Source organism: Caballeronia sp. HLA56 (genome assembly GCF_054655155.1).
This window is the reverse complement of record NZ_BAAHOB010000001.1, coordinates 112,828-167,800: the sequence shown is the minus strand read 5'-3', so window position 1 is coordinate 167,800 and position 54,973 is coordinate 112,828. Positions and strand designations below refer to the sequence as shown.

The 54,973-nt window shown below is 62.1% G+C and carries 59 protein-coding genes and 1 pseudogene (1 of these 60 cut by a window edge); 35 read left to right on the top strand and 25 right to left on the bottom strand.

Annotated features, from left to right (window positions below):
* From ACYQ47_RS00815 to ACYQ47_RS00790, 6 genes are all read right to left on the bottom strand, one after another.
* Positions 1-17 carry the 5' end (the start) of a quinoprotein relay system zinc metallohydrolase 2 gene (locus ACYQ47_RS00815; protein ID WP_309848382.1) on the bottom strand. 910 nt of this gene lie to the left of the window's left edge, so 17 of the gene's 927 nt are visible here — the first part of the coding sequence; its start codon is at positions 15-17; the stop codon falls past the left edge of the window.
* Entirely contained in the window at positions 14-988 is a 975-nt protein-coding gene (locus tag ACYQ47_RS00810; protein WP_244828797.1) for a LysR family transcriptional regulator, read from the bottom strand. The genes ACYQ47_RS00815 and ACYQ47_RS00810 overlap by 4 nt, the downstream gene beginning before the upstream one ends.
* A 66-nt stretch (positions 989-1,054) precedes the next feature.
* Positions 1,055-1,807 (bottom strand): hypothetical protein, encoded by a 753-nt coding sequence (locus ACYQ47_RS00805; protein WP_459904204.1) that lies wholly within the window; start codon positions 1,805-1,807, stop codon positions 1,055-1,057.
* The gene (locus ACYQ47_RS00800; protein ID WP_250467531.1) at positions 1,804-2,733 is read right to left on the bottom strand and encodes a substrate-binding domain-containing protein; all 930 of its coding nucleotides are present in this window, start codon (positions 2,731-2,733) and stop codon (positions 1,804-1,806) included. Before ACYQ47_RS00800 ends, ACYQ47_RS00805 begins: the two co-directional genes overlap by 4 nt.
* A 57-nt stretch (positions 2,734-2,790) precedes the next feature.
* Positions 2,791-3,204 carry a c-type cytochrome gene (locus ACYQ47_RS00795; protein ID WP_244828799.1) on the bottom strand — a complete coding sequence of 138 codons (414 nt, stop codon included), beginning with the start codon at positions 3,202-3,204 and terminating at the stop codon, positions 2,791-2,793.
* A gap of 122 nt (positions 3,205-3,326) precedes the next feature.
* Positions 3,327-5,144: a methanol/ethanol family PQQ-dependent dehydrogenase gene (locus tag ACYQ47_RS00790; RefSeq protein WP_244828800.1), complete on the bottom strand. Its 1,818-nt coding sequence runs from the start codon at positions 5,142-5,144 to the stop codon at positions 3,327-3,329.
* A 347-nt stretch (positions 5,145-5,491) separates the two neighbouring features.
* Between ACYQ47_RS00790 and ACYQ47_RS00785 the strand changes: the two genes are divergently transcribed.
* The 9 genes from ACYQ47_RS00785 (at position 5,492) to ACYQ47_RS00745 (ending at position 13,082) form a co-directional block, all read left to right on the top strand.
* Complete coding sequence (locus tag ACYQ47_RS00785; protein WP_244828801.1) at positions 5,492-5,866, top strand: 4a-hydroxytetrahydrobiopterin dehydratase; 375 nt, start codon at positions 5,492-5,494, stop codon at positions 5,864-5,866.
* A gap of 83 nt (positions 5,867-5,949) precedes the next feature.
* Positions 5,950-6,999 (top strand): beta-ribofuranosylaminobenzene 5'-phosphate synthase family protein, encoded by a 1,050-nt coding sequence (locus ACYQ47_RS00780; RefSeq protein WP_459904203.1) that lies wholly within the window; start codon positions 5,950-5,952, stop codon positions 6,997-6,999.
* A 42-nt stretch (positions 7,000-7,041) separates the two neighbouring features.
* Complete coding sequence (locus tag ACYQ47_RS00775) at positions 7,042-7,971, top strand: NAD(P)-dependent methylenetetrahydromethanopterin dehydrogenase (protein ID WP_244828803.1); 930 nt, start codon at positions 7,042-7,044, stop codon at positions 7,969-7,971.
* Positions 7,968-9,140 carry an ATP-grasp domain-containing protein gene (locus tag ACYQ47_RS00770; RefSeq protein WP_459904202.1) on the top strand — a complete coding sequence of 391 codons (1,173 nt, stop codon included), beginning with the start codon at positions 7,968-7,970 and terminating at the stop codon, positions 9,138-9,140. The genes ACYQ47_RS00775 and ACYQ47_RS00770 overlap by 4 nt, the downstream gene beginning before the upstream one ends.
* Positions 9,137-10,135: a methenyltetrahydromethanopterin cyclohydrolase gene (mch, locus tag ACYQ47_RS00765; RefSeq protein ID WP_309848375.1), complete on the top strand. Its 999-nt coding sequence runs from the start codon at positions 9,137-9,139 to the stop codon at positions 10,133-10,135. Before ACYQ47_RS00770 ends, mch begins: the two co-directional genes overlap by 4 nt.
* Positions 10,136-10,137: 2 nt before the next feature.
* The gene (locus ACYQ47_RS00760; RefSeq protein WP_459904809.1) at positions 10,138-11,085 is read left to right on the top strand and encodes an ATP-grasp domain-containing protein; all 948 of its coding nucleotides are present in this window, start codon (positions 10,138-10,140) and stop codon (positions 11,083-11,085) included.
* On the top strand, positions 11,078-11,914 hold the full coding sequence (locus ACYQ47_RS00755; RefSeq protein ID WP_250527020.1) for a triphosphoribosyl-dephospho-CoA synthase: 837 nt from the start codon (positions 11,078-11,080) through the stop codon (positions 11,912-11,914). The genes ACYQ47_RS00760 and ACYQ47_RS00755 overlap by 8 nt, the downstream gene beginning before the upstream one ends.
* A 168-nt stretch (positions 11,915-12,082) precedes the next feature.
* Positions 12,083-12,592, top strand: a complete 510-nt coding sequence (gene fae / locus ACYQ47_RS00750; protein WP_244828807.1) for a formaldehyde-activating enzyme — start codon at positions 12,083-12,085, stop codon at positions 12,590-12,592.
* A gap of 88 nt (positions 12,593-12,680) precedes the next feature.
* A complete protein-coding gene (locus ACYQ47_RS00745) occupies positions 12,681-13,082 on the top strand; it encodes a hypothetical protein (RefSeq protein ID WP_244828808.1) in 402 nt (133 codons plus the stop codon).
* A 66-nt stretch (positions 13,083-13,148) separates the two neighbouring features.
* Here the strand turns inward: ACYQ47_RS00745 and ACYQ47_RS00740 are convergent, their stop codons facing one another.
* On the bottom strand, positions 13,149-13,634 hold the full coding sequence (locus ACYQ47_RS00740) for a dihydroneopterin aldolase (RefSeq protein ID WP_459904201.1): 486 nt from the start codon (positions 13,632-13,634) through the stop codon (positions 13,149-13,151).
* A 323-nt stretch (positions 13,635-13,957) separates the two neighbouring features.
* Here ACYQ47_RS00740 and ACYQ47_RS00735 point away from each other — a divergent pair, with 323 nt between their 5' ends.
* The 3 genes from ACYQ47_RS00735 to ACYQ47_RS00725 are packed head-to-tail and all read left to right on the top strand — an operon-like array spanning position 13,958 to position 18,047.
* The gene (locus tag ACYQ47_RS00735; protein WP_244828810.1) at positions 13,958-16,060 is read left to right on the top strand and encodes a sigma-54-dependent Fis family transcriptional regulator; all 2,103 of its coding nucleotides are present in this window, start codon (positions 13,958-13,960) and stop codon (positions 16,058-16,060) included.
* Positions 16,057-16,668, top strand: coding sequence for a flavoprotein (locus ACYQ47_RS00730; protein WP_250493747.1), 612 nt, complete (start codon positions 16,057-16,059; stop codon positions 16,666-16,668). The genes ACYQ47_RS00735 and ACYQ47_RS00730 overlap by 4 nt, the downstream gene beginning before the upstream one ends.
* Positions 16,647-18,047 (top strand): DUF6513 domain-containing protein, encoded by a 1,401-nt coding sequence (locus ACYQ47_RS00725; RefSeq protein ID WP_250527023.1) that lies wholly within the window; start codon positions 16,647-16,649, stop codon positions 18,045-18,047. Before ACYQ47_RS00730 ends, ACYQ47_RS00725 begins: the two co-directional genes overlap by 22 nt.
* A 1-nt stretch (position 18,048) precedes the next feature.
* Here ACYQ47_RS00725 and ACYQ47_RS00720 read toward each other — a convergent pair whose 3' ends face one another.
* Positions 18,049-18,600, bottom strand: coding sequence for a thioredoxin family protein (locus ACYQ47_RS00720; RefSeq protein ID WP_244828813.1), 552 nt, complete (start codon positions 18,598-18,600; stop codon positions 18,049-18,051).
* Between the two features lie 93 nt (positions 18,601-18,693).
* Here ACYQ47_RS00720 and ACYQ47_RS00715 point away from each other — a divergent pair, with 93 nt between their 5' ends.
* Together ACYQ47_RS00715 and ACYQ47_RS00710 are read left to right on the top strand one after the other, a co-directional pair.
* Entirely contained in the window at positions 18,694-18,948 is a 255-nt protein-coding gene (locus ACYQ47_RS00715; protein WP_459904200.1) for a type II toxin-antitoxin system Phd/YefM family antitoxin, read from the top strand.
* Positions 18,948-19,325 (top strand): type II toxin-antitoxin system VapC family toxin, encoded by a 378-nt coding sequence (locus ACYQ47_RS00710; RefSeq protein ID WP_459904199.1) that lies wholly within the window; start codon positions 18,948-18,950, stop codon positions 19,323-19,325. Before ACYQ47_RS00715 ends, ACYQ47_RS00710 begins: the two co-directional genes overlap by 1 nt.
* Before the next feature lie 59 nt (positions 19,326-19,384).
* Here ACYQ47_RS00710 and fba read toward each other — a convergent pair whose 3' ends face one another.
* From fba to ACYQ47_RS00675, 7 genes are all read right to left on the bottom strand, one after another.
* Positions 19,385-20,422 (bottom strand): class II fructose-bisphosphate aldolase, encoded by a 1,038-nt coding sequence (gene fba, locus ACYQ47_RS00705; protein ID WP_250493751.1) that lies wholly within the window; start codon positions 20,420-20,422, stop codon positions 19,385-19,387.
* Between the two features lie 29 nt (positions 20,423-20,451).
* On the bottom strand, positions 20,452-22,503 hold the full coding sequence (gene tkt / locus ACYQ47_RS00700) for a transketolase (RefSeq protein ID WP_459904198.1): 2,052 nt from the start codon (positions 22,501-22,503) through the stop codon (positions 20,452-20,454).
* A 34-nt stretch (positions 22,504-22,537) separates the two neighbouring features.
* On the bottom strand, positions 22,538-23,410 hold the full coding sequence (locus ACYQ47_RS00695) for a phosphoribulokinase (protein ID WP_459904197.1): 873 nt from the start codon (positions 23,408-23,410) through the stop codon (positions 22,538-22,540).
* A 99-nt stretch (positions 23,411-23,509) separates the two neighbouring features.
* Complete coding sequence (locus ACYQ47_RS00690) at positions 23,510-24,604, bottom strand: class 1 fructose-bisphosphatase (protein ID WP_244828819.1); 1,095 nt, start codon at positions 24,602-24,604, stop codon at positions 23,510-23,512.
* A 12-nt stretch (positions 24,605-24,616) separates the two neighbouring features.
* Complete coding sequence (gene cbbX, locus ACYQ47_RS00685; protein ID WP_459904196.1) at positions 24,617-25,552, bottom strand: CbbX protein; 936 nt, start codon at positions 25,550-25,552, stop codon at positions 24,617-24,619.
* A 17-nt stretch (positions 25,553-25,569) separates the two neighbouring features.
* Complete coding sequence (locus tag ACYQ47_RS00680; RefSeq protein ID WP_244828821.1) at positions 25,570-25,986, bottom strand: ribulose bisphosphate carboxylase small subunit; 417 nt, start codon at positions 25,984-25,986, stop codon at positions 25,570-25,572.
* A 28-nt stretch (positions 25,987-26,014) separates the two neighbouring features.
* Positions 26,015-27,505 (bottom strand): form I ribulose bisphosphate carboxylase large subunit, encoded by a 1,491-nt coding sequence (locus tag ACYQ47_RS00675; protein ID WP_244828822.1) that lies wholly within the window; start codon positions 27,503-27,505, stop codon positions 26,015-26,017.
* 381 nt (positions 27,506-27,886) lie between these two features.
* Here ACYQ47_RS00675 and pqqA point away from each other — a divergent pair, with 381 nt between their 5' ends.
* The 3 genes from pqqA (at position 27,887) to ACYQ47_RS00660 (ending at position 29,377) form a co-directional block, all read left to right on the top strand.
* Positions 27,887-27,961 (top strand): pyrroloquinoline quinone precursor peptide PqqA, encoded by a 75-nt coding sequence (gene pqqA, locus ACYQ47_RS00670; protein ID WP_008354335.1) that lies wholly within the window; start codon positions 27,887-27,889, stop codon positions 27,959-27,961.
* A gap of 96 nt (positions 27,962-28,057) precedes the next feature.
* Positions 28,058-28,642, top strand: coding sequence for a DUF447 domain-containing protein (locus ACYQ47_RS00665; RefSeq protein WP_459904808.1), 585 nt, complete (start codon positions 28,058-28,060; stop codon positions 28,640-28,642).
* Positions 28,643-28,675: 33 nt separating this feature from the next.
* Positions 28,676-29,377, top strand: a complete 702-nt coding sequence (locus tag ACYQ47_RS00660; protein WP_459904195.1) for a (5-formylfuran-3-yl)methyl phosphate synthase — start codon at positions 28,676-28,678, stop codon at positions 29,375-29,377.
* A gap of 48 nt (positions 29,378-29,425) precedes the next feature.
* On the opposite strand, the gene ACYQ47_RS00655 is transcribed toward ACYQ47_RS00660, so the two are convergent.
* The 3 genes from ACYQ47_RS00655 to ACYQ47_RS00645 form a co-directional block, all read right to left on the bottom strand.
* Positions 29,426-30,013: an amino acid kinase family protein gene (locus ACYQ47_RS00655; protein WP_244828824.1), complete on the bottom strand. Its 588-nt coding sequence runs from the start codon at positions 30,011-30,013 to the stop codon at positions 29,426-29,428.
* A 90-nt stretch (positions 30,014-30,103) separates the two neighbouring features.
* On the bottom strand, positions 30,104-31,204 hold the full coding sequence (locus ACYQ47_RS00650; protein WP_250527028.1) for a hydantoinase/oxoprolinase family protein: 1,101 nt from the start codon (positions 31,202-31,204) through the stop codon (positions 30,104-30,106).
* Positions 31,204-32,235, bottom strand: coding sequence for an ATP-grasp domain-containing protein (locus ACYQ47_RS00645; protein ID WP_459904194.1), 1,032 nt, complete (start codon positions 32,233-32,235; stop codon positions 31,204-31,206). The genes ACYQ47_RS00650 and ACYQ47_RS00645 overlap by 1 nt, the downstream gene beginning before the upstream one ends.
* Before the next feature lie 13 nt (positions 32,236-32,248).
* On the opposite strand from ACYQ47_RS00645, the gene ACYQ47_RS00640 reads away from it, so the two are divergent.
* From ACYQ47_RS00640 to ACYQ47_RS00590, 11 genes are all read left to right on the top strand, one after another.
* On the top strand, positions 32,249-32,977 hold the full coding sequence (locus ACYQ47_RS00640) for a HisA/HisF-related TIM barrel protein (RefSeq protein ID WP_459904193.1): 729 nt from the start codon (positions 32,249-32,251) through the stop codon (positions 32,975-32,977).
* A 235-nt stretch (positions 32,978-33,212) separates the two neighbouring features.
* Entirely contained in the window at positions 33,213-34,514 is a 1,302-nt protein-coding gene (locus ACYQ47_RS00635; RefSeq protein WP_459904807.1) for a molybdopterin-binding domain-containing protein, read from the top strand.
* Positions 34,511-36,214, top strand: a complete 1,704-nt coding sequence (locus ACYQ47_RS00630) for a formylmethanofuran dehydrogenase subunit A (protein ID WP_459904192.1) — start codon at positions 34,511-34,513, stop codon at positions 36,212-36,214. The genes ACYQ47_RS00635 and ACYQ47_RS00630 overlap by 4 nt, the downstream gene beginning before the upstream one ends.
* Positions 36,215-37,165, top strand: coding sequence for a formylmethanofuran--tetrahydromethanopterin N-formyltransferase (fhcD, locus tag ACYQ47_RS00625; protein WP_459904191.1), 951 nt, complete (start codon positions 36,215-36,217; stop codon positions 37,163-37,165).
* Positions 37,162-37,980: a formylmethanofuran dehydrogenase subunit C gene (locus ACYQ47_RS00620; RefSeq protein ID WP_459904190.1), complete on the top strand. Its 819-nt coding sequence runs from the start codon at positions 37,162-37,164 to the stop codon at positions 37,978-37,980. Before fhcD ends, ACYQ47_RS00620 begins: the two co-directional genes overlap by 4 nt.
* 69 nt (positions 37,981-38,049) lie before the next feature.
* Entirely contained in the window at positions 38,050-38,619 is a 570-nt protein-coding gene (locus ACYQ47_RS00615; protein ID WP_244828831.1) for a cytochrome b, read from the top strand.
* Positions 38,620-38,644: 25 nt separating this feature from the next.
* Positions 38,645-39,574, top strand: coding sequence for a pyrroloquinoline quinone biosynthesis protein PqqB (gene pqqB, locus ACYQ47_RS00610; protein ID WP_309848349.1), 930 nt, complete (start codon positions 38,645-38,647; stop codon positions 39,572-39,574).
* A gap of 40 nt (positions 39,575-39,614) precedes the next feature.
* The gene (pqqC, locus tag ACYQ47_RS00605; protein WP_250467708.1) at positions 39,615-40,349 is read left to right on the top strand and encodes a pyrroloquinoline-quinone synthase PqqC; all 735 of its coding nucleotides are present in this window, start codon (positions 39,615-39,617) and stop codon (positions 40,347-40,349) included.
* Positions 40,346-40,654: a pyrroloquinoline quinone biosynthesis peptide chaperone PqqD gene (gene pqqD, locus ACYQ47_RS00600; RefSeq protein WP_250467553.1), complete on the top strand. Its 309-nt coding sequence runs from the start codon at positions 40,346-40,348 to the stop codon at positions 40,652-40,654. Before pqqC ends, pqqD begins: the two co-directional genes overlap by 4 nt.
* Positions 40,655-40,669: 15 nt before the next feature.
* Positions 40,670-41,869 carry a pyrroloquinoline quinone biosynthesis protein PqqE gene (gene pqqE, locus ACYQ47_RS00595; RefSeq protein WP_250467554.1) on the top strand — a complete coding sequence of 400 codons (1,200 nt, stop codon included), beginning with the start codon at positions 40,670-40,672 and terminating at the stop codon, positions 41,867-41,869.
* Entirely contained in the window at positions 41,866-42,567 is a 702-nt protein-coding gene (locus ACYQ47_RS00590; protein ID WP_250467555.1) for a response regulator, read from the top strand. Before pqqE ends, ACYQ47_RS00590 begins: the two co-directional genes overlap by 4 nt.
* Here ACYQ47_RS00590 and ACYQ47_RS00585 read toward each other — a convergent pair.
* Positions 42,495-43,532 carry a sensor histidine kinase gene (locus tag ACYQ47_RS00585; RefSeq protein ID WP_459904189.1) on the bottom strand — a complete coding sequence of 346 codons (1,038 nt, stop codon included), beginning with the start codon at positions 43,530-43,532 and terminating at the stop codon, positions 42,495-42,497. The two genes, ACYQ47_RS00590 and ACYQ47_RS00585, sit on opposite strands and share 73 nt — an antisense overlap.
* 164 nt (positions 43,533-43,696) lie before the next feature.
* On the opposite strand from ACYQ47_RS00585, the gene ACYQ47_RS00580 reads away from it, so the two are divergent.
* Entirely contained in the window at positions 43,697-46,051 is a 2,355-nt protein-coding gene (locus ACYQ47_RS00580) for a TonB-dependent receptor (protein ID WP_459904188.1), read from the top strand.
* A 9-nt stretch (positions 46,052-46,060) separates the two neighbouring features.
* Here the strand turns inward: ACYQ47_RS00580 and ACYQ47_RS00575 are convergent, their stop codons facing one another.
* The 4 genes from ACYQ47_RS00575 to ACYQ47_RS00560 form a co-directional block, all read right to left on the bottom strand.
* Positions 46,061-47,044, bottom strand: coding sequence for a glycosyltransferase family 2 protein (locus tag ACYQ47_RS00575; protein WP_244828838.1), 984 nt, complete (start codon positions 47,042-47,044; stop codon positions 46,061-46,063).
* A 104-nt stretch (positions 47,045-47,148) separates the two neighbouring features.
* Complete coding sequence (locus tag ACYQ47_RS00570; protein ID WP_244828839.1) at positions 47,149-47,556, bottom strand: hypothetical protein; 408 nt, start codon at positions 47,554-47,556, stop codon at positions 47,149-47,151.
* A gap of 133 nt (positions 47,557-47,689) precedes the next feature.
* A complete protein-coding gene (locus tag ACYQ47_RS00565; protein WP_244828840.1) occupies positions 47,690-48,754 on the bottom strand; it encodes a beta-propeller fold lactonase family protein in 1,065 nt (354 codons plus the stop codon).
* A 168-nt stretch (positions 48,755-48,922) separates the two neighbouring features.
* The gene (locus tag ACYQ47_RS00560) at positions 48,923-49,468 is read right to left on the bottom strand and encodes a DUF3280 domain-containing protein (RefSeq protein WP_244828841.1); all 546 of its coding nucleotides are present in this window, start codon (positions 49,466-49,468) and stop codon (positions 48,923-48,925) included.
* Positions 49,469-49,626: 158 nt separating this feature from the next.
* On the opposite strand from ACYQ47_RS00560, the gene ACYQ47_RS00555 reads away from it, so the two are divergent.
* From ACYQ47_RS00555 to ACYQ47_RS00545, 3 genes are all read left to right on the top strand, one after another.
* Positions 49,627-49,941: a hypothetical protein gene (locus ACYQ47_RS00555; protein WP_250467559.1), complete on the top strand. Its 315-nt coding sequence runs from the start codon at positions 49,627-49,629 to the stop codon at positions 49,939-49,941.
* Between the two features lies 1 nt (position 49,942).
* Complete coding sequence (locus tag ACYQ47_RS00550; protein WP_250510430.1) at positions 49,943-50,317, top strand: VOC family protein; 375 nt, start codon at positions 49,943-49,945, stop codon at positions 50,315-50,317.
* A 329-nt stretch (positions 50,318-50,646) separates the two neighbouring features.
* The gene (locus tag ACYQ47_RS00545) at positions 50,647-50,895 is read left to right on the top strand and encodes a hypothetical protein (RefSeq protein ID WP_250527041.1); all 249 of its coding nucleotides are present in this window, start codon (positions 50,647-50,649) and stop codon (positions 50,893-50,895) included.
* A gap of 12 nt (positions 50,896-50,907) precedes the next feature.
* Here the strand turns inward: ACYQ47_RS00545 and ACYQ47_RS00540 are convergent.
* Positions 50,908-51,452, bottom strand: a pseudogene (locus tag ACYQ47_RS00540) (DnaJ domain-containing protein).
* Between the two features lie 134 nt (positions 51,453-51,586).
* Between ACYQ47_RS00540 and ACYQ47_RS00535 the strand changes: the two are divergent.
* The 3 genes from ACYQ47_RS00535 to ACYQ47_RS00525 all read left to right on the top strand — a co-directional run bounded on the left by ACYQ47_RS00535 (position 51,587) and on the right by ACYQ47_RS00525 (position 54,342).
* On the top strand, positions 51,587-52,138 hold the full coding sequence (locus tag ACYQ47_RS00535; RefSeq protein WP_459904806.1) for a phosphonate degradation HD-domain oxygenase: 552 nt from the start codon (positions 51,587-51,589) through the stop codon (positions 52,136-52,138).
* Positions 52,139-52,221: 83 nt separating this feature from the next.
* A complete protein-coding gene (locus ACYQ47_RS00530; RefSeq protein WP_459904187.1) occupies positions 52,222-53,658 on the top strand; it encodes a DHA2 family efflux MFS transporter permease subunit in 1,437 nt (478 codons plus the stop codon).
* 117 nt (positions 53,659-53,775) lie between these two features.
* The gene (locus ACYQ47_RS00525; protein WP_459904186.1) at positions 53,776-54,342 is read left to right on the top strand and encodes a lytic transglycosylase domain-containing protein; all 567 of its coding nucleotides are present in this window, start codon (positions 53,776-53,778) and stop codon (positions 54,340-54,342) included.
* Between the two features lie 112 nt (positions 54,343-54,454).
* On the opposite strand, the gene ACYQ47_RS00520 is transcribed toward ACYQ47_RS00525, so the two are convergent.
* Complete coding sequence (locus ACYQ47_RS00520; RefSeq protein ID WP_459904185.1) at positions 54,455-54,850, bottom strand: hypothetical protein; 396 nt, start codon at positions 54,848-54,850, stop codon at positions 54,455-54,457.
* Positions 54,851-54,973: the final 123 nt, after the last annotated feature.

Below are 54,973 nucleotides of genomic sequence, written 5' to 3'. Positions count from 1 at the left end.
CGTAAAGCAGCGCTCATCGGACCTTGTCCGCATCGGCGAGACGTTTTGTTCGGCGCAGGCCGAACTGTTCGTACTCGCGCTCGAGGAAAGGCTCGGCGTGTTCGAGAAGAAAGCGCCGAAACGCAAGGCACGTCGGCGAGAGTTGCTTCGAACGCGAATGCACGAGTTGCCACGTACGTTCGACGGGCGTGCCGTTCACGTCGAGCACGGCGATCTCACCCGTGCGCAATTCGAGCCCCAAGGTATGCAACGAAATGAGGCTCACGCCCATGCCCGCCATCACGGCCTGCTTGATGGTCTCGTTGCTGCCGAGCGTGACGCTGCGCGATGGCGTGAAGAGGTTCTGCCTAAACACATGCTCGGCGACGGCACGTGTGCCGGAACCAGGTTCGCGCAGGAGGAAAGTATCGTTGGCAAGCTCCTGCAGATCGAAGCGTCGCGCAGTTTTCAGCGGATGCGAAAGCGGCGCGATGATCACATGCGGATGGTAAGCAAGCGGCTCTGCAGTCGTGCCGAGTTCGGGCGGCGGGCGGCCCATGATGGCAAGGTCGGTCGCGTTGTCCTGCAGGAGCCTCAACAAGGTCTCGCGATTACCGACCGAAAAACGCACATCGACCTTGGGAAACTGCTGCGAATACAGCGCGAGCAACTTGGGCGCGAAGTAAGTCGCGGAACTCACGATACTCACCGCAATCGATCCGCTGTCGGCTTGCGTGAGTGACATCATCGCGTCTTCGGCGTCCTTGATCTCACCGAGAATTCTGCTTGCATGATGCGAGAGGCGTTCGCCCGCTTCCGTCAGCGAAAGACGCCGCGCCACGCGTTCGAAGAGCGGCAAGCCGACCGCCTCTTCCAGTTGCCTGATCTGCATGGATACCGCGGGCTGCGTCAGATGCAGTTCCTCCGCTGCACGTGCGAAGCTCGGACAGCGCGTCGCTATAACGAAGATCTGCAACTGGCGCAAGGTGAGAGAGCGGATGAAGTTCACAGCGGCGTATCCGTGAGGCGTTCCTGAACCATTTAGCGGCTTGCCTCGGCGCTCGTGCAATCCACCTCAACGACTGGCCCGTGGCGCGTTGCCGACCTTTCCTCCCGGCGTGGCCATGTTCTTGAGCGCGCCCGAATAAGCGACCGTTTCCTTCTGCAGCGGATGCGCGAAGTCGTTCCCCGCGCCCGGCACTTCGGTGCGAATCAAGACGACGTGTCCGGGAACATCATCGGCAACGACGAAGGTGTAGCGCTTGTTCGTGTATTGCTGCAGACGTTCCGCATTGGGATCGTTGAGGAAGGGCTGAATGACGATCTGCTTCGCTTTCACGTTCCTGGCCAGCCCGAGCGCCTCGCCGGAAACAGGCGTAATTGCCGGGTTTGCCGCAAGCGCCAGTCTCACGCGCTGCTGAAAGTAGCGACGCTGCCCGCCCGTTAGCTCCTGCATCTCCGTGATGTCATGCTCCAGAAAATAGATGATCACCGGATTGCACGGCAGCCCCCCTGGCACGTCCACGTTGCCCGTGCGATCGGACACGCGCGCATCGTTCTTCGTGTTGCCCTTGCTTACCACGAGCACGCGGACCGTGTCCTTGACCTTCGTTGGCGGCCCGGAAAAATCCACCGCATAGTCGAGCTCGGTTTGCTGATCCACGCCATCCAGATGCGGCTCCATGAACAGCAAGCGTTCGGCTGGTGCAATCTCGGTGGCAGGCGCGGAAGCAGGCGGTGTATCCGCCGCGAACGAGGCCGGCGGCATCAGCGAGACGAAGCCGCCAAGCGCGCAAGCCAGGGCAATACCTCGAATGGCGAACCTCATTGCGTGGAGGCCGGCTGCAACGGCTGCAGCGGCAGCAACGGAACCTGATAGCTCGTCAGTATCTGATCGATCTTCGGCTGGTTCGACGCAATCCAGTTATCCACCTTGTCGCGCCATGCTTTTTCGCCGTAACGCACGCCCATCGAAATTTCATAATCGAAGCGAATGCCGGGTTGCGGTGCGAACGGCACGAGGCGCGCCTTGTTATCCGAGAGCTTCACGAAATAGCCAGCAATCGGGCCCCAGACGAAGGCGGCATCGACATTGCCTTGCGACAGATCATGCTCGATCATCTCGCCGGGAAAGGCATCGGGATCGCCGCTTTGCCCCTGATACGACACCGCCTGTTCAATCAGATTGTGTTGCAACAGCCAGTCAGTCGCGGGACTCTTCACGAAGATGCCGAGCTTCATCTTCTTCAACTGATCCGGCGGCAGATTCATGAGATCGGCCGGCGACTTGATGCTCGCGTACTCCGGCCGGTTCGGGAACACCATGGCGTAGGTCGAGTGCAGATAAGGGCGCGTGGTCGCGGTGAGTTCATAACCTTTGGGCACACCGATAATCAGATCGCACTTGAACTGATCCGTGCTCGGTGCCTTGTCGCGCAGCGTATTGCGCACGAATCCCATGCGTTGCGGATAAAACGTGTATTCGAGCTTGTAGCCGAAGTCGCTTGCCATCTGGCTTGCGATCTTGTTCTCGAAGCCTTCGCCCTTCTGATTCGACAAAGGCATGTTGTTCGGATCCGCGCACACGCGCAGCACGCCGTCCGCGCCGTCGTTGTTAGGCAAGTTCGGCGGCGGTGTACCCGCGCCCTGCGCGAAGACCGTTTGCGCCGTGAACGCGAGCAACGCCGCGCATACCGTGTTCGATACGGCCGGGAATCGGAACGAAGCGGCGCGGCTTCCATTACGATCTGACATCGATACCTCCGGGTTCAAATGCAACTTCATGCAACATCGGACAAGCAACGAACGCAATCACTTCGCATCGAGCGCTTGTAAATCGCCCGGATTGATCTTGCCGTCTGAGCGTCCCTTCAGATACGCAAAGAGATTCTCCCAGTTTTTCTGCATCATCTGGCTCGCGCTGAAATCGGGCATACCCTTATCCACGCGTCCGCCAAACACGGTGCGATGAAACTCGTTCTTGTCCAACGTCTTGAAAGCATCGACGAGCGACGGGCCGACGAGACCCTCCTGCTTCGCCCCGTGACAACGTTCGCACGCGAGCGCGCGCCAGGTACGCCATCCTTGCAGCGTATCGGCATCGACCTTGTTGCCATCGACGACCTTGTACGCCACGGGCTTCATTTGTCCCGGGCTCGTCTGGGCAAACGAAGCGCTGGACGCCGCAAGCGCAATCGACAGCAGCAAGAGTGATCGGCCTTTCATTCGCTTGTCTCCTTGAATATCTCGTATGTGGGGTTTGCACGCGCGGCGGACTCCCTGACCGCCGCGCGTCATTACGCTTCGAATCGAACTAGTTGCAGGCTAACGAAACGGCTGATACGTAATCAGCCCGCGCTGCCCGGAATGGCAAACACGAAGAGCGTGCCGCCGAGTGCCGTGTACTTTGCAAGCTCACGATAGCCGCCCACCGCGCCCAGGCCTTCCGCCGACTTTTCGAGTCCCGCTGCCATGCCGATGCCAGCCCAGCCGCCGATGCCCGAATACACGCCGATGAACTGCTTGCCTTGGTACTGATAGGTGAACACGTTGCCGATGATCCCGGACGGCGTCTTGAACTTCCACAGTTCCTTGCCGTCCTTGATACGCACGGCCTTGATGTAGCCTTCGAGCGTGCCGTAGAACGCCACGCCGCCAGCGGTTGCGAGCGCGCCGGACCACACCGAGAACTTCTCCGTCTTGGACCATGCGATCTTGCCCTTCGACGCATCCCACGCGATGAAGTTACCCATCGCGCCGTTCTCGTTCGGACCAGGGAACATCGAGAGCGTGGCGCCGACGAACGGCTGACCCGACACGTAGTCGACCTGGAACGGCTCGTAGTCCATGCAGACGTGGTTCGTCGGCACGAGGAACAGGCTCGAATTCGGATCGAATGCGGCGGGTTGCTGGTCTTTCGAGCCCAACGCCGCCGGGCAGATGCCCTTGACGTTGTGATCGGGACCGGCTGCCTGCGTGGAGTAGCTGGCGTTACGAATCGGCAGGCCGCTCTTCAGATCGACGCTATTGGCCCAGTTCACCGCCGGGTCGTACTTCTGCGCCACGAGCAGTTCGCCGCTTTCTCGATTGAGCGTATAGCCGAAACCGTTACGGTCGAAGTGAACGATCGCCGGCGTCTTCTTGCCGTTGATGTTCAGGTCCGACAGGATCATTTCGTTGACGCCGTCATAGTCCCACTCGTCGTGAGGCGTCATTTGATAGACCCACTTCGCCTTGCCGGTATTCAGGTCGCGCGCGAAGATCGACATCGACCATTTGTTGTCGCCGGGTCGTTGCGTCGGGTTCCACGTGCCGGGGTTGCCTGTACCGTAGTAGACAAGGTTGAGCTTCGGGTCCCATGCATACCAGCCCCATGTGGTCCCGCCGCCATACTTCCACTGATCGCCCTGCCAGCTCTTGAGCGACGAGTCCGCACCGATGGGCGCCATCTTGCCGTCGGTCCAGGTCATCGTTTGCTGCGGGTCCATCAGCATTTCATTGTCGGGCCCGGTGCTGTAGGCCTTCCAGACTTCCTTGCCGTCCTTGATGTTGTAGGCAATGAGCCGGCCGCGAACACCGAACTCGCCGCCGGAGATGCCCGTCAACACCTTGTCGCCGAAGACGTGCGGCGCGTTGGTGTTGGTTTCGCCTTTCTTCGCATCGCCGTTTTGCGCGGTCCACACGACGTCGCCGGTCTTGGCGTCGAGCGCGACGAGCTTCGTGTCGGCTTGCTGCAGGAAGATCTTGCCGTCGCCATATGCGAGACCACGGTTGACCGTATCGCAGCACATCACCGAGATGACCTGATTGTCCTGCTTCGGCTGGTATTGCCAGATGAACGTCTGGTCCTTCAGACTGATGGCGATAACCTTGTTGGGAAACGGCGAATGGATATACATCGTGTCGCCGATGACGAGCGGCGAGCCTTCATGGCCTCGCAGCACACCGGTGGACATGGTCCAGGCAACCTGTAGCTTGCCGACGTTGTTCTCGTTGATTTGCTTGAGCGTGCTATAGCGGTGATTGGAATAATCGCCCGCTTGCGCCGCCCAGTTCGAAGGATTCTTGATTGCGGTGTCGAGTTGCGAATCAGCCTGCGCCACGTACGAATTGAGGCCTGCCGTTGCGACCACCGCCAGTCCAAGAACCAGGGTGCGTAAGTTCATGTCTCCTCCAGAATGATGATGCCTCCGACCCGGGAATGACCACGCTACCGTTTGCATCGTGCGCGCCTTCTGAATGCAGGTAACGAGATTCGCTTGTGCCCCGGTACATTGCCGGGATCTTGCGTGACCGGGCATTTGCATATTCCATGCCGGTTTGCGAACGCTTGTTTTGTGGCGTGCGAATGGCGGCGTGCGACACATACTGTGTCAAATACGCGAAAGGCTTCATGTGATGGAACAGCAACGCTTGCTCAGGTGTCACATGACGCGTCGCAGCATTGCGCAGCGCCGCTTCACGATCAACGCACGCGGCGCATACTCGGTGTTTTCCATAAGGAGGCAACGTCATGGCTCAAGCAGAGAAGGTCTACTCGGATGAAGAGGTGCGGGAACGGCTTACGGGTCCGCTCGCGCATTGGTATCTCGAGGACGGATGGCTCAGGCGCAAGTTCAAGACCGAGAGCTGGAAGGGCACGCTCATGGTCGTCAATACGGTCGGGCATCTTGCCGAAGCGGCCTGGCATCATCCCGACCTGACCGTCTCTTATGCGTTCGTCGTGGTCAAGCTCAAGACGCATTCGGCGAAGGGCATTACCGACAAGGACTTCGCGCTCGCCACGCGTATCGAAGACGTGGTGCAGTGGCAGCCAGGCAAGGAAGACGGTCCGCTCGACGGCACGCCATCCGACGATCAACGCTTCCGCTATATCAAGTACGACTAGCCCAGCCACGCGGCGCGTGCAGTCTTGGTATAACTTTTGCCTAACAGGGAAGCCCGAAACCCCCTGAAGGAACACGAGCCGCGATGCCAACCTCACCCCGACGCTTATCGCCTTCACCGGCGATCACGGTCGAAGCACCCGCGCGCCTGCATCTCGGCTTCCTCGATCCGAACGGCTCCTCAGGCCGCGCCTTCGGCAGCCTCGGGCTCGCGATAGAAGGACACGGCACGCGTCTCACCGCGCGCATCGCTCATGGCACGCGGCAGCAGACGGCGCAGATAGAAGGCCATGTCACGGAAGCGCAGAAAGAGCGTATCGCTCATTACCTTCAGCAATTGCAGGCGGCGCTCAATGAACCGCGTGCCGTCGATATAGACGTACACGAAGCACCGCGCTCGCATACGGGCCTCGGCTCTGGCACGCAGCTCGCCCTGACGCTCGGCACCGCCTTCGCACGAGCAACCGGTCACAACGGCATAGACACTGCGGACATCGCGCGCATACTCAAACGGGGCGCGCGCTCCGGCATCGGCATTCATGGCTTCGATCACGGCGGCCTCATTCTCGACGGCGGCCGCGACATGCGCCACGCATCCGCGAATACGTTGCCGCCGCTGATCTCGCGCCAGGCCTTCCCCGATGACTGGCGCGTGCTTCTGATCGACGACACCTCGCGCGAAGGTCTGCACGGCGACGAAGAAAGGCGCGGACTTGCCGCACTCGATCCCTTCCCTGAAACACTCGCCGCGCATCTCAGTCATCTCGCGCTGATGCGTATCCTGCCCGCCGCCGCCGAAAGCGACTTCGATACCTTCGCCGACGCCATCAGCGACTTGCAGCAGACCATCGGCGAATACTTCGCGCCCGTGCAAGGCGGCGTGTTCGCGAGCCCCGCCGTGGCGCGCGCGCTCGAAGCCGTCGCCGCCGAGCAGAAGGCCGGCATCGGGCAGACGTCATGGGGACCGGTCGGCTTCGCGTTCGTCGCAAGCGCGCAGGACGCCGAACGCGCACTCGCCACCGCGCAACGCGTGACGCCTCGCGCACCCCTCACCTTTTCCATCGCTACCGGCCGCAATCGCGGCGCGACATGGCGTGCCGCCGACCGCCGCGAGCAAGGCGCGGATGCTGCCTGAACCTGCGTTCATCAATTCCAAATCGACCACGAGTCCATCGCCATGTCCGAAGCTTTCGAAAGACCTTATGTGCTCCACATGTTCACGAGCACGCCGCAGATGAGTCCGTTCGATGTCAACATGGCGGCCGATGCCGGCTATCAGATCGTCGTGCCTTACTGCAATGTCGATGAAGACATCGTCGTGCAACTCACGCAGGATGCGATCTTTTCACGCGGACCGAAGGGCGTATCGCGCACGGGCATCTTCATAGGCGGACGCGATGTCATGCTCGCCGCCGACATGCTCGAAAAGGCGCGTCAGGCGATGGTCCCGCCCTTCGAGGTCTCTGTCTTTACCGACCCATCGGGCGCCTACACCACGGCCGCCGCGCTCGTCGCGCTCGCGGAAAAACATCTGAAGGCCGTGCATGGCGTCGATCTCGGCGGCAAGCGCGTCTTGATACTCGGCGGCACGGGCGCGGTGGGACGCGTCGCGGCCGCGATGGCCGCATCGCTCGGTGCGGATGTCGTCGTCGCGAGCCATTCGAGCCAGTCCCGCGCGACCCAGGTGAGCGACGAGATCAACCGGCGCTTCGACATTGCCACGTCCGGCGTTGCGACCGGCACGCCCGAGCAATTGCATCGCGAACTGGGGCGTGCGGAAGTCGTCTTCGCCACCGCAGTTGCAGGCGTGCAGGTGATGAGTGCCGCCGATCTCGCGCATGCCAAGAACCTGCTGATCGCGGCCGACGTCAACGCGGTGCCGCCCGAAGGCATCGCGGGCGTCAACGTGATGGACAACGGCAAGCCGCTCGCGGGCGCGGCACGCGCGGACGCCATCGGCATCGGCGCGCTCGCCATTGGCAACGTGAAGTATCAGGCGGAGCATCGGCTCTTCTTGCGCATGCGTACCGGCGGCAAGCCCGTGTATCTCGGCTATCCCGAAGCATTCGACGAAGCGCGCGCGGTCGTCGCGGGGCTCGGCTCATGATCCATCCCGTTGCAGCGCGTGCGCCACGCGTCGCCGTGGCGGGGCTTTCAGCCCGGCTGCTCGCGCAATCCGCCGCGCGTGCCGGGCTCAATGTCGTGGCGCTCGATATCTTCGGCGACCGCGACACGCGCGAGAACTCGGGCATGTGGTTCGATATCGGAGGGGATGGCTTGTCGATAGACCGCACCCGTCTTTTCGATGCGCTCGAATGCGCCGCGCGTCTGCCGCGCATGCTGGGGCTCATCGTGACGAGCGGGCTCGAACCGCTCGCGAGTGAACTGAGCCGCATGCCGCATATGCCGCGCTTCATCGGCAATGGCGTGGAAGCCGCCGCGGTGCGCGACCCGCGCCGCTTCTTCGCGCTGCTCGACAACGCGCAGATCGCGCATCCGGCAGTGCGCTTCGACAGGCCCGCCGATGCGCGCGGCTGGCTCATGAAGCGTTCGGACGGCTGCGGCGGCACGCATATCGAATGGGCGGAACACGCTGACAACGCTCCCGCCGATGCCTATTTTCAGCGTCTCGCGCAAGGCCGTTCGATGTCCGCGCTCTTCGTCGCGGCGCGTCGCGAAGCGGCGATCATTGGCTTCGCGGAACAGTTGAGTATCGAAACGGGGCGTCTGCCTTTCGTGCACGCGGGTTCGCTCGGGCCGATCGCATTGCCGCCAGGGATAACCGAGCGCATCGTTGCCGCCATCGAAACCATCGTGTGGAAGACCGGCTTGACGGGACTCAACAGCATCGACTTTTTGCTCGATGACGACACGTTTCAAGTCCTCGAAGTGAACACACGCCCCTCCTCGACGATGGCGCTCTACGAAGCCGCATGGCCCGATGAATGGCCGCGCGGATTGATCGGCGCGCATCTCGACGCATGCCTGCACGGCGCGTTGCCGCGTTCAGCGCTTGCATCGTCGCGAACGCCGGCGTCGATAGCGGGCCAGCGCGTGGTCTTTGCGCCCGCGTCGTTCACCGTGTCGCGCCTCTTCAGCGATGCGTGTTTCGAAGACCCCGCGTGTCACGACGTGCCGCTCACCGGCGCGCGCATCGAAGCGGGCATGCCGGTCTGCACGGTCACCGCGGCCGGGCCCACGCTCGACGCCTTGCGCAATGCACTGACAAATGAAAGCGCTCGGCTTCTGCAACGCATCGACTCATACTGCCCATGACTTCATCGAATCAACTCAGCGTCAACGCATCGAGCGCGAGGCTCGTGGATCGCCTGATCGACGACGCCGCGCGCTTGCGGGTGGAAGTCACGCGCACGCCGGCTGGCACCGTTATCGTCGATGCTGGCGTGAACGCCGCAGGCAGCGCCGAAGCGGGCCTTTTGATCGCGCGTATCTGCATGGGCGGGCTCGGGCGTGTCGAGTTGCGCAGCGCTTTCGATGCCGCGCCTTCCTGGCCGAGCTATATCGAAGTGCAGACCTCGAACCCCGTGCTCGCCTGTCTCGGCAGTCAGTACGCGGGCTGGAGTCTTTCGGCGACGAAGGAACAAACCGGCGGCAAGAAGTTCTTCTCGCTTGGCTCGGGGCCAGCGCGCGCGCTTGCAGGCAAGGAGCCGCTCTTCGACGAACTCGCGTATCGCGACCATCACGAACGCGGCGCGCTCGTCATGGAAGTGGACCGCTTGCCACCGCAGATCGTCATCGACAAAGTACTCGCGGATTGCGGGCTCGCGGCGGACAAGCTCGTCATCGCGGTCACGCCGACGCAGTCTGTGGCGGGCACGGTGCAAGTCGTTGCACGCGTGGTGGAAGTGGCGCTCCATAAGACGCATGTGCTGGGCGTGGACCTGAGCGAGATCGTGGAAGGCAGCGGCACCGCGCCCTTGCCGCCGCCCTCGCCCGACGCCATTCAGGCGATGGGCCGCACCAACGACGCCATTCTCTACGGAGGCCGCGTGCATCTCACCGTCAGGAGCGATGCCGTGGCGAAGCGCCTTGCCGCCGAGTTGCCTTCGGCGAATGCGCGCGATTACGGGCGTCCCTTCGCGGAAATCTTCACGTCGTTCAACTACGACTTTTATCAGATCGATGGCGCGCTCTTCGCGCCCGCCGAAGCGTGGGTATCGAGCCTAGAAAGCGGCGCGACCTATCGCGGCGGCAAGCTCGATCAGGCGCTGCTCGATGCGCAATGGCGCGGCAAGAAGGACGCGGCATGACGATGGTATCGCGCGTCGCCATCATGACCGACGAAACCGGCTGGCACACGGGCCGGCTGAAGAAGGCGTTTCGCGCGCGCGGCGTGGAAGCGCGTTGCGTCGATCTCGCGGATTGCCGTATCGACACCACCTGGCCACCGTTCGGCCTCGCGATTCCCGGCTTCGGCCACGCCCTGCCCGATGCGGTATTCGTGCGCGGCATCGCGGGCGGAACCTTCGAGCAGGTCACATTGCGGCTCGGCATTCTGCACGCGCTGCGCGAATGCGGCGTGCCGGTCTATAACGACGCCCGCGCGATCGAGCGCAGCGTGGACAAGTCGATGACGAGCTTTCTGCTCAACCGCTACGGCGTGCCGACCCCGGCCACATGGGCCGGCGAATCCACGGCGCATGCGCAACGCGTGTTGATGCGCGAGGCGGCTGCGGGGCGGCAGGTCGTCATCAAGCCGTTGTTCGGATCGCAAGGCAAGGGCTTGAAGCGGCTCGGCGCGCGCTCGCGCGGGCAGGCGTGCGCGCCGTTGCCATCGCTCAAGCCTTTTAGTCAGGTCGCATATTTTCAGCGTTATGTCGATAGCGGCGAGCCCGGTTTCGACTGGCGCGTGCTCGTGATCGGCACACAGGCCGTGGCTGCGATGAAGCGCGTGGGCGGCGAGGACTGGATTCATAACTTCGCGCGCGGTGCACGCTGCGAGCCCGCCGAACTCACGCCCGCGCTCGCGGAAACGGCGGTGCGCGCAACCGCTGCGCTCGGCCTGGATTACGCGGGCGTCGATCTCATCGCGCCGGACGGCGGCCGGCCGCTCGTGCTCGAAGTGAACGGCGTGGCGGCGTGGCGCGGGCTGCAATCGGTGACATCGCTCGATATCGCCGCGCTGCTCGTCGACGATCTGCTCGACCGCAAGCTCGCGGCTTCGAAAGGAAACCTCGCGCGGGCGAGCGGCGATGCCTGAGCTTCATCACATCAAAGCGGCTTTTCTGCGCGCATGCCGGCTCGATGTGGAAACGCGCAAACCGGGCAACGTGAGCACGGCGAGCGCCGGACACGGAATGATCGCGAGCCAGTTCGTCGAAAGCGCTCAAGCGGCTGCAATCGGCTTGTTCGAGCCGAATGCAAGCGTCGGCACGCGCATTCTCGAAGCGGTACGCCGCAGTTTCGACGTTGCAGGCTGCAATACGAACCTCGGCATCGTGCTCTTGTGCGCGCCGCTGTGCGTGGCTTTCGAAGAAGCCGCTCCACGCGATATCGCCGCTTGGCGCACTGCAACGCAAAGCGCGCTGCATGCGCTCGACATGGAAGACGCGCGCCTCGCTTACCGCGCGATTGCGCTGGCCAATCCGGGCGGCCTCGGCGACGCGCCGGAACAAACCGTCCACGCCGCGCCTACTATCGACCTGCGCGCGGCGATGACGCTTGCCGCCGACCGCGACAGCATCGCGCGGCAATACGCCAATGGCTTCGCCGATATCTTCGATACCGTCCGACTGATCGATGCATCGACGGCACAGGAAGCCATGCTCGACGCATTCCTCATCTTCCTGCGTTCATGGCCCGATTCGCACATAGTGCGCAAGCTCGGCGCGGCGATGGCGCAAAGTGTCACGCGCGATGCAGCTTTACATCACGACCGATGGCGCGCCGAAGGAAGTTTTCACGACTGCCCCGAATTCGACTCGTGGGACGCCGAACTGAAGGCGCGCGGCATCAATCCCGGCACGAGCGCGGACCTCGCGGTTGCAACCTTGTTCGTGGCGCTCGCGATGGGCGCGTTTGCCGATTGATTTGCACGAAGCGCGCCGGGCGCGGACAGAAATTGGCACGGAACATGTTAGGAACTTCGCGTTTATGCAGTCCGCTTTGCGCGGTGCGAACGCCTTGAGACGGGTTTGAGGATCGTGCTTCGGGAGCGAGTCAGACGTCCCTAGAAACAAATCCATTGGAGGAAGAGCATGGCCAAGATCAACCGCGTTCTGGTAGGAGAGTCGCTCGTCGGCGATGGCAACGAAGTCGCTCACATCGACTTGATCATCGGACCGCGAGGTTCCGCTGCCGAGACCGCGTTCTGCAACGCGCTGACCAACAACAAGGACGGCTTCACATCGCTACTCGCCGTGGTCGCACCGAATCTGCTGACCAAGCCGAACACCATTCTCTTCAACAAGGTCACGATCAAGGGCGCGAAGCAAGCCGTGCAGATGTTCGGCCCGGCGCAGCATGCGGTGGCGCTCGCGGTCGCCGACAGCGTGGAGGACGGCACCATTCCCGCCGACGAAGCCGACGACCTTTTCATCTGCGTCGGGGTTTTCATCCACTGGGAAGCGGATGACGACAAGAAGATTCAGGAGTACAACTACAAGGCAACCAAGGAAGCTCTTCAGCGTGCGGTGGCGGGCGAGCCCAAGGCTTCGGAAGTCGTTTCGAAGAAGGGATCGGCGGCGCATCCGTTCGCGGCGAACTGATCGTCTGTCGTGGCCGGCGCGGGGCTTACATCCGCGCCGGCTGCTTTCGAATCAATCATGAATCACGGATGAATACGAGGCTTATCGCATGACCCCACGTTGCTGTGCGTTGACGGTGCTCACTTGCCTCTCGCTCGCTTCGCCGCTTTCGTTCGGCGCGACGGCTGCGGCCAAGGACGGCGCTTCCGCTTCGCGACATGATTATCCGACCGAGGGACGCGTCGAATACGTGCTCGGCTGCATGGACGACAACGGCCACGACTTCGCCAACGTCTACAAGTGCTCCTGCGCCATCGACAAGATCTCCCAGAGCCTCACCTACGACGATTTCGTCGAGCAGATGACGTTCTCCAAGTACGCCTCGCTTGGTGGCGAAGGCGGCGGCGAGTTTCGCGTGGATCGCGCCAAGGCACAGACGAAGAAGTACCGCGAGCTTCAGAAGGACGCATTCAAGGCTTGCGGAATCGTGCAGAAGGCGGCGGCTCGATAAGCCGGTTCAGCCGTTTCATTCAGATGCTGCCGGTGTCGTCAGTGACGCACCGGCAAGACTCGACGCTCATTCCGGCATATAGCCGCGTCCGATCCACGCGAGACTCACGCCGCCACGCGGCGATGCCGTCGCCGCGCTCCGCCGCCTTTCGATGACGACGCCCACCGCTTCGACATCCTCGAACTTGGCCGGCTTTTCGAGCGATACCCTCACCCAATGCGCGCCGAAGTCCGCGATCACGCGCTGCGCGATCTGTTCGGCGAGCGCTTCGAGCAACTGCACATGGTGCGCTGCCAGGAGCCCGAGAATCGCCTCCCGCACCGCAGCATAATTGACGGTATCTTCGATACGATCCGTGACGCACGCGCGTAGCGAGGGCACGCCGATCGCGAGATTCATGCGCACCGGCTGCGGGTCGTGCAGTTCGCTCTTGTCGATGCCGATCACCGTCTGGCCCGTGAGTCCCTCGATATAGACGATATCCATGTGAGCCCCACGGGATGCATCGGCGTCCGCCTGACTGGCGTCGCGAATCGGTTCGAATCTGCCCATATCGTCGTCTCCGGAACGGCATCGAAAAATCCGTAAGCTCCAAGCAAGAAGCGGGCAAGAACGCTTAAACCAATGCGACTACTTATTGAACCAATGCGTCAGAGCATGTAAAGTTTTTGAGAACCGTGCTGGCCGACTGAAGGCGATCGGGCACTACGGCCACGAGGCGCGCGCATGCGGTTATCGGCAAATACAAGTACCAAGAGAGTAGCGAGACCCGCGGCGCCAGCGGAAAACACAACAGATTCGACTTTCGACGGCTGTGCCGTACGCGTAAACACGTACGAGCGCAGCCGGAACGGACGTCACGGAGACACGGCCCCATGTCGTTGCTAGCAGACGTAGATACGCATGTCAGGGAAGTGCTGAATATCGTGAACAATCCGCTGGCGTCACGCCGCACCAGCGCTTCGGTCGCGCAATCGTGGACGCGCTGCCTGACGGAGTTCAGGCTCGACCCCGGCCATTTCGTCATGCCACCCGTGCTCACGCAGCGCGAACTCACCGAGCGCCGCGAGGCCGCGAGCGATCTCATCGCGTGCTCGAAGCTGGAGATGACGACGCTTTATCAGCAACTGGCTGATCCCGAACTCGCTGTCGTACTCGTCGATGCGGACGGCGTGATCGTTCATCAGGTGTCCTCGGTGCCGTTCGGCGAGGCCGTCGCCGCCGATGGCCTGCGCGTGGGCGCCGTGTGGAGCGAGCGCGAAGCGGGCACCAACGGCATGGGTACGTGCCTGATCGAACGCGACTGCATTGCCGTGTGCCAGCACGAGCATTTCTATCCGCGCTATACGTCGCTCACGTGTTCGGCCGCGCCGATCTTCGACGATCGCGGCACCGTGGTCGGCGTGCTCGATGTCACGAGCCGCTCGAAGCTCCTGCAGCAGCATTCGCTGGTGCTCGTCGGCATGTCGCGGCAGATGATCGAAAATCGTTTGATCGATGCGCGCTACCGTCACGCGAACATGATCCATTTTCATAGCCGGCCGGAATTCGTCGGCACGCTGCACGCGGGCAAGCTCGCTGTCAGCGACGACGGCGTGGTGCTCGCCGCGAGCCGCAGCGCGCTCTTTCAGCTCGACCTGCGTTCGCCCGCGGAGTTGTACGGCAAGCGCATCGAGGAAGCGTTCAACGCATCGCTCGAAGACATGATCGCGCGCAGCATTCGCGGCTCGTTTCATCCGGTGACCGTGTACAGCGCGAAGGCCAACACGCGCTTTTTCCTGACCGCGCAGACGCCGCGCGAAGGCATGCGCGACACGAGCCGCATTCTCCTGAACGATCCCGTCACGCGCGATTCTTCCGCGCCGGGATCGCGCGTAAGAGCGCCGAAACGCGATGCCCAGGACGTCCGCGACGTTCGTGATGGCGCGAGCACCGGCGCGGGCCGCCTCGACAAACTCTCGCATCTGGAATTCGGCGATCCGCGCATGGCTTCGCAGATTCAGCTTGCGGCGCGCGTGATCCAGCGCAAGATTCCGATCATCTTGCGCGGCCAGACCGGCACCGGCAAGGAAGTGTTCGCCAATGCGCTGCACAGCATCAGCCCGAACGGGTCGGGTGCGTTCGTCGCGGTGAACTGTGCATCGTTGCCGGAGAATCTCATCGAGAGCGAGTTGTTCGGGTATCGCGCGGGCGCTTTCACCGGCGCGCAGCGCGAAGGCCGGCGCGGCAAGATCGTGCAGGCCAATGGCGGCACGCTGTTTCTGGATGAAATCGGCGACATGCCGCTCGCTCTGCAAGCGCGTCTCTTGCGCGTGCTGGAAGAGCACGAGGTGACGCCGCTCGGTGCTGAAACCACCGTGAAGGTGGACTTTCAGCTCATCAGCGCGAGCCATAGAAACCTGATCGAACTCGTGCAGACCGGCCTCTTTCGCGAGGACTTGTACTATCGGCTGAACGGGATCGAGATCAATCTGCCGCCGTTGCGCGAACGGGCCGATGCGCTCGCGCTCATCTGCCATATCCTCGAAACGGAAACGTCCGAGCCGCCTTCATTGAGCGTCGAAGCGCGGCAGGCGCTGCTGTCTTATGCGTGGCCCGGCAACATCCGGCAGTTGCGGCATGTGCTGCAAATGGCGATTGCGTTGTGCGACGGTCCCGAGATTCGCTGCGCGCATCTGCCGCCGGAAATCGTCAACGGTGTGTCGGCGCAGACCGCGACGCAAAGCGCGCCGCGCACGCCGAATGTCGCCGCTACGTTCGCGCATCTCACCGAAGACGCCGATACGTCCACGCTCAACGCCATTCAGTTGCGTGAGCGCGAGACCGTGCTGCAATTGCTCGACGAACATCGCTGGAACGTGAGCAACGTGGCGAAGGTGCTCGGCATCAGCCGCAACACGTTGTACCGGAAGATGCATCGTCTGCATATCAGGTTGTCGCACGACTCGCCCAACGCAGCGGATCAAGCCGACGCATGACGGAACGGTCCAGCGAACCCACGCCCGCGCGCCGGCTCGACGAATTCAAAGCCGACGCGCGCTTTGCGTGGTGCGTCACGGGCTCCGGCCATATGCTCGAGGAATCCATCGAGCTTGCGCTGCGCTTGCCGGGCGTCGACATGTTCTTGTCGTCCGCGGGCGAGGAAGTGCTGCCGCTCTACGGCTGGACCCTCGCGAAACTGCGCGAACGCTTTCGCGTGTTTCGCGATAACAGCGCGAGCAGCGTGCCCGTCGGCATGCTATATCAGGGCGACTATCACACCGTCGTGATCGCGCCCGCAACGAGCAACACCGTCGCCAAGTGCGCGTTCGGCATCTCCGATACGCTCCCGACCAATCTCTTCGCGCAGGCCGGTAAGCAGTGTGTGCCGGGCATCGTGTATGCATGCGATACGGAACCGAGCGTCATCACGCATGCGCCGCGTCAATGGGTCGAACTGCGGCCGCGCGCCATCGAATTCGACAACGTCGAACGGCTTGCGCGCTTCGAACTCACGACGGTCGCGCGCACGCTCGACGACTTGCGCCACGCTCTCGATCAACGGCTATCCGAACTGAAGCTCGCATGGAACACATCGTCTTCCTGACCGGGCGGCTCGCCGAACGCAGTCTTCATCAAGTGCTGGAAGGCATCGCACCGACTTCGAATCAGGACTCGCCATTTTCGTGGGAAGTGCGCGAAATCGGCTTGCAGGTCGCGGGGCTGATGACGGCCGACATGATCCGCCGGCGCGTGGTGCCACCGCTCACCGAAGGCACGCACCGCGTGATCGTGCCCGGCCGATGCCGTGGCGACCTCGACATGCTCTCCGCGCATTTCGGCGTGAAGGTCGAGCGCGGTCCCGAGGAAGTCAAGGACTTGCCGCAGTTCTTCGGCCGCGAGGCGCGAAAGGTGGATCTCTCGCGTTACGAGACGGAAATTTTCGCGGAGATCGTCGATGCGCCGCGTCTCGATCTCGATGGCATCGCGGCACGCGCGCTTGACTATCAGGCTCAGGGCGCGAATGTAATCGATATCGGTTGCCTGCCCGCGACGCCGTTTCCGCATCTGGAAGATGCGGTAACGATGCTCAAGGAACGCGGTTTTCGCGTAAGTGTCGATTCCATGCTCACCGATGAACTCGTGCGCGGTGGACACGCGGGCGCCGATTACGTGATGAGCCTGAATGTGGATACGTTGTGGGTCGCCGACGAAGTGGCATCGACGCCGATACTCGTGCCGCGCGAACCGCTCGACGTGGCATCGCTCGATGCGGCCATCGACATCATGCAGCAACGCGGCCGTCCGTTTCTCGCCGATCCGATTCTCGATCCGATCCCGTTCGGGCTCGCGGCATCCATTGCGCGCTATGTAGGCCTGCGAGAACGCTACGCCGATGTGCCGATCATGATGGGCGTCGGCAACGTGACCGAGTTGACCGAGGCGGACACGAGCGGCATCAACGCCGTGCTGTTCGGCATGGCGGCGGAGTTGCGCGTCGCGGCCGTGCTGACCACTTCCGTGAGTCTGCATGCCCGCCGCGCCGTGCGTGAAGCCGATGTCGCGCGGCGCGTGATGCATGCGGCGCGTGAGACACAGACCTTGCCGAAGGGCATATCGAGCGACTTGTCGGCGCTGCATTCGAAGCGGCCGTTTCCTTATAACGCCGAGGAGATCGGCGCGCTCGCGGCGGCGGTGCGCGACCCCAACTTTCGCGTGCAGGTTTCCGCCGATGGCATTCACGTCTACAACCGCGACGGGCATCGCCTTGCAATCGATCCGTTCGCGCTTTATCCCGATCTCAAACTCGAAGCCGATGGCGGACACGCGTTCTACATGGGCGTGCAACTCGCGCGGGCCGAGATCGCGTGGCAACTCGGCAAGCGCTTCGATCAGGATCAGCCGCTCGATTGGGGATGCGAGGTAGATCGGCCCGAAGAGGACTTGAGCGCGTGGCATGCGCCCGGGCCCACCAGAAAACGCTGAGTCACGACGCTTTCCATTTGATCGAGCAGCCGAGCGCGGGGAGTTGCAGAGCCTGTGTGGTGCCATGGACCGCGATGTCGCGCATGGCTTCGTAGAGATCGCGGCGCGCATCGGGCAACGGTTCCTTGCGCGATGCATCGATTCTGCCGCGATAGCGCAGCTTCAGCTCATGGTCGAAACCGAAGCATTCCGGCGTGCAGACGGCGCCGTATGCATGCGCGACTTGCTGCGTTTCATCGAAGAGATACGGGAACGGCAGGCGTTGATCTTCGGCGAGGCGCACCATGGCGTCGAAATCGTCGTCGGTGTAGACGCTTGCATCGTTCGAGTTGATGCCGACGACGTTCACGCCTGTTTCACGTAGCTGGATGGCGTCGCGGATGAGGCCTGGCAACGCAGCTTTCACATACGGGCAGTGATTGCACATGAACACGATGACGAGGCCGCGCTCGCCCTTGAGACTGTCGAGCGTGCGGGTCGTGCCGTCGGTAGCGATGAGCGCGAAAGTCGCGGCATCCGCGCCCGGTTCGCCCGGCGGAGATTCGGTCGGCATGAGGTTGCTCCCAATTGGCTGTTCGGCATATCGACGAGGCGTTTCAAACCGTCTAGCATGTTGAAACGCTAACTTAGTTATCCGGAGCACAACATGATGCACACCGTCAGCATTGAATATGCTAAAGCTAACTTTTCGCAACTTATTGAGCTGGCGCTAAAGGGGAAAAGGGTTGAAATACAAGACGACTCGGGCCCGTCCTTTACGCTCAGCTGCATTCGTCGAGTCAAGGGCAGGAGGATTGGCATCGCGAAGGGACTCATCTCGCAAGAAGAGGTCGATGCGATAACCGAAGCGTTGCTTGCGCCGCTGCCCGACCACATACTCGCCGCGTTCGAGGGCCGGTAATGCGACTGTTGCTCGATACGCACATCTATGTCTGGTCCGTGACCGAAGACCGACGGCTTCCAAAGAAGGCACGCAGTCTGATCGAAGATGCAACTGAAATCTACGTCAGTTCCGCAAGCATCTGGGAACTGGCTATCAAAGCCGCTCGCGGCAAGCTTGAATTGCGTGTGCAGCAAATCCTCAACGGAGTGGATGACCTTGCTTATGCCGAACTTACCGTGAGTCATATGCATGCGCTTGCAGTACGTGACCTACCGCTTTTTCACTACGACCCCTTTGATCGTCTGCTGGTCGCGCAAGCCGCGAGCGAGCTTCTGCGATTGATTACCTCCGATCGACTTCTCTCGCCGTACCACGACTACGTCACCGTCGTTTGATCGGTCTCTGCTTTGGTTGAGAGCCAAAGCAGAGACTATTCACGCAACTGACCAGCCCCTCAGTGATACCGCCTCGCCATAGCCTCCAACGCCATCGGCCTGATCCTCGCCGCCTGCCCCGCGCACCCGAACGCCTCGAACCGTTCGATACATAAGTCCCTCGCCGCCGCCGTCGCCGCCTTCAAAGCATGACGCGGATCGAACTCCGAGCGCGCCGATGCCATCGCGCGACGCATCGCGCCCGTCATCGCAAGGCGAATGTCCGTGTCGATATTGACCTTGCGCACGCCATTCGCAATCCCGCGCCGTATCTCCTCGACCGGCACGCCGAACGTCGAACCAATCTCGCCGCCGTGCTCGCGTATCACCGTCAGCCACTCCTGCGGCACCGAAGACGAGCCATGCATCACGAGATGCGTATCCGGAATGCGCGCGTGTATCTCGGCGATGCGGTCTATCGCGAGAATATCGCCCGTCGGCTGACGGCTGAACTTGTAAGCGCCGTGCGACGTGCCAATGGCAATCGCCAGCGCATCGATGCCCGTCGCTTCGACGAAGGCGCGCGCTTCATCGGGATCGGTGAGCAAGCGGTCGTGACTGAGCGCGCCCTTTGCGCCCACGCCGTCCTCTTCGCCCGCAAGGCCGGTTTCGAGCGAACCCAGGCAGCCCAGTTCCCCTTCCACCGATACCCCGACCGAATGCGCCGCATCCACCACGCGCCGGCTGACCTCGACGTTGTAGTCGTAGTCCGCAGGCGTCTTCTGGTCCGGCATGAGCGAGCCGTCCATCATCACGGACGTGAAGCCGGAACGGATCGCCTGCTGACACACCGAAGGGCTCGCGCCGTGATCCTGGTGCAGCACCACCGGAAGCTCCGGATGCGCCTCGATGGCCGCCAGCACCAGATGCCGCAGATACGTCTCGCCCGCATACTTGCGCGCGCCCGCCGACGCCTGCAGGATCACCGGGCTTTGCGTCGCCTCGGCGGCCTGCATGATCGCGTGCACCTGCTCCATGTTGTTGACGTTGAACGCAGGCACGCCGTAATCGTGCTCGGCCGCGTGGTCGAGCAATTGTCTCAATGCGATAAAAGCCATCGTCATGTCTCCGTTGGCGGGAATAGAAATCAGGCAGCGACGCGCTTCGCTTCATCGACTAGCGCTTCCGTCGTCACACCGAAATGCGCGAACAGTTCGCTCGCAGGTGCGGACTCGCCGAACCGGTCGATGCCGATCACACCGCCCTGCAAACCGACGTACTGCCGCCAGAATCCGGTCACGCCCGCTTCTATTGCCACGCGCGGCACGCCCTCGGGCAGCACGCGCTCGCGCCACACCTGACACTGCCGGTCGAACACGGTGGTGGACGGCATCGACACCACACGCGCCAAGATGCCTTGCGCCTTCAGCGGCTCGACCGCCGCGAGCGCCAGCGACACCTCCGAACCGGTCGCCATCAACACGACGCGGCGCGCATCGCGTTCGCTCGTCGGTGGCCAGTCAACGAGCACATAACCGCCGCGCTCTATACCATCGATCTGCGCTTCATCGCGCGGCACGAAAGGCAGGTTCTGCCGCGACAGCAAGAGACACGAAGGCCGGTCGCGCTCGACCGCGCTGATCCACGCCTGCGCCGTCTCGACCGTATCGCACGGGCGCCAGACATCGAGACCGGGAATCATGCGCAACGTGGCGGCGTGCTCGATAGGCTGATGCGTCGGGCCGTCCTCGCCAAGGCCGATCGAATCGTGCGAAAAGACGAACACCGCGCGCGTCTTCATCAACGCGGCCATGCGCAAGGCGTTACGCGAATAGTCGGAGAACGTGAGGAACGTGCCGCCAAACGGCAGATAGCCTTTATGCAACGCCACGCCGTTCAGCACCGCGCTCATGCCGAATTCGCGCACGCCGAAATGGATATAGTTGCCCGCAATGCCATCTTCACCGTTCGATACGACGTCTTTCGCGTCCTTCCATCGCGTGAGATTGGAGCCCGTGAGATCCGCCGATCCGCCGAGCAGTTCAGGCAGCGCGCGCGCGAGTCCTTCGATGGCTATCTGCGATGCCTTGCGTGTCGCGACCGTCTGACCGGCGCGGTCGGCATCGCGTACGAGTGCATGCGCCGAATCGCGCCAATTCGCGGGCAACGCGCCGCGCGCACGGCGTTCGAACTCCGCCGCTTCATCCGGATACACGCGGCGATAAGCCTGCAGACGCGCGTTCCAATTCTCTTGCGCCGCCGCGCCCGCCTCGCGCGCATTCAAGCGTTCGCGTATCGAAGCGGGAATCTCGAATGGCGCATGCGGCCAGTCGAGCGCGCGCCGCGTCGCTTCGACTTCTTGCGTGCCGAGCGGCGCGCCGTGGACATCGTGCGTGCCGGACATCGCCGGGGAGCCCTTGCCGATCACGGTCTTGCAACAGATGAGCGTCGGCTTCGTCGATACGCGCGCCTGCTGCAGCGCATGCGAGACCGCATCGGCGTCGTGGCCATCGACTGCGCGCAGCACGTTCCATCCGTAAGCGGCGAAGCGTTGCGGGGTGTCGTCGGTGAACCAGCCCTGCACATGACCGTCGATGGAGATGCCGTTGTCGTCGTACAGCACGACGAGCTTGTTCAGACCCAATGTGCCCGCAAGCGATGCCGCTTCGTGCGAAATGCCTTCCATGAGACAGCCATCGCCCGCGAAAACATACGTGCGATGATCGACGATCTCATGCCCCGGCCGATTGAACTCGCGCGCAAGCAAAGCCTCGGCGAGCGCCATGCCGACCGCATTCGCGAGTCCTTGCCCGAGTGGTCCCGTCGTGGTTTCGACACCGGGCGTCACGCCCACTTCCGGATGTCCCGGCGTCTTGCTGCCCATCTGCCGGAAGCGTTTCAGTTCTTCTATCGGTAAGTCGTAGCCGGTGAGATGCAGGAGCGCATAGAGCAGCATGGAACCATGACCGTTCGATAAAACGAAGCGGTCGCGATCCGGCCAGTCGGGGTCCGCGGGATTGTGCTTCAGATGACGGCCCCACAGCGCGACGGCAATCTCCGCCATGCCCATCGGCATGCCGGGATGTCCCGAGTTCGCTTGCTGGACCGCATCGATCGCGAGCATGCGCAGCGCGTTGGCCATCTGTCGAATGTCGGGTGTGTGACGCGCTTTGGGCAAAGCTTCAGCGACGGCGCTCATGAGCGGCCTCCTTCGATGCAATGGTGGGAAATCTTTAAGCGCGCGCGCGTCGGTCGCGCAGCTGCAAAATCATCGGCGTGAAGATGAGTTGCATGGCGAGTCCCATCTTGCCTCCCGGCACGACGATCACGTTGGGCCGCGACATGAAAGAGTCGTGCAGCATGGTCAGCAGATAAGGGAAGTCGATGCCCTTGGGCCGCGCGAAGCGAATCACGACGAAGCTTTCGTCGGCCTGCGGAATCTCGCGTGCCGTGAACGGATTCGATGTATCCACGGTCGGCACGCGCTGGAAGTTCACGTGCGTATGCGAAAACTGCGGACAAATGTAGTTCACGTAATCGGGCATGCGGCGCAGGATCGTGTCGACCACGGCTTCGTGCGAATAGCCACGCAGGTTCTGATCGCGATGCAGCTTCTGAATCCATTCGAGATTGATGATGGGCACCACGCCCACCAGAAGATCGGCGTGACGCGCGACATCCACCTTGTCGGTCACCACGCCGCCATGCAGCCCTTCGTAGAACATCAGATCGGTATCCGCCGCGACGTCTTCCCAGGGCGTGAAGGTGCCCGCGTCCTGTTTGAAGCGCGCGGCTTCGGCGTCGTCGTGGATGTAGCGGCGAAACTTGCCGCCGCCCGTTTCACCATAGGTCGCGAACAACTGCTGCAGTTCTTCGAGCAGGTTGGCTTCGGGTCCGAAATGACTGAAGTTCTGCAGACCGTCGCGCTCGCTTTGCTTCAAGGCTTCGCGCATGCCGAGGCGATCGTAACGATGAAACGCATCGCCCTCGACGATCTGCGCGTTGATGCGCTCGCGTCTGAAGATATGCGTGAAACTCTTCATGACAGTGGTCGTGCCGGCGCCGCTCGAACCGGTCACGGCGACGATCGGATGTTTGGTTGACATGCGCTTGCCTCCCTGTTGACCGAAGCGCACATCGAAGCGCCTGCTCCGGTCTTATCTATAGCCGAGCCATCCATGTGTTCTGTGCGCTTGCAACCGGTTTTACGCGGGCGTCTCCGGCAGGAACAGCGAGCGCTCGTTGAAAAGTGGTGACGAAAACGGCTTGTCTTCGCCCCGGTCGTGCTCGCCGTGGTAGCGATGAATGCGCGCGACTTCATTGCGCGATCCCAGGATGACGGGCACGCGTTGATGCAGCGCGCGCGGCGTGAGATCGAGAATGCGCTCGCGACCCGTGGTCGATAGTCCACCCGCCTGTTCGATCAGAAAACTCATCGGGTTCGCTTCATAGAGCAGACGCAACCGGCCTTCCATTGCAGGCGTCTTGAAGTCGCGCGGATACATGAACACGCCGCCGCGCATGAGAATGCGATGCACCTCCGCGACCATCGACGCAATCCAGCGCATGTTGAAGTCCTGGCCGCGACAGCCCGTTCTGCCGTCCTTGCATTCCTGCACGTAACGGCGCACCGGCGGCTCCCAGAAGCGTTCGTTCGATGCGTTGATCGCGAACTCGCATGAATCCTCGGGAATGCGGATCTCGGAATGCGTGAGCACGAAGTTGCCGACGTCGCGCTCGAGCGTAAAGCCGTGCGTGCCATTGCCGACGGAGATCACGAGCATGGTCGCCGGACCGTAGATCGCGTAGCCTGCCGCAACTTGCTCGCGGCCGGGTTGCAGGAACGCGGCTTCATCGGTGATGACGTTGTCGGCGCTGTTCTTTCTCAACACGGAGAAGATGGAACCGACCACGCCATTGATATCGATGTTCGACGAGCCATCGAGCGGATCGAAGGCCAGCAGATATTCGCCGCGCGGATACGTTTCGGGAATTGCATAGACACCGTCCATTTCCTCCGACACCATACCCGCGAGCAGACCGTCCCATTCGCAATGCTGCAGGAAGATGTCGTTGGTCACGAGGTCGAGCTTCTTCTGCTCTTCGCCATGCAGGTTGATGCTCGACGCCGATCCGTGCTGCCCGCCGAGCGCCCCGCGCGTGAGCGCTGCCGCGATCGTCTTGATGGATGCAGCGACGTCGATCAGCAAGGCCGAGAGCCCGCTTGCGGCATCGGGGCCAGGCTTGCGGTCGAGCGTGTCGATCAGAAACTTCGATAAGGTCGTGCGTCCGTCCTGCATCGCGCTCTCCTTCTAGGGTTGGGATTCGGCAAACACGCGGCTCGCGCGGATATCGCTCGCGTCGAGCTGCATCAATGCGTGAGCGTCGGCGGGACCGCTGCCGCGTTCGGCCGCGGCAAACAAGCGATTCGCCTGACGCAGACGCGCGCGGTCGAGCGCATTGCGTACCGAACGCGCGTTGGCGAAATTCGGCAGCGCGATCCGGCGCGAAAGATAGTCTTCGAAGGCGCGGCGCGCGTCGCCGTCGAAGCGGTAATGCATCGACGAAAGCATGTGCTCGGCGATCTGCAACAGCTCGTCGGGCGCATAGTCGGGAAACGCAATGTGATGCGCAATGCGCGAACGAAAGCCGGGATTGCTTTGAAAGAACGTCTCCATGCGTCCTTCGTAACCCGCGAGAATCACGACGAGATCGTCGCGCTGGTTCTCCATGGTCTGCAGCAGAATCTCGATCGCTTCCTGCCCGTAATCGCGCTCGTTCTCCGGGCGATAAAGGTAATACGCTTCATCGATGAACAGCACGCCACCCATCGCGCGCTTGAGCACTTCACGCGTCTTCGGCGCGGTATGTCCTATGTATTGACCGACCAGATCGTCGCGCGTCACCGAAACCAGGTGATTGCGGCGGATATAACCGAGTCTGTGCAAGACCTGCGCCATGCGCATGGCAACGGTCGTCTTCCCCGTGCCGGGATTACCCGAGAAGCACATATGCAGCGTGGGCGAACCGGACGCGATGCCTAACGTTTCGCGCGCACGCTCCACCAGCAGATGCGCCGCGATCTCGCGGATGCGCGTCTTCACGGGCGCGAGGCCAATGAGGTCGCGATCCAGCTCCGCCAGCACTTCGCCGATGCGCGATTCGCGATACAGCGCCATGAGGTCGGCGCCGGGCTGCGGCTGCGCTTCGAGGTTCAACCGTTCTTCGAGCGTGGCTTCTGCGCTCATGGTGACTGCCTCCTCGATCAATAGCGATCGCCCGCGGGTCTGTCGGTGGCATACGTGCGGATCGAATAGCGCTGCACGCGGCCATGCACGTCCTGACGTTCGAGCCGGAAGCCCTTCTCGTCGGATGGCCGGTTGACGATGAACGAAAGCCGCATGGTCTCGAAGCCGCGCACCGAATCGAACGCATTGACCTTGATGTACTGCTGCGGATACGTCTTCCTGCAGGCGTTGACTTCCATCATCACGCCTGCTGCATCGTGCAGGTCGAACATGGGCAGGCCCCACATCTCCCAGTACGTATTGCGCGGATGCGGGTCGTCGGTGTACTCCACCGAACAAGCCCAGCCCTGATCGAGCGCGTAGTTGATCTGCGAGGAGATTTCTTCATCGGTCAGCGGAGGAAGAAACGAGAACGTTCCCTGAGTCAGTTTCATGATCTGATTCCCTTGAAGATGAGATGCGTCAGGCAGGCGTCGCCGACACCGCGTAGTCGGGCGTATCGGTGGATGCATAGTTGAAGGTCACGTCGCGCCACGTATCGAGCGCGGCCTTGAGCGGCGTGCACCAGCGCGCGGCGGCTTCGAGAATGTCCATGCCCTCGTTGACGATGTCGCGCCCTTCATTGCGCGCCTTGACCATCGCTTCGAGCGCCACGCGATTCGCCACGGCGCCCGCCTGTATGCCTTGCGGATGCCCGATGGTCCCGCCGCCGAACTGCAGAATGGCGTCGTCGCCGAAGAGGTCGAGCAACTGATGCATCTGTCCCGCATGAATGCCGCCCGACGCCACCGGCATGACCTTGCGCAAACCCGCCCACGGTTGATCGAAGAAGATGCCGCGCGACAAGTCCACTTCGTTACGCGACTCGCGCAGCACGTTGTAATAGCCCTGCACGGAGAGCGGATCGCCTTCGAGCTTGCCGACCGCCGTGCCCGCATGCGCATGATCGACGCCCGCCATGCGCAACCATTTCGCGATCACGCGAAACGAGATGCCGTGATTGCGTTGCCGCGTATAAGTGCCATGCCCCGCGCGATGCAGATGCAGAATCATGTCGTTTCTGCGCGCCCATTTCGACATCGACTGAATGGCGGTCCAGCCGATCACGAGATCGATCATCACGATGCACGAGCCGAGTTCCTTGGCGAACTCCGCGCGTTCGTACATGTCTTCCATCGTGCCAGCAGTGACGTTGAGATAGTGGCCCTTCACTTCGCCGGTCTCGGCTTGTGCGCGCGCCACGGCTTCCATTGCGAAGAGGTAGCGGTCGCGCCAGTGCATGAAGGCTTGCGAGTTGATGTTCTCGTCGTCTTTCAGAAAGTCCAGGCCGCCCTTCAGACCTTCATAGACCACGCGTCCATAGTTCTTGCCCGAGAGGCCGAGCTTGGGCTTGACGGTCGCGCCGAGCAACGGGCGTCCGTATTTGTCGAGCCGTTCACGCTCGACGACGATGCCCGTCGGCGGCCCTTGAAACGTCTTTAGATACGCAACCGGAATGCGCATGTCTTCGAGCCGCAGCGCCTTTAAAGGCTTGAAGCCGAAGACGTTGCCGATGATCGATGCCGTGAGATTCGCCACGGACCCCTCCTCGAACAGATCGAGGTCGTAAGCGATATACGCGAAGTATTGCGGATCGTCGGCGCGTGCATTGGGCACGGGCTCCACGCGATACGCCTTTGCGCGGTACATGTCGCAAGCGGTGAGACGGTCGGTCCAGACCACCGTCCACGTCGCCGTCGACGATTCGCCCGCAACGGCTGCCGCGGCTTCTTCAGGATCGACACCCGCTTGCGGTGTGATGCGAAAGAGCGCGATGACATCCGTATCCTTCGGCACGTAATCGGGCTGCCAGTAACCCATCTCGCGATACTTCATGACGCCGGCCGCATAACGCGAGCGCGGATCGGACGGATTGCGCGCTGCCTCTACAGCAGCCTTGTTGAAGTCGTTCATTCCGTTTCCTCGACAGTGGAGATGAGAGGACGTTCGCTCGATGGCGCCCGCCGCGCTGTTGTGTTCGCCTGCTGTGAATGCAGAGTAGGCTCGCGGCTTTCAGAAAGGAATTCACGATTAACTTGCACGAGGCTAAGCAATCCCTTATCTACTGTCCCGTTCGCGAAGCCTCGCCACGCCGATGGAACACTTTGCTGCATTTTTGTCACAGTGCCGGCTTGCAATGCATTTTGTCGCCCGGCCGTGCTATTTGCCGGCGTCACGGCGCGGATGGCATGACGCTTGCGTGAATCGTTCGCGCCGGCGTCTCCCGGCTGTGTGACGAATGCATCCGTCAGACGTGCAAGCGAGGCAACCACCGTCATTATTGGAGGATCGACTATGCAATGGACCACGCCCAGCTTCACCGATATGCGTTTTGGTTTTGAAATCACGATGTATATCGCCACCCGCTAAAGGCGGATGAACCCGCACGGCGCTGCATCGCTCGAAGTTCGAAGAACGATGCGGCTCGCCCGTGCGGTTATGAACAACCGAACGACGCGCGCCGCCATGATCTACGAGACCATCGTCACGACAGCGAATAGCGATGGCCGGCCGCACATCGCGCCCATGGGCGTGCGTTTCGAAGACGGCCTCGCGATCCTTGCGCCTTTCAGGCCGTCCACCACACTCGACAATGTCATCGCCACACGCAGCGCCGTCATCAACTTCACGACGGACGTGCGCGTGTTTGCTGGCTGTGTCACCGGCATCGCGCGCGACTGGCCCACGGTTCCAGCCAATGCGGTGCCGAGCGTGCGGCTTGCCGACACGCTTGCGCATACCGAACTGCGACTCGCCAATATGAGCGAAGACGAGACGCGTCCCGTGCTGCGCATGGAATGCGTCTATCGCGAAACGCATGCGCCGTTCGCGGGTTTCAATCGCGCTCAAGCGGCAGTCGTCGAAGGCGCGGTGCTCGTGAGCCGGCTTTTCATGTTGCCGCCGGAGAAGGTGGATAGCGAGATCGCTTATCTGCGCATTGCCATCGACAAGACCGCGGGCGATGCGGAACGCACGGCGTGGAACTGGCTATTGCAGGCTATCGATGAATATCGCGCCAGGGCGCTCAGCACGTCGGCCCTTGGTTCCTGATTACTCTCTGAAGCACCCCCTTGGAGTCTGACCATGACCGCATTGCTCGCGAGCGTCCGCTCGGCCGATGAAGCATTCGATGCCGCGCAGGCAGGCGCGGAACTGATCGATTTGAAGGAACCGGGCGCGGGCGCGCTGGGCGGTGTGAATGTCGATGAAATCGCGCGCATCGTTGGCGCGTTGCGCGCGCGTTACGCGGTGCGGCCGATTAGCGCCACTATCGGCGACTTGCCCAACGACGCACTCGATGAGATCACCACGCGTGTGCTCGACGTCGCCGCGGCGGGCGTCGATTACGTGAAGGTCGGCGTGAACGCCGGGCCCGGTGCGGTCGAATGTTTGCGTCATCTGGCGGGCTTGCCAGCGGCCGTGGTGCCCGTGCTGCTCTCCGACGAAGGCGTGGACCGTTCGCTTGCGGCGCTTGCCGTGCAACTCGGCTTCGTGGGTATCGTCTTCGATACCGCTCGCAAGGACGGACGCACGCTGTTCGATTGTGTCGATGTCACCGTGCTCGCGGAGTGCATGGCCATCATGCGCAGCCGCGGCGGTATGACCGCGCTCGCGGGTTCGCTCGGATGGAACGATCTCGAACGCATCCGTTCGTTGAGGCCCGATATCGCGGGCTTTCGCGGCGCGTTATGCGATGAGAACACCGGACGCGCGGGACGGCTCGATCCGCTGCGCGTGACGCGATGGGTCAATGCGCTGCACGGCGAACGCGCGCTCACGCTTTGACGCATGCATGCCCGGCGCCTGGAATAAAAGCGCCGGGCATTCGAGGCATCAGACAGCGAGATTCAAGAGCCTGTCGCGCATGACGTTCACATCGCCCTTGCTGAAAATCTCCACGACGTAGTTGGCATCGCGCACATAGGCCGGAAAGCGCTTGTCCACGATGCCCTCGTTTGCGAGCGTCTCCAAGGGCGCGTTCGCTTCGACATCGCATGACTTCACGATCATCAGCCGCTCCGCATTGAGTCTCGCGGAAAGCCATGCGGCGAGACTGTCGGAAGTCGTGTCCCAGTTGGTCATCGAGTCGGGCGTGGAGCGCATGAGATCGGTTGGCACCCACACCGCCACGCGGCCATCGCGCAGTGCGCGCCGGATGCGTTCCTCGTTCGACGCTAGCACGAGCTCAGGCGCCACGCCTTGCATGAGAATGGCGTACTGCGCCATGGCGAGCAGACACATGTTGTGCGCCGCCAGGTCATCGAAATGCCATTCGCTTTGATACTGCCGCACGGCATCGGCAAAATCGCCGCCGCCCGGAACGATCACGACCCGCCCGCCACCCACTTCCCATAGCTGCGTCAGCCACTCGCGCAGCGCAGGGTCGTGACTCAGGCTACCCCCGATCTTCACCACCCACATGGCCGTTATCCTCGTTCGAGATTGACCGCTTTCATGCTGCCGCCGGGCCACGCACCCGGTTCGTCGCCGCTCTTCTTTGTCGCCTGTCCATCACGTCGATGCCATGACGCTGCCCGCCGTCGCACGCTCCGTCGCCGATGCCGCGAGCAAGCCCACGGCCACGCTCGGCGCGCACGTCGAAACCCATTCGGCACGCTCGGTGTCGTTGTCATCCACACCAGCCAGCCGCGCAAAATCGATATAACCGCGCGCCTCCTGACGCGCCAGTGCCGTGGCGAGAAAGCGCCCACAGCCCGCACCGACGATCGGTGCACGAGCCAGCGCTTCATGCTGCGCACTCACGCGCGCAAGGTTCGTTTCGAGCGTGCGCAACTGTTCGTGGCGCCACGCGTGCGCGAAGCGGCGCCATTCGGCATCGCTCGCGTCGGCTGCATCGCGGCCGATCATCCTCGCAATGCGCGTGCGGCTCGCGGCCTCGGTCTTCGGACCGTTGTCGGCGCTTGCATGCTGATCGTGTTCCGGCCACAGTTCGCCGGTCAGGCGATACACATCGGCGGAAGTCGCGAACCATTCGTTCATCACGCCGGTGGTCTCGCCACGAAATGCGATACGTTGCGCAACGCCGCACAAGGGCGTGCGCACGACACCCTGATAAACGAGCTCGCCGCTCACGAGCCGCTCGGCGTCGTTCGAGCCGCGCGCAACCACGCGTCCCGCCACGATGGGAATGATGTCCGTGGTCGTGCTGCCGATATCGACGAGCACCGCATTCGGCACGCACGACGCGACCCATTGCGCGGTCGCAAGCCAGTTCGCCGATGCCACCTTGCGCCAGCCATCCGCGCAGGCAGAGCGCGCGAGCCAGCCTGCTTCGCCCGCGTAGAACAGCGTGCGCGGGCCGAGCCGCTGCGCAAGGGTGCGCGTGAGCGTGCGCACGCCCTCGGCGCGGTCGCTGAAGAGATCGACCATTTCGCCTGTCATCGTGACCGCGTGACGCGCCGAAGCATGCGCGGCATCGGGCCAGCGTTCGAACACGTGATCGATGGCGCGTTCGAGATGCGTCATGCCCTGCCACAACGGACACGCCCATTGCGCGACATCGGCGAGTCCGTTCTCGCGGGTCGTCATCGACACCTTGACGTGCGCGCCACCTACGTCCCAGCCGAAAACCGGCGCTTGCCGATGCGTCATCAGGACGCTCCCTGACAGGCGCGCAACGGACCCGAATCGCGTTCATCCGCAAAGCCCGCGACGTGATGCGCCGCGAGTAGTTCCGCCGCGAGATTGCGCGCGAGCGCGTGGCTCAAGCCTGCATAAGCAACCGTCAAACGCGGGTTCACTTCGATGACCACGGGCCCGCGCGCCGGGTTCCAGACAACGTCGATGCCCGCGAAGCCACGCAGCCCCGGAAACGCTTCCGCCACACGTAGCGCGAGCCGTTCGAGCGCGCGCCCTTGCGGCCCATGCCGATCGATACGGTCTACATCGACGCCATCGAACTGGACGATGTGTTTGCCAGCCGCATGCGAAAGCCCGATGTTCTGGCGGTTGATCGAGACCACGCGCGCGCCTTCGTCGTCGCAAATCAGCGAGACGCTGAGCGGTTCACCGTCGACCCACGCCTGAAGCACGGGATTGCGGCCCGCTTCCGCGCGCGCTTGGTATTCGGCGCGGGCGGCGTTGAGTTCGCCGTAGACGTAGGTATCGAGGCCGCCTGCGCCGTCATCTGGCTTGACGACCCAGCGGCATGCGTCGTCAGGCGATGCATCGTCGGGATCGAGTGCGGGCGTGACCGCGATGCCGCGCGCCGCGAGACAAGCGGCCGTCGCGCTTTTGCTCGATGCCGCGCGAATCGTTTCCTTCGCGCAGCCAAGCCAGCGCGCGGCGCCCACGGCATCGAAAAGACGCAGCAGCAAACCATCGCATTCCGGCGCGATGATGCACGCGTAGTCGTTGGCGCGCGCCATGCGGGCGACGAAGCGCGTGACGGATTCGCCCGGCTCGGCCTTGCAGTGCGCGTAGGCGGCATCGACATGCTCGAAGCGCGAACTCGCGATGGTCACGTCGATGCCCGGCAACGCGCGCAGATCGGCTGCGATAGCGTCGCGCATCACGCGGCCCTCGACGATCAGCGCGCTCAGGTCCGCAAGACTGCCCGCGCCCGCGACATCGGGATCGATGCCGCCGCCAGTGAGATACTCGAACACAAAGATCTTGGTCAAAGGAAAGCCATCCATGCAGGTGATACCCGTTCTCGATCTGCTCGACGGCCACGCGGTGCGCGCGGTGCGCGGCGAACGCTCAGGCTATCGGCCCATCCGGTCCTCGTTGTGCGCGACGAGCGCACCCGTCGATGTCGCCACCGCGCTGATCCACGCGACCGGCTCACGCACGCTCTACATTGCGGACCTCGGCGCGATCCTCGAGCGCGGCGATCACGCGCCTGTGCTAGCCGCCATTTGCGATGCTTTGGGCGACGGCGTTTCCATCTGGCTCGATGCAGGCTATACCGGCTTCATGCCGATGCAGGCCTTGTTCGAGCGCATCGCTTCATTCAGGCGCTCGTCCTCCCGTTCTCGTGTCGTCCCTGTGTTCGGCACCGAAAGCCTGCTCGATCCGAACGCCCTCGAAGAAGCCCTTGCCGCAAACCATGACCCGATCCTCTCGCTCGACTATCACGCAGGCCGCGCGCTCGGGTCGACGCCTTCGGGCAGCGACTGGTGGCCGTCGCGCGTCATCGTCATGACGCTCGATCAGGTCGGCGCGCTCGCGGGACCGGACTTGACCACGTTCGCCGCAGTAAAGGCGCTCGCGGGTTCGCGCGAACTCATTGGCGCGGGCGGCATTCGTCATCGTGATGATCTCGTGGTTGCCGAGCACAGCGGCGCCGCGGGCTGGCTCGTTGCTTCGGCGCTTCATGATGCGGCCTTGCTAGCCGGCCAGCACCGTTCGTCGGAAGGTTGACTCAATATCCATGCCAAGCGCGGCACGCGCCGTTATGTCTCATCAAACACGACGCCAGAGCTTTGTAAGCGTGCGGGATGCCACTGTTGCAACCGGGCGCGCATGGGTGACAGTGTGTTTCATTGCGGAACAATGCCGTTGCAGATGTGGGTAATGCAGTATCGGCAGCGCGACCTGTCGACCACGCATGGAGCACCGCGTGAAATCGGCATGGACCTTGCTCTTTTGCAGCCCCATGCACGCATCTCCCACAACATCGAACGCGGCTTCGCAGTCGTCGCCCGAGGACAGAGGGCAACGGAACTGGACCTGCCCGTTCTGCCCATTGCTATGCGACGACATCTCGCTGAAGCTCACCGGCGATCAACAACTCGCGGCGACAAACACCGATTGCCCTCGGCTTGCCTCGTCCCTTGCAGCGCTCGACGCGCCCGGCGTGCCCTGCCCGCCGACGGTAGACGGGCAAGCCACCGATCTCGCGTCGGCGCTCCAGCGTGCCGCGCAAATCCTGTCCGTGGCGAAACGGCCGCTGTTTGGCGGACTGGCAACCGACGTAGCCGGCGCACGCGCGCTCTATGAACTCGCCGCCCAGAGCGGCGCGATACTCGATCACTTGCACGGCGATGCCCTCGCCGCCGCGAACCTCGCGTTGCAGGACCGTGGCGCGTTCTTCACGACGCTCTCGGAAGTGCGGTCGCGTGCCGACCTCATCGTGGTTGTCGCGTGCGAACCGGCGCGGCGCTATCCGCGTTTCTACGAGCGCATTGCGGCCAAAGATCGCGGCGTGGATATCGTGTTCGTCGGGTGCGGCGTCGATCCCGCAGCGGGCGCGCGTGTCGAAGCGCGACTGGAAAACGCCGAACCGTTCGACATGCTCGCCATATGGTCCGCACTGGTGGAAGGCCGAAAGCCCGCAGCACTGAACGACGACACGGGCGCCGCCAGCGAACTCGCCGCGCTTACCGAACGCATTCTGGCCGCGAAATACACGGCCATCATCCATGAGCCGGCGGCGCTGCCGGGCCCGCACGCGGCGTTGGCCATCGAAGCGTTGAGCCGTATCGTCAAGGCGCTCAACAAGACGACGCGTGCCGGCGCGCTTGCCCTTGGCGGCGACGATGGCGCACTCACGGTGAATCAGGCCGTCACATGGCTCTCGGGTTTTCCGCTGCGCACGCGCGTGGCCTACGGCTTGCCGCTCGATCACGATTCATGGCGCTATCGCACCGAGACGCTTGCGAGCCGCGGCGAGATCGATGCGCTGTTATGGGTGTCGAGCTTCGCGCCCGAAGCGCTGCCTGCATCGCTTGACGATGATGTGCCTGCCATCGTCCTTGGCCATCGTGCGACGGTTGTCGGCACGCGTCGCGCGCCTACCGTGTTCATCCCCGTGGCCACGCCGGGCATCGACAGTGGCGGGCACTTGTTTCGCGTGGACGGTTCCGTGGTCGCGCCGCTTGTTGCCGCGCGCGATGCCGCTTATCCCACCGTTGCGGCCATCGTACGCGAACTGACGCAAGCCGGGAGGCCGTCATGAGCCTCACGCGTCTGCGCGGCGGCGTGGTCTTCGACCCCGTCAACAAAGTCGATGGGCACAAGCGCGACATCTATATCCGCGATGGCCGCATCGTCGCGGATGCAGCGGGCGAATCCATCGCGCCCGAACGCGACTTCGACGCGGGCGGCATGGTGGTGATGGCGGGCGGCATCGATCTGCATTCGCATATCGGCGGCGGCAAGACGAATCTGTCGCGGCTGCTGTTGCCCGAGGATCATCGCAACGATCCGCTCGCAACGCGACGCAACGACGACGAAGGCCGTTATCTGCGCCTGCCTTCATGCGGCACATGCACGCCCGGCACGCTCGCCACCGGCTACCGTTATGCGGAAATGGGCTACACGGCCGCGTTCGAACCCGCGATGATCGCCTCCAACGCGCGCCACGCGCATCTGGAAATGGGCGATACACCGATCATCGATCACGGCGCTTACGTGATGATGGGCAACGACGAACTGTTCCTGCGGATGCTCGCCGCGCGGGAAGAGTTCGAACGTCTGCGCGATTACGTGGGCTGGACCGTCAACGCGAGCAAGGCGCTCGGCGTGAAGGTGGTGAATCCGGGCGGCATCTCGGCATTCAAGTTCAATCAGCGCTCGCTCGATGTCGATGAAAAGCACGTGCATTACGGCATCACGCCACGCGATGTGCTGCGCACGCTCACGCGCGCGCTGACCGAGTTGCGCGTGCCGCATCCCTTGCACGTGCATGCGAGCAATCTCGGCGTGCCGGGCAATCTCGAATCGACCATCAAGACGATGGAAGCCGCCGAAGGCCTGCCAATCCATCTCACGCATATCCAGTTTCATAGCTACGGCACGGAAGGTCCGCGCAAGTTTTCATCGGGCGCGCGCGCGATTGCCGAAGCGGTCAACGCACGGTCCAACGTGACCATCGACGTCGGGCAGATCATGTTCGGCCAGACCGTCACCGCGTCCGGCGACACGATGATGCAGTTCAAGAACGCGCCGCTCGCGCATCCGCGCAAGTGGGTGCTGGGCGATATCGAATGCGATGCAGGCTGCGGCGTCGTGCCGTTTCGTTATCGCGAAGAGAGCTTCGTCAACGCGCTGCAATGGATCATCGGCCTCGAAATCTTCTTGCTCGTCGACGACCCGTGGCAAGTGTCGATGACCACCGATCATCCGAATGGCGCGCCTTTTACGAGCTATCCGCATCTGATTCGCTTGTTGATGGACAAGTCGTTTCGCGACGAACAACTCGCCAAGCTTCACGCCGATGCCAAAACCGCCAGCGCGCTTGGAAACATCGAGCGCGAGTTCTCGCTCTACGATATCGCGATCATCACGCGCGCCGGCCCCGCGCGTCTGCTCGGGCTCACGGACCGCGGACATCTCGGCGAAGGCGCGGCGGCGGATATCGCGGTGTATCGCGAAGACGCGGACCGCGAACGCATGTTCACGTCACCCGCCTTCGTGTTCAAGGACGGCGAACTGATCGCGCGTGACGGCACATTGCTCGCCACGCCCACGGGCGGCATTCATTACGTGCAGCCCGAATACGACCGCGCCATCGAAAAGCGCGTGCGCGAATTCGCCGAAGCGAATCTCGCGAGCAAGTTCGAGAAGCTAGCCATCGGCGACGACGAAATCTGCGCGTGCTGCAATGGCGGACGGCTCTTGCCGGTCGCGTGCTTCGACGCAAGCGGGGGTCGATGAATGACCGCGCTTCGCATCAACGACACACAGATAGACGACACCTTCGCCGAAGCCTTTCCGATGAAGGCAACGCGTCTTGTCATCACCGCGCACACGCCGACGTGGGCGCGCCACGCGGCGAATTCGTTGACCGGCTTTGCGACCTCCGTGATCGATTGCGGCTGCGAGGCGGGCATCGAACGCGACATGAACGGCGATGAAACGCCCGACGGCAGGCCCGGCGTCGCGGTGTTGATGTTCGCGATATCGTCGAAGGAACTCGCCAAGCAGATTGCACGGCGCGTCGGTCAGTGCGTGCTCACCTGTCCTACGACGGCGGTTTATGGCGGCATCGATCCCGCGACGAGCCGCGCGCCGCTCTCCGACAACGCGCCACTCGGCGCAGGCTTGCGCTTTTTCGGCGACGGCTATCAGATCTCGAAGATGCTCGACGGCACGCGTTACTGGCGCGTGCCCGTCATGGATGGCGAATTCGTTTGCGAGGAATCCACGGCGACGGTGAAGGCTGTCGGCGGCGGCAATCTGCTGTTCCTCGCGCGCGACCTGAATAGCGCGCTTGCCGCGGCCGAGGCAGCGGTCGCGGCGATGCATCGCTTGCCCAACATCATCACGCCGTTTCCGGGCGGCGTGGTGCGCTCGGGTTCGAAGATCGGCTCGAAGTACGCGGGCGCGTCGGCATCGACCAACGATGCGTTTTGCCCGACGCTCGTCGGCTTGTCGAAGAAGAGCGAGTTGACGAGCGACGTGGCTTGCGTGCTGGAGATAGTCATCGACGGATTGACCGATGCGGACGTGGGCGCCGCGATGACGGCGGGCATGGCAGCCGCAACATCGATCGGCCGCGCGGGCGGCGTGCTGCGCATTTCAGCAGGCAACTATGGCGGCAAGCTCGGACCGTATCACTTCAAGCTGCATGAATTGGCGGCGGGCATCGACGGGAGCCGCGCATGAACGCCATTACATTGCGCGTGAAAGGTGCACCCGGCTTTCGCGTGGATGCATCGACATTACTACCGTCGGCGCTTGCTTCCTTATCCACCGATGAATTGACGCATCTGGAATTGCAGGGCGCGGGTGAACGTTGCGCGCTTGGCGAACTGTTCGACATCGCTAGAGCCGATGCAAACACGCCGTCCCTGCTCGTCGAAGGCGATGCGCGTTGGCTCGATCGCATCGGCGCGAAGCTCGCCGAAGGCAGGATCGAAGTGCATGGCGATGCCGGCGATCACGCGGGCATGGGCATGACAGGCGGTGCGTTGCACGTTCATGGCAACGCGGGCGCATTCACTGCATGCGAGATGCAAGGCGGTCGCCTCGAAGTGCGCGGCAATACAGGCGATTTCGCGGCAGGCGCTTTAGCCGGCGACATGGACGGCATGAGCGGCGGCACGCTCGTGATTCACGGCAACGCGGGCGCGCGTCTTGCAGACCGTATGCGACGAGGCACCGTGCTCGTCGCCGGCAATGCAGGCGACTTCGCGGCGTCGCGCATGGTAGCGGGTAGCGTATGTATTGCAGGCAAGACCGGCGCGCATGCAGCCTACGGCATGCGGCGCGGCACGCTCGTGCTATTTCACGAGCCGCGCATAGCGCCGACGTTCACCGAAGGCGGTCACGGCTTCGATGTCTTCTGGGCGCTCTTCACGCGCATGCTGGCCCGCGAGATGGCGCCTTTTGCGACACTCGACTCGCGCGCGTTGCCTCGACGCTACGCGGGCGATCTCGCTGTCGACGGACGCGGGGAATTGCTGATCGCCAAGCGTTGAGCAGACGATAAGAATGGACCCAGTGGGCCCGTTACCAAGAGACCGAACCCCTTCCAACGGAGAGACGACATGAGCGCAGCGAAAACGCCCGCTGCCATACGCCCCGGCGTGAAGGCGTCGGACGAGCATTTCGCCCGTCCGCTGATCGCGCTGCACTGGCTGATCGCCATCGCCATCATCGCGATGCTGTGCATCGGCTTCTATATGGTCGGCCTGCCGCGCGGGCTGGCCTTCAAGTCGTCGCTCATCAACTTCCACAAGTCGCTGGGCCTGACCGTTTTCCTGCTGGTGCTGCTTCGAATCGTAGTGCGACTGGTCTACGGCCGGCCGCCTCTACCGCCGATGCAGACGTGGCAACGCGCCGCCGCGAGCATCACGCAGGCTCTTTTATACGTTGGCATGGTGGCAATGCCGCTCACCGGATACCTCGGTTCGTCGTTCAACAAGTTCGGCACGCGCTTCTGGGGTGTGCTTCTGCCACAATGGGGCTGGGACGACAAGGCGTTGCGCGGCCTGTTCTTCGGCATCCACGGCTATCTGGCGTGGATCATGGCCGCGCTGGTCGTCTTGCATTTTCTTGGTGCGTTGAAGCATCAGTTGATCGACCGCGATGGTCTCTTGAGAAGGATGTGGCCATGACGGCACTAGTTTTGAGCGAGGCGTTATGAAGATCCGCGTGCTGGGTTCATCGGCGGGTGGCGGATTTCCGCAATGGAACTGTAATTGCCGCAATTGCGACGGCGTGCGGCGCGGGACCATTGCTGCCCGGGCACGCACGCAGTCGTCGATTGCGGTCAGCGACAACGGCGAAGACTGGCTGCTCGTGAACGCATCGCCGGATATTCTCGCGCAGATCGCGGCGAATCCTGAACTGCAGCCCGCGCGGCGCGTGCGTGACACCGGAATCGCCGCGGTCATCACCATGGACGCGCAGATCGATCACGTCACCGGACTCTTGATGTTGCGCGAGCGCGGCGCACCGCTGCCGCTCTATACGACCGACGCAGTGTGGCAAGACCTTTCCACCGGCTTTCCCATTACGTCGATTCTTTCGCATTACTGCGGCGTGGAGCAGCGGCGTATCGCGCTCGATGGCACTTCGCTCACGGTGCCCGAGCTGCCGCGTATTGCCGTCGATGCGCTGCCGCTATCGAGCAAGGCGCCGCCTTATTCGCCACATCGGGAGGCGCCCGAGCGGGGCGACAACATCGGCCTCATGTTCACGAATACGGCCACGGGCAAGCGTGCTTTCTATGCGCCGGGTTTAGGGACACTCGAACCGCATGTGCTCGATGCCATGCGCGAAGCCGACCTGTTGCTCGTCGATGGCACCGTCTGGACCGACGACGAGATGATCCGCCTCGGCCTCACGAAGAAAACCGGCGCCGACATGGGCCACCTCGCGCAAAGCGGCGCGGGCGGCATGATCGAGGTGCTGGATTCGATCGACCGCGCAAACACGCGCAAGGTGCGCAAAGTGCTCATTCACATCAACAACACCAATCCGATCCTCATCGAGGATGGACCCGAACGGCGCATACTGTCCGAGCACGGCATAGAAGTCGCGCATGACGGCATGACGTTCGAGCTTTGAATTCCGGAGAAACTGGATGTCCGATTTTCCCGCCACGCCGATGCTCAATCCCACGACCGGCCCGATCTTCACCGCGTTGAAGGAAGCCGGCCCCGCCTGGACGCGCGAACAGTTCGAAGAGCAACTGCGCGCGAAAGGCACGGCGTATCACATCCACCATCCCTTCAACGTGAAGATGAATAGCGGCGGCTGTTCGCCGGAACAGATTCGCGGCTGGGTGGCGAACCGCTTCTACTATCAGATCAACATCCCGCTGAAAGATGCGGCCGTCATGGCGAATTGTCCCGATCGCAAGACGCGCCGCCGCTGGGTGCTGCGCATTCTGGATCACGACGGTTACGAAGATCAGCCTGGCGGCATCGAGGCGTGGGCGCGTCTGGGCGATGCCGTCGGCCTCTCGCGCGACGATCTCTGGTCGCTCAAGTTCGTGACGCCGGGTGTGCGCTTCGCCGTCGATGCCTACGTGAATTTCGCGCGTCGTGCGCCGTGGCAAGAGTCGGTGTGTTCGTCGCTCACGGAGATGTTCGCGCCGCAGATTCACAAGGACCGGCTTGCGACGTGGCCCGAGCACTACAAGTGGATCGAGCCGGACGGGCTTGCGTATTTTCGTTCACGCGTGTCGCTTGCACAGCGCGATGTCGAACACGGGCTCGAAGTCACGCTCGCGCATTTCAACACGCGCGAGCAGCAACAACGCGCGCTCGACATCCTGCAGTTCAAGCTCGACATCCTCTGGACCATGCTCGATTCGATCGAAAAGGCCTTCCCGCAATGAGCGACGCCAATCCTCCTCAACGAATCACGGAAGCGGTCGAAGCGCCGGACGACGCGTTGCGCCCGCAACTCAAGCGCCTGTTTCGTCTGCAATGGGAACCGGCGCAGGACGCGCATGTGCTGCTTTATCCGGAAGGCATGGTGAAGCTCAATCAGAGCGCGGCGCAGATTCTTTTGCGCTGCGACGGCACGCGCGATATCCCGAAGCTCGTCGCCGATCTCGAAGAAGCGTTCGGCGCGAGCAATCTCGGTGACGACGTGCGGGCTTTCATTGCCGGAGCGCGTGCGCGCGGCTGGCTTGCGTAAGTGCTGGAGTGAAGCATGACTGACTTGTCCGAACCGATTGCCAAGCCGGACCCCGAAGCAGCGGTCATTCCGCCGCCGTTGTGGTTGCTTGCGGAACTGACGTATCGATGCCCGTTGCATTGCGTCTTCTGCTACAACCCGGTGAACTATGCGGATCACACGCGCGAACTCAACACCGATCAATGGCTCGACGTGTTGCGTCAGGCGCGTGCGCTGGGTGCGGCGCAACTGGGCTTTTCCGGCGGCGAGCCGCTCTTGCGCGACGACCTCGAAACACTGGTCGGCGAAGCGCGCAAGCTCGGCTTTTATACGAACCTCATCACGTCGGGCATCGGTCTCACCGACAAGCGTCTCACCGCGCTCAAGGACGCGGGGCTCGATCACATTCAACTCTCGTTTCAGGACTCGTCGCAGGAACTCAACGACTTCCTTTCCAGCACGAAGACGTTCGATCTCAAGAAGCGCGTGGCCGGCATGATCAAGGCGCATGACTTTCCGATGGTGCTCAATTGCGTGCTGCATCGCTATAACCTTCCGCATATCGGACGCATTATCGACATGGCGCTCGACATGGGCGCGGAGTATCTCGAACTCGCGAACACGCAGTATTACGGCTGGGCGCACGCGAACCGCGCGCAGCTCATGCCGACGGCCGAGCAACTGCAGGAAGCGGAAGCGGTGGTCGAGCGTTATCGCAAAGAGATTGGCGACCGGTGCAAGATCTACTTCGTCGTGCCCGATTACTACGAGCGTCGTCCGAAGCGCTGCATGAACGGCTGGGGCTCGGTGTTTCTCGGCATTGCGCCCGATGGCGCCGCCTTGCCTTGTCATACCGCGCGCTCGTTGCCTGGCCTTACGTTCCCCAACGTCACGGAGACGCCGCTCAAGGACATCTGGTACGAGAGCGATGCGTTCAATCGATTTCGCGGCTTCGGCTGGATGAAAGAACCCTGCCGCAGTTGCGACGAGAAAGCGATCGATCTCGGCGGCTGCCGCTGTCAGGCGTATCTGCTGACGCAAGATCCCGCGAACGCGGACCCGGTCTGCGACAAGTCCCCGCATCACGAGCGCGTGATCGAAGTGGTGCGGGCCGCCACGATGCGTCAGGAGCCGGAAGAAAAACCGATCATGTTTCGCAACGATGCGAATTCGCGGCGCATTGCCGCCGAATCGCGCGAGAACAATTCGAACAAGAACGGAGAGAGACAACCATGACTGCCGACATCGCCGTGCTGCTGGTGGACGATCATGCCGTAGTGCGCGAAGGCTACAAGCGCTTGCTCGAATTGAGTCCCGACGTGAGCGTCGCGGGCGAGGCGGGCAACGCGGCGGAGGCGTATCAGAAATTCTGCGCCTTGCAGCCGGATGTCGTGGTGATGGACCTCGCGCTGCCCGGCGCGAGTGGAATAGAAGCCATGCGCCGCATGCTCGCGCGCGAGCCACATGCGCATGTCCTGATCTTCAGCGTGCACGAGGAAGCCATCTTCGTGCGCCGCGCGCTCGATGCGGGCGCGCGTGGCTACGTCACGAAAGCGAGCGCACCCGATGTCCTGGTCGAAGCGGTACGCTCCGTCGCGCGGCGCGTGTGTTACCTAAGCCCTGACATATCACAGGCGCTGGCGTTGCGCGCAACCATTCAGGAAGGACCGCCCGGACGTCAGCTTTCGGCACGCGAATTCGAGGTGCTGCGGCTCTTGGTCCAAGGCTATACATTGCCGAGTATCGCGGAAAAACTCGGCTTGAGTCAGAAGACAGTGGCGAACCATCAATCCGTGATCCGGCAGAAATTCGGCGCCGATAACGGCGTGCAACTCGCGCAAATAGCAAACCGGCTAGGCCTTCATTTCGCCGATTTCACCGACGCGCCGTTCGCTCCTTCGTTCAGTTCGCTAGGCAACGGCAGTCCCGCCTGAGCCGGAACGCGCGCGCAAAACAGGAAGCCCGCACCGGGTTGACTGGCGATATGAAATTCGCCGCCGAGCGCTTCCACGCGTTCGCGCATGCCGATGAGACCCAACCCCATGCGCGGCTTCGCGAGATCGACGCCCGGTCCATTGTCGGTCATCGTCACCACGATCTCGCCTGCCGGCGCACGCGCCAGATAAATCTCGACGCGTGAATCGCGCGCGAATTTCGACACGTTGGTCAGGCCTTCCTGCACGAGACGGTAGAGCGTGATGTTGAGCGCATCGTTGAGATTGTCGAAGTCGCCATCGACGGCTAGCGTAAACACCGCATCGGGCAAGCGCTCGCGCCAGCCGTCCACGCAATGTTCGAGTGCGGTCGGCAAGCCGAATTCATCGAGACCGATCGGACGCAGCTTGCGGATCATTCCGCCGATTTCGCGGTACACATGCGTCGCGCTTTGCATGAGCGCAAGCGAAAGACGATGCACTTCAGGCTCGCGTTCGAGCGATAAATCGCGGATACGCCCTGCATCGAGCGAAATGGCGTTGAGGTACTGCCCCAGTTCGTCATGCAGTTCGCGCGCGAGATGCCGGCGCTCGGTTTCCTGCGCGGCAATGGCCTGACTCGCGAGCTTGCGGTTTTCCGCGAGCAGATGCTCCGCCTCTTCCTCCAGCGCCCGGCGCCGCCGAACTTCACGCTGCGCCTGACGGTAGCGCCGCCACGCGAACCACGCGAAGCCGATTGCGAGCACGACGAGCGTGGCAGGCAATTCATCAAGCTGGAAACGCTCGGCGCTGCGCGTCCATCGGTAGGTGAACTCGTTGAAGTCGAAGGCCGCGAACAGCATGCCGGCCAGCACCGTGATAAGAACGACGCAGGCGAGATCGCTCCATACGGTCGAGCGCATGGAACGCGCGGGCGGGCGTTCGGAGAGCGAGGGAAGAGATTCGTTTGGTATCACGGAATGCATTCTACGCACGGCTTCATCCTCGGGCCCGACACCGTTTGTGCGATTGGGAACGCTTCCCTGCTGAATCGGGAAAAGCTCCCGGTGCGCGCGCGTGTTCTTATGCGACGCTTTCAATGAAAGGAACTTACCTCAAGCCGACATTGCAATAACAAGAGGAGACGACGATGAGAAGCATGCCGCGCGAGCGCAAGTCAGCGCATCGGTTCAAACCCCGAGCCGGATTGCGGCTCGTGTTCGGCGGTGCGTTTGCCAGCATCACTGTCGGCGCATGGGCGCAGGCGGCAAGCGCTCCAGAGGTGCCTCCCGCCGTTGTGGCACCGGTCGTCGAAGCGAGTCCGCCGCCGAATACCGACTTGCCCACGGTAGTCGTGGTGGGCACGACACCGCTCATCGGCGTCGGCACGCCGCTCGAAAAGGTGCCCGCGAACGTGCAGACCATCAAGGGCAGCCAGATCGACGCGCAGCATTCCCAGAACATCACTGATTATTTGCAGAAGAACGTCGGCAGCGTCGATATCAACGACGCGCAAGGCAACCCATCGCAGACGGACATTCTCTATCGCGGCTTCACAGCTTCGCCGCTGCTCGGCACGCCGCAGGGCCTTTCGGTGTTTCTGGATGGCGTACGCATCAACGAGCCGTTCGGCGATGTCGTGAACTGGGACCTGATTCCGCAGGCCGCCATCAGCACGATGCAGATCATTCCCGGCTCGAATCCGACGTTCGGCTTGAACACGCTGGGTGGCGCAATCGCGGTGACGACGAAGAACGGCCGGGACAACCCTGGCGGCGCGGTGGATGTGAGCTTCGGTTCGTTCGGCCGCAAGGTGGCGCAGTTCGAACAAGGCGGGTTGATCGGCGATCATCTCGACTACTACTTCACGGCCAACATCACGAACGATAACGGCTGGGCGGCGCAGAATTCGAGCCGCTTGCGCCAGGCCTTCGGCAAGCTGCGCTACACCGACGCCGATACGACGATCTCCCTTTCGATGGGCGGTGCGGACAACACGCTAAACGGCTCGCAGACGATCCCGCGCTCGTTCCTCAACAACTTCAAGCAAGCCTATACGTTCCCAGATACCAACGAGAATCAGGTCGGCTATGTCACGCTGTCGGCGGATCGTTACATCACGCCGAACATCCAGTTGAGCGGCAATCTGTACTACCGTCACTATCGCAACAAGAACGTGAGCAGCAACGTCAACGACGACTTCGGCACCGTGGAGGGCGACGATGACGACGATATCGATCTCACGCAGGCCACCAACGACCAGTCGGTGATCGTCACGGACAGCTATGGCGCAAGCCTGCAACTCACCTTGCTCAACAAGCTCTTCGGCAAGGACAACCAGTTGGTGATCGGTGCGGCGGGCGACTTCGCCAACTCGCATTTTTCGCAATCGTCGCAGGATGCCGAGTTCACGGATAGCCGCGCGACCATCGGCATGGGTCCGTTCGTTCCGCAGACGGACGCCAAGACGCGCAATCAGAACTGGGGCATCTACTTCGAGAACACCTTCTCTTTCACGCAGCAATGGTCCATGACGCTCGCCGGGCGCTATAACTGGTCGAAGGCGGTGATCGGTGACGAGAGCGGCGTGCAGCCATTACTCGATGGCAATCACACGTTCTCGCGCTTCAATCCGGCTATCGGTTTCAACTGGAATCCGACGCGCTCCTTCACCGCCTACGCCACGTATAACGAAGGCATGCGTTCGCCGACGGCTATCGAACTCGCTTGCGCCGACCCGGCCGCACCGTGCTCGCTGCCGAACGATTTCATCGCCGACCCCGACCTCAAGCCGGTGATTTCGCGCACCTTCGAAGTGGGCGCGCGTGGACGCCTTGGTAACGCGACGACATGGAGCGCGGCGGCCTACAGCACGACCCTTTCCGACGATATCCAGTTCGTCAGTAGCCAGGGCGCGGCAAGCACGCTCGGCTACTTTCAGAACGTGGGCAAGACGCGCAGGCAAGGCTTCGAACTCGCGGGCCGCACGCAATGGGGACCGGTCGGCATGGCCGCGAGCTATAGCTACGTGAACGCGACTTATCGTTCGACATGGACCGAGAGCAGCGCCAGCAATTCGAGCGCGGATGACGGCGGCAATATCGCCGTTCACTCCGGCGATCGCATTCCGGGCATTCCGGCGAATACGGTCAAGGTGCGACTCGACTACAACGCGCTGCCGCAATGGAATATCGGCAGCAACCTCACGTATCGCAGCAGCATCTTCGCGCGCGGCGACGAGAACAATCAGGACACGAATGGCAGCATTGCCGGCTACTTTCTGATCGATCTCGATACGACCTACAACGTGACCAAGCAGTTGCAGGTCTATGCGACCGTAAAGAATCTGTTGAACAAGCGCTACGCGAACTTCGCCATTCTTGGCGAGAACTTCTTCAACGGACCGAATCACACGTTCAACGGCGCGGATACCACCAACGAGCAATTTCTGGGTGTTGGCGCGCCGCGTGGCGTGTGGGTGGGGATGCGCTATGCGTGGAAGTGAGTATGCCGCTCAAGCATGCTTGAGTTGACTCATTGCTTCCGCAATCGCGCGGTGACAGCGGAACTTGTCCTCTTCGCTACGAGGATAGGTCTGTGCTGACGCCCGCCATTTGCGATCGAGCATATCGACCATTCGATACTCGAGTTCGAGTGCGCTTACACCATAGCGCGTGTCGATCTGCGAAAGGGCGACGCCGCCCGCGCGATACGCGTCGATCAATGTATCGAGTTCGGCTTCCGGCTTGAGTGGCCAATCGTGCAACGTACACAGGCGTTGCACGTCATGTCCGGTGAGACGCGGAAAGAACGTGGGAAAGATACGCATGAAAAGGCGCTTCTTGGCTTCGTAGAGCTTTACGACATCGAGATTCAACGACGTCATCTCTCGATGAATCCGGTATGCCGTCAAAGGCTCTGCAAGGTTGGCGAAGCGCGCGCCATGCAGCATGCAGTCGAACCAGAAGCCGAGATCATCCACAATGTGCAGATTCGGATCGTAGCGAATCTCGAAGCGCTGGATGAACGCGCGCCGGAACATCACGCTCGGATTGGCGAGGTAAGCCGCGCCGATCATGAAACGCGCCTTTATCTCGCCGTCTTCGAGCGGAAAATTGCTGACGGTGGAATCTTCACCGAAGTGGCGGATTTGCGTGCCGAGCACGGTGACATGCGGATGCGCATCGAGATATTCCGCTTGCTTGCGAAGTCTGCCCGGCTCGGCAATGTCATCGTGATCGATGCGCGCAATGTATTCGCCACGGCATAGATTAAAGCCACGGTTTGCGTTGCTCGCGCGCCCCTGATTATGCTCGAGGGAAAAGATGCGAATGCGCGCGTCGTTCAGGCTGCGCACGCGTGCAAGCGTGTCGTCATGGCTCGCGTCATCGAGAATCAGGACTTCGAAATCGGCGTCCTGATTCAGCAACGATTGCAGCGTTTCGACGATGAAGCGCTCTGCGTTGTAAGTCGGGATGACGACGGATATCTTTGGCATGTTGAGCGCAGCGGCTTTTCCGCGGTCGGGTTCGGCTCGACATTATCCGCGCCTTCTTGCTTCGAATTGTCAAAGATGGTTTTATCAGCCATCCGAATTATTTTTCAACGCGGCTTGAAGGGATAAACCTTAGCTGGCCTGCGCTGCTGCAATTCCGCCAGATAGTTTTCGACAAAGCGGCCAAGCGCGTTGGCCTTGAGTTGTTCGAGCATGCGCATGGCGTCGCTTGGCGATTCGGGACCCATGACGAGTGCGCCGACGCCAAGCTCACCCAGATGCACGACGAGCGCGCATGAAGAAAGCGAACCAGCGGAGAAGAGGCGGATTGCTTCGGCGGCATCGTCGTCTATTTCGATGTTAGCAGCGCGCGGGTCGCAACGAAACTCGCCATGCTTGCCGACGTATGCGGGTAGCCAATGACAATTGGCAGTGCCGCCTTGAGCTGCGATCAACAGACGCTTACGTGAGGGCGAATCCAGGAGCTCCTGGAAAGCCTCGGCCAATGTGAACATGGTGCACCTCGCCGTCGAGCCTGTCCCGATACTACCAGCGCTCTCTTGAGCGGCGCGGATTCCTTTACGAAACGATGCAAGGCACAAACCGAAATGGCCGCGCATGGCGGCCATCACGTTTCATGCATCAAGCTCAACGCCCTTCGATCGATCCCGCGCTCGGCGGATACGTCACGATGCCCCATGCGAGCGGTAGATCACCGATCTGCTTGACCGTCTGATAGTTCGATGCATCGAGCACATACACGGCGTTGGACCGTCCACATGCAAAGAGAATCTTCGAGCCATCGGGCGTGAAGCTGAAGTGCCAGCAACGTTGACCAATCGGTACATCGCTTAAGTGCTCGAAGCTTTTGCCATCGAAGACTTGCAAGGTCTTGTCGCGCGAAGCGGCAACGAGAAGACGCTTGCCCGAAGGATCGAACGATACGCCATACGGGCCCGTCTTCGTGTCGACGGTCTTGACGATCTTTAGATCGGCCGCATCGAGCACGGTGAATTTGTTTGTGTTCTCGAGCGTCACGACATACTGCTTGCCATCCGGCGATACCTTGATGCCGCGTGGGCGCGAACCCTTCGGCAACGTGACCGTGCGCACGAACTTGCCGCTGCCCACGCGATACACCGACACCGTGTCGTCACCTTCATTGGTCACGAGAATGGACTTGCCATCGGCCGAGAATTCCACGCCTTCCGTTTCGTGCCCGCTCTTGACTGAGCGCAGAACCTTAAGCGTCTTGAGATCGACGATGGCGATCTCGGCGGGCGGCGCATTGGGATCGTCATCGTCCTTTTCGGGTTGACCGGGCTTCGGAGGACCGCCGGATTCGCCCGGCTCGTAGGTCACGTAAGCGAAGCCGCCACGCACGCGCACGAACTCCGGATTCTTGCCGATCTTCACGCGCCGCACGACCTTACCCGTCGATGTATCGATCTCCGAAAGGTCCGCTGTCTCCTTGTTCGCGACGTAAAGGCGTGTTCCTTCCTTGTTGAGACTCAGGCCGCGCGGACCGTCTTTGCCCACATCGAAAGTTTGCTTGAGCGAGAGATCGCCCAGATCGATGACGCCGACACCGGCGGACTCGGTCGTCACGTAGGCGGTGGGCGTGGCCGCGTGCGTGGAGCTTGCGGCAAGCGCGAGCGTCGGCGCGAGTACCGACGCGCAGGCAAAGCGCGCCGCCCTGTATCTGGCTTGCATGGTCGTCTCCGGCTTTGATTCGTGTTCGAATCGAATTTGTTTTGACAGGCACCGCGACCGCGTCGAACGGGCGTGCCCGAATGGAACTTAGCCCAACATGCGCCGCTCTGGCAACGCCGGAAGGCGGGAGAAACTCCCGAATTCGTTTCCGTGGGTTCAATCGCCGCGTCAGGGCTTCATCGAAGGATCGTCGGCGAGCAGGACGACGAGCGCCTTGGCGCCACGCTGCCACGAGAGATCCGTGTTGCCGCGTATATCGACGGAACGCTGAAAGAGCGTGGCGCCGCTCTTGGCATCTTCCACACGAAGGTTCATGTTGAGGATCAGATTACTGATCTTCTGCACCCAGCAAATGCCCACGCGCTCCACGCCAAGTTGGCGCGCTACGCGCAGTTCGCAGCCGTTGCAGGCGCTCATGTCTTGCGCCCCTTGAAGCGACGCGATGAGATCCTTGGCGGGCGCGTTATCGGCAATGCGGAACAGGCCACGCTCACGCATGTCGTCGCGCAGCGCGGTGCCGATCATCGCGAGGCGCTGGCTCTGGATGCGGTTGATGTCGGCATCGTTATACGCGGCGTTATCGTCGATAAGCGTGCAGTCGATGAGTGCAAGCGACGGCTTCTCGTTCTGCGCACCGGCGTTGCCTGTAGCAAAGCCTAAGCTTGCGATAACCACGAGAAACAGCGCACGCACTACGCGACGGATGACGGTCATGGTTGAAGTCTCGTCGGGCGAAAGGCCCGTGGCTCAACATAACGTCCAACGCGCTGCGGAGCAAGCGTATCGTTCGTTTCAACGCGCTTAAACATGGATTCATCGCGCCAACAGGAGTAACGTTGAATAGCCCGCGCGAAGATGGAAAGGAGGCGATCATGCCCGACGACCCCACGCCGAAGTGTCACGTTTTCGAATACGAAGGCTTCGAGATTCATGCACTGCCGCAAATCAAGGCAGCGCCTGAATCCGCGTCTAACAGCTACCTTTATATTGCCTATGTATGCAGACCCGGCGCGCATGCGGATACGCCTGGCGACGCCGTGCATTTTCATTCCGATGGCGACGACGCGTTCAAGACTCCCGACGACGCAGCCGACGACGCGCGGCATGTCGGCCGAAGTATCGTCGATGGTACGCATCCGGATTTGAACGTGCTGCCGCTCGTGTCGCATCATCATCACACTGGATGACATGACCGATTCGAATCAAGACGACCCGCGCATTGAAAGTCTCAGCGCCGTTACGCTCGCCACGCACGATATGCCCCGTGCCGTCGCCTTTTACGAAGCGCTCGGTTTTCGTATCGTGCATGGCGGCGCGAACGAGGCATTCACTTCTTTTGCGCTAGGTGCGTCCTTTCTCAACATCACGACCGAAACACATGGTCCCGTTCAATGGTGGGGCCGCTTCATCATTCATGTCTCCGACGTGGATGCTTTTTATCGCCGTGCGCTTGCCTGCGGAACGAAACCGCACTTCGCGCCGCGCGATGCGCCCTGGAACGAGCGCTACTTCCATCTGACCGATCCCGACGGCCACGAACTGAGTTTCGCACGGCCGCTCTAAAAAAATGCCGCGCCGCGGCACGGAACTGGCTCTTACACAAATGACGGATAGCGCACGCATCGGATCATTGATATGACCGTTCACGTACATACCCGTCCATCGCGTTGAATGACCATTCAATCGACTCGAAGCCGTACTCCGCCAGTTCAAAGTGAGCGTGTTGCTATTTCGCAAACTTGGAGCAGGCGCCTGGTTTTCAGGCGTAGAGTTAAAGTGCTTTGTCAGGTACGTGATGCATTGCGGCATAGTTATTTCAGTGGCGGGGCGTAAAGCCTTGAGCGCATCTGGCCGTTAGCCCGAACATGAATGCCGCGTGTTGGAGACTCGGAATGAAATGCACGAAAGAGCAATCCCTTCGCTATCAGGTCGAAAAATGGCTGGCGCCCGGAAGCACGCCGGTCCATGTCAGGCAATTCAGCCGCACGCGCACAGACCGGCGCCGCTTCGTTTGTGTGGAAACGCTGCAGGGCGCTGCATCGCGCGCGCTGTTTTTCTTCCGTCACGACGACGGCCACTGGTGTGTGTATCCGCCCGCGCCGCGTCACCGTAACATGCGTGGCGAAAGACTGGCCGCGTAGCACGGCATCGATTTAAAGCTTCAGGTTGTTGAGAAACTGGAACCACATGGAACCAAGCGGATTGATCGTGGGACCCGCCAGTTTCTTTTCAACGACGGGTTCTTCGGCTGGCTCGGCGTCAGCCGTCTGTCGCGAATCATGCAGCGCTATCGCGCTATCCGCGATTTGCCGCGCTTGCACTTCATCGCATTGCTGTCCAAGCAGCGCGCCGAAGACGACATCGCGGTTATGCCTTGCGACGCGAACCGCATGGCGAGCGATACATATTCCGCATAGCGCGCCTCGCGTACTTCACGCTCCTTCGCTTCGCGCTCCGTTTGCGCCTTATGTAGACGCGCGACTTCCTCCGCGAAAATGCGATCGTAGACTTCGCGTTGCGCGGGATCGGAAAGTATGGCGTAGGCTTCCTTGATCTCTTGAAACGTCGCGCGCGCGGCGTCTTCGTTGCCCGCGTTGCGATCCGGATGCGAGCGCATCGCGGCCTTGCGATAAGCGCGCTTGATCTCTTCCTCGGTGGCGTGCTCGCCTACTCCAAGCGTTTCGTATAACGTTGCCATCTGCATTGAATGATTGACGGATCGAAGGGCATCGTAACACGCGAAAAACAGCGGTTTTATGCAGGTGCGCGATGCCATCGGCACGTCATGAAGACTCGCGACAATCACCGTTTCTCCTCGCACTGCACTGGAAGATGGCGCTCTCCTTCAACGACATCCGGCATCTCTTCGACACCTACGGGGCGCTTGCCTATAGCGGCGAGCCCGTCACGCAACTCGAACACGCGCTGCAGACAGCGTATCTCGCGGAGCAGGCGGGCGCGCACCGCGAGTTGATCGTCGCGGCATTGCTGCACGACCTCGGGCATCTGTTGAACTTGCAGGGCGATACGCCGACTACACGCGGTATCGACGATCTCCACCAGTATTACGCGCTGCCGTTCTTACGCCCGCTGTTCGCGGATGCCGTGCTCGAACCGATCCGCCTTCACGTGGATGCCAAGCGCTGCCTCTGCGCGATCGATGCCTCATATCACGCGCTTCTTTCGCCCGATTCGGTGCGCAGTTTGCAGCTGCAAGGCGGCGTATTCGATGCCGACGAAGCGCGCGATTTTCTGGCGCGCCCGTTCGCCGAAGATGCCTTGGCGTTGCGCCGCTGGGATGACGAAGCGAAGGACGCCGCACGTGGCACGCCGCCGCTTGCTCACTATCTGGAATACGCCGAAGACATCGCACTGCGGAATTGAGAGGCGACCCGCGCGCCTCCGCGGGCTTCGCGTAGACTGGCGGGCATGCACTCGTCATCCACTCGAAATGCCTTGCAGCGCCCATGCAGCGTGCGAGCACACACTGCATCGTGAACGACGGCAACTTTCGCATCACCGCTGCCGTCGTGGCCTCGGCGCTCTTCATGCAGAACATGGACGGCACCATCGTCGCGACCGCCATTCCCACGATGGCGCGCGACCTGCATATCGATCCCGTCCATCTGAGCAGCGCCATTACCGCTTATCTAGTTGCGCTCACGGTCTTCATTCCGGCGAGCGGCTGGGTGGCCGACCGCTTCGGCGCGCGGCGCGTTTTCATGTGGGCAATCGCCACGTTCACGCTCGCGTCGATCGCTTGCGCGGCGGCGGCAAATCTTCCGCAACTCATCGGCGCGCGCATCGTGCAAGGTCTGGGTGGCGCGATGATGGTGCCCGTCGGCCGCCTGATCCTCTTTCGCGGCGTGAAGCGCGAAGAGCTGCTGCAAGCGACCACGTGGCTCACCATGCCCGCGCTTGTCGGTCCCTTGCTTGGGCCGCCGCTCGGCGGCTTTCTCACCGATGCGCTCTCCTGGCGCAGCATCTTCTGGGTCAACGTGCCAGTGGGCGCGATCGGTCTCGTCCTCACGTGGAAGCTCTTGCCGCCCTCGCCGCCTGAAAGCCGCACACCGCCGGATTTGCGCGGCATGCTGCTTTCAGGGACATCGCTGAGTCTGTTCATGATCGGAATCGAAAGCGCGGGACGCGGCGTGATGCCCGAAGGGCTGCCCTGGGCATGCGTCGCGGTCGGCCTTCTACTGTTCTGGGCAACCGTCGTTCACTGCCGGCGCGTGGAGAATCCTGCCATCGACTTCTCGCTGCTCGCCATTCCGACATTTCACGCGGCCACGGTCGCGGGCAGCCTCTTCCGCGCAGGCGCCGGTGCGCTGCCTTTTCTCGTGCCGCTCACCTTACAGACCGGCTTCGGTTACAGCGCGTCCGCTAGCGGACTGGTGACTTTTGCAAGCGCGCTCGGCTCTTTTTGCATGCGTCCGATGACCGCGCTCGCACTCCGGCGATTCTCCGTGCGCGCGGTTCTGTGCGCAGGCAGCGTGATCTTTGCGCTGGTTCTGGTCGTGTGCTCGACGATGTCGCAGGCGTGGCCCGCAGCCGCCATTTTCGTGCTGCTCCTCGTCGGCGGATTAGGCCGCTCGCTCAGTTTCGCGACGATGGGCGCGCTCGCTTTCGCCGATGTTCCGAAGCCGCGCCTCGCCGCCGCGACTTCGTTTCAGGGCACCGCCCAGCAGTTGATGAAGGCGCTTGGTGTAACCGTCGCGGCCGGGACGATTCAAGCCACGATGCTGATTTCCGGCAGCGTTCAGACCGAACGCTGGCAACTAGCGAGCGCCTTTTTGGCGACGGCGGCAGTCGTCCTGATATCTCTTCCAATGTTCGCACGTCTCTCCGATGAAGCCGGCGCTGGCATCTCAGCGCCCACGGCGAAGCGCGCAGAGCGCACCTGATTTACCGGGTAAGCAATACCGAATTGCAAAAATATTCATCATATTTAAGACAAGCCCATGATCCGCAAGACTTTTTTATGAAGCTATAATGCGGTTTCCTCAAGATTACCCAGTCCGATGCGTCGAAATATTCTCTCAATCCTTCTACTGATCAGCCTCGCACAAGCTGCAAGCGCGCAAGAAGCCGTGCAGCCCGGCGGCCAAAACGACACGCAGGCGCCCTCGGGCAACGACGTAAAAACAGAGCAAATCAGTCACAAGATTTCGGAATTGATCGTTCGCAAGTTCGGCGTCGCACGCGAGAAGGCGCAGACCATCGCATCGGCGGTAATGGCATCTTCATCGAAATACTCGCTTCCGCCGGCATTGTTGCTTGCGATCATTTCCATAGAATCGCGCTTCAAGGAAACGGCCCACGGCCCGAACGACGCAACCGGTCTCATGCAGGTCGTGCCTTCCGCTCACAAGAAGTTGGTTCGCGATGTGGATTTGACAGAGCCGGAAACCAATATCGAAGTCGGTTCGGCTATCCTGCACGGCTATCTGAAGTCCGCACAGGGCGATATCGACGCCGCGCTGAAGAGCTACGGCGGTTCACGCGCTTATGCCGAGAAGGTCAGTTTGCGCGTCAAGACATTCGAGCCGGCAGCGGCGGCAAGTGCAGCGTCCGTGACCGAGCAGTAAAACGTTATTCCCGATTCAATCTTTCGTTCTTCGCGCGCCGCTGCATAGCGGATGCCGCAACCTGCCCCGGCGATCGCACCTGCATGCGCGCTAGCGTACACGTACCACGACATCAGTAGCTCTTTTGTGCACCGTTAGCGTTGCCGGTACTGTCCGGCGTGCTGCGCTGCATGGTTCCCGGGTTCATGTTGTTGTTTACCCCGTTGTTCATGCCACTCTTCGCGCCTGTACCGGTCCCGCTCGTGCCATCCGACGAGCCACCGACACCCGTACCTGTCGCGCCGCTCATGCCGACGCCACCACCCTTGCCCGACGCGCCCATGCCGGCGCCAGCGCCCGCGGCGCCATTGCCGCCCGCACCTGCCGACCCCATGCCCGCGCCGCCGCCACCGCCTGCGCCGCCGCCCGCACCACCACCTGCGCCGCCTCCGCCTCCGGCCTGCGCGTAGACACCGCCCGAAAGACCCAACACCAGTGCCGAGATCACTAGCTTCTTAGTCGCGCTCATAGCAAGTCTCCAAAAGTTTGCGTTTCACGTGTCCATTCATCGTCCGTCCAGGCCGCAGAGACGCTGCAACGCACGTGGACTTTTTAGCGCAAACGTCGTGCCGCGTGGCGGCGATGGTCGTGC

Bases quoted from the DNA above. Each gene is read 5' to 3' on its own strand.
- ACYQ47_RS00725 (WP_250527023.1), top strand. From the start codon at position 16,647: ATGGAACACATCGTCTTCCTGACCGGGCGGCTCGCCGAACGCAGTCTT.
- ACYQ47_RS00620 (WP_459904190.1), top strand. From the start codon at position 37,162: ATGAACGCCATTACATTGCGCGTGAAAGGTGCACCCGGCTTTCGCGTG.
- ACYQ47_RS00735 (WP_244828810.1), top strand. From the start codon at position 13,958: ATGTCGTTGCTAGCAGACGTAGATACGCATGTCAGGGAAGTGCTGAAT.
- ACYQ47_RS00660 (WP_459904195.1), top strand. From the start codon at position 28,676: ATGACCGCATTGCTCGCGAGCGTCCGCTCGGCCGATGAAGCATTCGAT.
- ACYQ47_RS00525 (WP_459904186.1), top strand. From the start codon at position 53,776: ATGCGTCGAAATATTCTCTCAATCCTTCTACTGATCAGCCTCGCACAA.
- pqqD (WP_250467553.1), top strand. From the start codon at position 40,346: ATGAGCGACGCCAATCCTCCTCAACGAATCACGGAAGCGGTCGAAGCG.
- fae (WP_244828807.1), top strand. From the start codon at position 12,083: ATGGCCAAGATCAACCGCGTTCTGGTAGGAGAGTCGCTCGTCGGCGAT.
- ACYQ47_RS00695 (WP_459904197.1), bottom strand. From the start codon at position 23,410: ATGTCAACCAAACATCCGATCGTCGCCGTGACCGGTTCGAGCGGCGCC.
- ACYQ47_RS00760 (WP_459904809.1), top strand. From the start codon at position 10,138: ATGGTATCGCGCGTCGCCATCATGACCGACGAAACCGGCTGGCACACG.
- ACYQ47_RS00555 (WP_250467559.1), top strand. From the start codon at position 49,627: ATGCCCGACGACCCCACGCCGAAGTGTCACGTTTTCGAATACGAAGGC.
- ACYQ47_RS00740 (WP_459904201.1), bottom strand. From the start codon at position 13,634: ATGGGCAGATTCGAACCGATTCGCGACGCCAGTCAGGCGGACGCCGAT.
- ACYQ47_RS00805 (WP_459904204.1), bottom strand. From the start codon at position 1,807: ATGAGGTTCGCCATTCGAGGTATTGCCCTGGCTTGCGCGCTTGGCGGC.
- pqqB (WP_309848349.1), top strand. From the start codon at position 38,645: ATGAAGATCCGCGTGCTGGGTTCATCGGCGGGTGGCGGATTTCCGCAA.
- ACYQ47_RS00795 (WP_244828799.1), bottom strand. From the start codon at position 3,204: ATGAAAGGCCGATCACTCTTGCTGCTGTCGATTGCGCTTGCGGCGTCC.
- ACYQ47_RS00785 (WP_244828801.1), top strand. From the start codon at position 5,492: ATGGCTCAAGCAGAGAAGGTCTACTCGGATGAAGAGGTGCGGGAACGG.
- ACYQ47_RS00680 (WP_244828821.1), bottom strand. From the start codon at position 25,986: ATGAAACTGACTCAGGGAACGTTCTCGTTTCTTCCTCCGCTGACCGAT.
- ACYQ47_RS00640 (WP_459904193.1), top strand. From the start codon at position 32,249: ATGCAGGTGATACCCGTTCTCGATCTGCTCGACGGCCACGCGGTGCGC.
- ACYQ47_RS00575 (WP_244828838.1), bottom strand. From the start codon at position 47,044: ATGCCAAAGATATCCGTCGTCATCCCGACTTACAACGCAGAGCGCTTC.
- ACYQ47_RS00570 (WP_244828839.1), bottom strand. From the start codon at position 47,556: ATGTTCACATTGGCCGAGGCTTTCCAGGAGCTCCTGGATTCGCCCTCA.
- fba (WP_250493751.1), bottom strand. From the start codon at position 20,422: ATGGCTTTTATCGCATTGAGACAATTGCTCGACCACGCGGCCGAGCAC.
- ACYQ47_RS00635 (WP_459904807.1), top strand. From the start codon at position 33,213: ATGCACGCATCTCCCACAACATCGAACGCGGCTTCGCAGTCGTCGCCC.
- fhcD (WP_459904191.1), top strand. From the start codon at position 36,215: ATGACCGCGCTTCGCATCAACGACACACAGATAGACGACACCTTCGCC.
- ACYQ47_RS00535 (WP_459904806.1), top strand. From the start codon at position 51,587: ATGGCGCTCTCCTTCAACGACATCCGGCATCTCTTCGACACCTACGGG.
- ACYQ47_RS00545 (WP_250527041.1), top strand. From the start codon at position 50,647: ATGAAATGCACGAAAGAGCAATCCCTTCGCTATCAGGTCGAAAAATGG.
- ACYQ47_RS00755 (WP_250527020.1), top strand. From the start codon at position 11,078: ATGCCTGAGCTTCATCACATCAAAGCGGCTTTTCTGCGCGCATGCCGG.
- ACYQ47_RS00550 (WP_250510430.1), top strand. From the start codon at position 49,943: ATGACCGATTCGAATCAAGACGACCCGCGCATTGAAAGTCTCAGCGCC.
- ACYQ47_RS00690 (WP_244828819.1), bottom strand. From the start codon at position 24,604: ATGCAGGACGGACGCACGACCTTATCGAAGTTTCTGATCGACACGCTC.
- ACYQ47_RS00800 (WP_250467531.1), bottom strand. From the start codon at position 2,733: ATGTCAGATCGTAATGGAAGCCGCGCCGCTTCGTTCCGATTCCCGGCC.
- ACYQ47_RS00775 (WP_244828803.1), top strand. From the start codon at position 7,042: ATGTCCGAAGCTTTCGAAAGACCTTATGTGCTCCACATGTTCACGAGC.
- ACYQ47_RS00655 (WP_244828824.1), bottom strand. From the start codon at position 30,013: ATGTGGGTGGTGAAGATCGGGGGTAGCCTGAGTCACGACCCTGCGCTG.
- ACYQ47_RS00780 (WP_459904203.1), top strand. From the start codon at position 5,950: ATGCCAACCTCACCCCGACGCTTATCGCCTTCACCGGCGATCACGGTC.
- ACYQ47_RS00745 (WP_244828808.1), top strand. From the start codon at position 12,681: ATGACCCCACGTTGCTGTGCGTTGACGGTGCTCACTTGCCTCTCGCTC.
- ACYQ47_RS00675 (WP_244828822.1), bottom strand. From the start codon at position 27,505: ATGAACGACTTCAACAAGGCTGCTGTAGAGGCAGCGCGCAATCCGTCC.
- ACYQ47_RS00565 (WP_244828840.1), bottom strand. From the start codon at position 48,754: ATGCAAGCCAGATACAGGGCGGCGCGCTTTGCCTGCGCGTCGGTACTC.
- ACYQ47_RS00585 (WP_459904189.1), bottom strand. From the start codon at position 43,532: ATGCATTCCGTGATACCAAACGAATCTCTTCCCTCGCTCTCCGAACGC.
- ACYQ47_RS00715 (WP_459904200.1), top strand. From the start codon at position 18,694: ATGATGCACACCGTCAGCATTGAATATGCTAAAGCTAACTTTTCGCAA.
- pqqC (WP_250467708.1), top strand. From the start codon at position 39,615: ATGCTCAATCCCACGACCGGCCCGATCTTCACCGCGTTGAAGGAAGCC.
- pqqE (WP_250467554.1), top strand. From the start codon at position 40,670: ATGACTGACTTGTCCGAACCGATTGCCAAGCCGGACCCCGAAGCAGCG.
- ACYQ47_RS00650 (WP_250527028.1), bottom strand. From the start codon at position 31,204: ATGACGCATCGGCAAGCGCCGGTTTTCGGCTGGGACGTAGGTGGCGCG.
- ACYQ47_RS00770 (WP_459904202.1), top strand. From the start codon at position 7,968: ATGATCCATCCCGTTGCAGCGCGTGCGCCACGCGTCGCCGTGGCGGGG.
- tkt (WP_459904198.1), bottom strand. From the start codon at position 22,503: ATGAGCGCCGTCGCTGAAGCTTTGCCCAAAGCGCGTCACACACCCGAC.
- ACYQ47_RS00665 (WP_459904808.1), top strand. From the start codon at position 28,058: ATGATCTACGAGACCATCGTCACGACAGCGAATAGCGATGGCCGGCCG.
- cbbX (WP_459904196.1), bottom strand. From the start codon at position 25,552: ATGAGCGCAGAAGCCACGCTCGAAGAACGGTTGAACCTCGAAGCGCAG.
- ACYQ47_RS00710 (WP_459904199.1), top strand. From the start codon at position 18,948: ATGCGACTGTTGCTCGATACGCACATCTATGTCTGGTCCGTGACCGAA.
- ACYQ47_RS00520 (WP_459904185.1), bottom strand. From the start codon at position 54,850: ATGAGCGCGACTAAGAAGCTAGTGATCTCGGCACTGGTGTTGGGTCTT.
- ACYQ47_RS00630 (WP_459904192.1), top strand. From the start codon at position 34,511: ATGAGCCTCACGCGTCTGCGCGGCGGCGTGGTCTTCGACCCCGTCAAC.
- mch (WP_309848375.1), top strand. From the start codon at position 9,137: ATGACTTCATCGAATCAACTCAGCGTCAACGCATCGAGCGCGAGGCTC.
- ACYQ47_RS00720 (WP_244828813.1), bottom strand. From the start codon at position 18,600: ATGCCGACCGAATCTCCGCCGGGCGAACCGGGCGCGGATGCCGCGACT.
- ACYQ47_RS00580 (WP_459904188.1), top strand. From the start codon at position 43,697: ATGAGAAGCATGCCGCGCGAGCGCAAGTCAGCGCATCGGTTCAAACCC.
- ACYQ47_RS00560 (WP_244828841.1), bottom strand. From the start codon at position 49,468: ATGACCGTCATCCGTCGCGTAGTGCGTGCGCTGTTTCTCGTGGTTATC.
- ACYQ47_RS00730 (WP_250493747.1), top strand. From the start codon at position 16,057: ATGACGGAACGGTCCAGCGAACCCACGCCCGCGCGCCGGCTCGACGAA.
- ACYQ47_RS00790 (WP_244828800.1), bottom strand. From the start codon at position 5,144: ATGAACTTACGCACCCTGGTTCTTGGACTGGCGGTGGTCGCAACGGCA.
- ACYQ47_RS00530 (WP_459904187.1), top strand. From the start codon at position 52,222: ATGCAGCGTGCGAGCACACACTGCATCGTGAACGACGGCAACTTTCGC.
- ACYQ47_RS00615 (WP_244828831.1), top strand. From the start codon at position 38,050: ATGAGCGCAGCGAAAACGCCCGCTGCCATACGCCCCGGCGTGAAGGCG.
- ACYQ47_RS00590 (WP_250467555.1), top strand. From the start codon at position 41,866: ATGACTGCCGACATCGCCGTGCTGCTGGTGGACGATCATGCCGTAGTG.